The sequence below is a fragment of the Bradyrhizobium sp. HKCCYLRH3073 genome, from assembly GCF_051167995.1.
Lineage (GTDB): Bacteria > Pseudomonadota > Alphaproteobacteria > Rhizobiales > Xanthobacteraceae > Bradyrhizobium.
Genome location: NZ_JBNPUD010000010.1, coordinates 170,237 through 226,257 on the forward strand (window position 1 = coordinate 170,237; position 56,021 = coordinate 226,257).

The following is a 56,021-nucleotide window of genomic DNA, read 5'->3' on the forward strand; positions in this document are numbered from 1 at the left end:
GGTCGCGCCTTGCGAGGCGGCCATTCCGACCATCGTCTCGCGATTCCAGGACAAGGAGAGCACCTTCTGGAATTCCTCGCTGACGATTACCGGCGTCGCCAATGTCCATGAGATCGCCTTCCGGCCCTGGCAGTCCGACAACATCCCGCGCCGCTTCTGCACCGGCAGCGTGATGATCAGCGACGGCAAGGCGCGCACCGTCAACTTCTCGATCATCGAGGATGGCGGCTTCGCCGGCTATGACCAGGGCGTCGAGTTCTGCGTCGTCGGCCTCGATCGCAACTGGGCCTTCAATCCGGCCTGCCGCGCCGCCAAGCCCTGATTCGCCTTTCCCGGCGCATCGCCCGCTCGCGCGAGCGGCCAGCTGACCAATGGCTGCCTCGGGGCAGCCATTTTTGTTCTTGAAATGTTCCCGCGCGCTGGTAGGCTCCTGGCATTGTCCGGGGAGTATGCCATGTTCGATTGCCTGCGCCGACCTGCCGTCCTGTTGTCCAGAACGATCGCCTGCTTTGCCCTCTTGCTCGGTGTGCTCGCGGCTGGCTCCGCCGCGGCGCAGGACCGGCGCCAGAATGCGCCGGGCGCGTTCGACTTCTACGTTCTCTCGCTGTCGTGGTCGCCCTCGTACTGTGCCGAGGCGGAGGAGCGCGGCGGCCGCGGCAGCCGGTCCCAACAGTGCACCGGCCGGCCCTACTCGTTCGTCGTGCACGGGCTGTGGCCGCAATACGAGAACGGCTACCCCGAATATTGCGAGCAGCCGGCGCCGCGCCTGCCGCGCAACATCATGACCTCGATGCTCGACCTGATGCCGGCGCCGGGCCTGATCTACAACGAGTGGGACAAGCACGGCACCTGCGCCGGCATGTCGGCGAAGGCCTATTTCGAAGCCATCCGCAAGGCGCGGGCCGCCATCAAGATCCCGCCGGAATTTCTCGATCTCGCGGAAGCCAAGACAGTGGCGCCGGCGGCGGTTGAGGAAGCCTTCATCAAGGCCAACCCCAAGCTCACGACATCGGGCATTGCCGTCACCTGCAATCGCACCCGGCTGAGCGAGGTCCGGATCTGCCTGTCGAAGGACCTCGAGTTTCGCAATTGCGACGAGATCGACCGGCAGGCCTGCCGGCGCGACGAGGTCAACATGCCGCCGGTCCGCGGCGGCTAGCGACTGCGAATCGGGCGACCGCAGCGCGTCGGCCTGCGGCGCCTGTTGCGGCGGCGATGATCCGCGGCTCTCCGAAAGGGCATCCGGCGCATCGACGGGGTACCCTTTTGACGCGGAACGGCGTAACCCGGACGGCATGAACTACCGACACGCCTTTCACGCCGGCGGCTTCGCCGACGTCATCAAGCACATCGTGCTGACGCGCATCCTGGTCTACCTCCAGGAGAAGCCCGCTGCATTCCGGGTGATCGACACCCATGCCGGCGCTGGCCTGTACGATCTCACCGGCGACGAGGCGACCCGCAGCGGCGAGTTCCTCACCGGCATTGCCCGCCTGCTGCAGGCGCGGCTGTCGGATCAGGTCTATGCGCTGGTCCAGCCCTATCTGGATATCGTCCGATCGTTCAATCCGACGGCCGAGCTCGTCGCCTATCCCGGCTCGCCGCTGATCGCGCGCGCGCTGCTGCGGCCGCAGGACCGCATGACCCTGTGCGAGCTGGCGCCGATCCCCCGCAAGCAGCTGATCGATCAGTTGCGCCGCGACACCCAGGCCCGCGTCGTCGATCTCGACGGCTGGGTCGCCCTGCCCGCCTTCGTGCCGCCGAACGAGCGCCGGGGCGTGGTGCTGATCGATCCGGCGTTCGAGGCGAAGGATGAGTTCGAGCGGCTCGCCGACCGCTTTGCCGCGGCCTTCGCGAAGTGGACCACCGGTATCTACGTGCTTTGGTATCCCGCCAAGAGCCGACGCGCGACGGAAGAGCTGAGCGATCGCGTCGCGGCGCTCGCGGCCGCGGCCAAGCCGCCCGGCAAGGTGCTGCGGATCGAGTTCAGTGTTGCGCCGCAAATCGAAGGCGAGGCGCTGACCTCGACCGGACTGCTGATCGTCAACCCGCCCTGGACATTGCATGACGAGCTGAAGCTCATCCTGCAGGAACTGCAGAAGCCGCTCGGCCAGGGCGGCGCGGCGCGCTTCCGAATCGAATTCCCCAAAGCTTGAAACGGCTACTGGTCGAAAAGCCGTAGTCAATCGGCGCGGAACCGTATTATTGTGTCCGATTGTAAGACTGGCTTTACGTTCCGCTTCCGCGAATGGTTGCGGCGGGGTGATCAAGGCCTAACAAGATCCGGCGATCCGGCGCGGCGAGCGCTGGGCGTTAAGGTGGCCAACGCTTTCCGATCAAAGTGATGTCCGGTCGGACGCTGCGCAGGGCGCGCAGTGGAGGAAGCATTGCGGGGGAGGAGTTTCCCGATGGCCATGACTGGGACGGTCAAGTTCTTCAACGGTGAACGCGGCTACGGCTTCATCAAGCCGGACGACGGTGGACGCGACGTGTTCGTGCACATCACGGCGGTGGAGCGCGCGGGCCTGAAGGACCTGACCGAAGGACAGCGGATCAGCTTCGAGGTCGAGCCGGACAAGAAGGGCAAGGGCCCGAAAGCGGTGAACCTGGTGCTATCGTCTTAGGACGAGCCCGCCTGGCGGTCGTTCGCGCGCCGGCGTGATTGCAACCGGACGCGCCTCGACGCCACCTCTTCGTTGGTTTGGAAGCTGTCGGCAGCGCCTGTTTGCGTGCACAGCATTGCCGGCTCGTACGTGCAGGCCGCGCGCGATGATGCACGATTGCACGGAGCGCTCCGACAAAAAAATCCCGGCCGCGCGAGCGGCCGGGAGGTTGTCGTTGGACGTTTCTTCTTCCTATTCCCTCGTTGCCATCAGAAGTGGAAGTTGATGCCTGCGCGCACAATTCCAAACCGATAGTCGTTCTTCGCCCCCGTGATCACGAAATTGCTGCTGTCGAGATCGACGTAGAGATACTCGATCTTGGCGGTCCAGTTCTGCGCCAGGCCGAACTCGGTGCCGGCGCCGAGCGTCCAGCCCACCGTGGTGTGCGATTCCGAAAGACCGAAGGTCTCGGCGCGCAGGCCGCCAAAGGCGAGGCCGCCGGTGCCGTAGAACAGGATGTTGTTGAAGGCGTAGCCGGCGCGGCCGCGCAAGGTGCCGAACCACGGGTTGGAGAACTTCCACGGCGCGAAGGTGTCGTTGGCGCCGGTCAGGTTGATGTCGCCCTCGGCGCCGAACACCCACGGGCCGTTCTGCCAATTGTAGCCCGCGGTCAGGCCGCCGGTGAGACCGGACGGCTTGGTCGGGTTGTTGCCGACGGTGCCCCATTCATAGCCCAGCGTGCCGCCGAGATAGGGGCCGGCCCAGCTGTAGGCGTTGAGGGGCTGGTTGACGGTGTAGGGCGCGCCGCGCCCGTAGCCGAGGTCCGCCGCCTGCGCCGAGACCGATCCGAGAGCCGCCGCGCCCAAGCCCGCCGCGGCGGCAGCACCGACCAAGAACCTGTTCATCGCTCACTCCACGCCACTCGCCGTCACCCGCCGGAGCATGCGCCGCGCGACTGTGCTGCGCGGGCCGGCGTGGTTACGGAACTCTCGCTTCTTTCGTGAGCATTTATCGAGAGTTTTAGGTTAAGCCGTTGTTAAGCCGGGTTACCCGGCCATTAACGTGCTTAACGGAGCGTTACCGCCCTGCCCTGTGCATGGCGCGATCGCAAGCTGGCGAGACGGCGCGGCAGCGCTTAATTTGCGGACATGACCACCCACAGCTCCGATCCACCCAAGGCGCCGACGCCCCCGAGCCGGCGTGGCGCCACGGCCGACCTGCCACCCGAGGCCATCGACACGCCCGATCTCGACCCCGCCGCCTCGGCTGCAGACGAGGACGATGACGGCCGGCTGCCGGAGCTGGCCGAGGAGAGCCTGGAGGCGGTCGGGGAAGGCCCGCTCGCGATCGGCCACGCGGCGATCGAGAACGCGGTGCGGCTGGCGCCGACCTCGCCCGGCGTCTACCGCATGCTCAACGCGGCGCATGACGTGCTCTATGTCGGCAAGGCCAAGAACGTCAAAAAGCGCCTGTCGTCCTATGCGCGTGCCAACGCGCCGCTGCCGGCGCGCATCCTGCGCATGATCGCAGCCACGGTGACCGTCGAGATCGTCTCCACCACCACGGAGACCGAGGCGCTGCTGCTCGAAGCGAACCTCATCAAGCAGCTCAAGCCGCGCTTCAACGTGCAGCTGCGCGACGACAAATCGTTCCCTTACATCCTCATCACCGGCGACCATTGGGCGCCGCAAATCCTCAAGCACCGCGGCGCGCAGTCCAGGCCGGGGCGCTATTTCGGTCCGTTCGCCTCGGCCGGTGCCGTCAACCGCACCATCACGGCGCTGCAGCGCGCCTTCCTGATCCGCTCCTGCACCGATTCGTTCTTCGAGAGCCGTACCCGCCCCTGCCTGTTGCACCAGATCCGCCGCTGCGCCGGTCCCTGCACCCAGGAGATCGATTTCTCCGGCTATACCGAGCTGGTGCGCGAGGCGACCGACTTCCTGTCCGGCCGCAGCCAGGCTGTGAAGGCGCTGCTGGCGAGCGAGATGGAGAAGGCGTCGAGCGAGCTCGAATTCGAGACCGCGGCCGTCTATCGCGACCGTCTCGCCGCACTGTCGGCGATCTCCTCCCAGCAGGGCATCAACCCGCGCACGGTCGAGGAAGCCGATGTGTTCGCCATCCACCAGGAGGGCGGCTATTCCTGCGTCGAGGTGTTCTTCTTCCGCACTGGCCAGAACTGGGGCAACCGCGCCTATTTCCCGCGCGCCGAGAAGACGTTCACACAAGAGGAGGTGCTGTCCGCGTTCCTGTCGCAGTTCTACGACGACAAGCCGCCGCCGAAGCTGATCCTGCTGTCGCATGAGATCGAGGAGGCCGAGCTGCTCGCCGAGGCGCTCTGCGTCAAGGCCGGCCACAAGGTCGAGGTGTCCTGTCCGAAGCGCGGCGAGAAGAAGGACCTGGTCACTCACGCGCTGACCAATGCGCGCGAGGCGCTCGGCCGCAAGCTCGCGGATACCGCGACCCAGAGCCGCCTGCTGGAGGCGATGACGACCACGCTCGGCCTGCCGCAGGTGCCGAAGCGCATCGAGGTCTACGACAACAGCCACATCCAGGGCACCAACGCGGTCGGCGCGATGATCGTCGCCGGCCCCGACGGCTTCATGAAGAACCAGTACCGCAAGTTCAACATCCGGTCGGAAGGGCTGACGCCCGGCGACGACTACGCGATGATGAAGGAGGTGCTGCAGCGCCGCTTCAAGCGGCTGGTGTCACCGTCGGAGAAGGATGTCGCCCGCGCGGCCAAGGAGGACGACGTGCCGCAATGGCCCGATTTCGTCATCATCGATGGCGGCCGCGGCCAGCTCAATGCCGTCCGCGAGATCTTCACCGAGCTCGGCGTCACCAATGTCGCGCTGATGTCGGTCGCCAAGGGCCCCGATCGCGACGCCGGCCGCGAGACCTTGTTCATCCCGGAGCGGGAGGCGATCAAGCTCGAGCCGCGCGACCCCGTGCTGTATTTCATCCAGCGGCTGCGCGACGAGGCCCATCGCTTCGTCATCGGCTCGCACCGCAAGCTGCGCAAGAAGGACATCCGCGAGGCCGGCCTGCAGGAGATCCCCGGCATCGGCCCGTCGCGCAAGCGCGCGCTGCTGCACCACTTCGGCACGCTCAAGGAGATCGAGCGCGCCTCGATCGCCGACCTCGGCAAGGTGCCGGGAGTGTCAGCCGAAAGCGCCCGCAAGATCTTTGAGTATTTTCACAGCAACGCCAGTTGAAGGACGCCTTCTGCGCTCGCGCCGGCCTCTCAGAACGGCTTGACGACGACGAGCACGGCGATCGCAGCGGTGCTGCCGACGATCAATGGCGGCATGTGAGACGGCCAGCGCGCCGCCGGCGTCTCTGACCGCGAGAGCCGTCGCAGCGTTCCCGCGAGCACGCCGTGCAGCGCAGACAGCGCGACCACGATGCCGAGCTTGATCGTCAGCCAAAGCGCGCCGAACCATTGGCCCTGCATGGCGAGTGCGAGGCCTGCGCCCCACACGACGAGCATGGCCGGCGTCGTGACACGCCGGTCCCAGCGGCTGACGATCTCGACCATGGTGGCGGCACCAGCCGCTTCTGCCATGGTCGCAGCCGCCGCGATGGTGATCGCTGCGGCCAGCAACCCGCCGCTCCAGCACAGTACGGCGGCGACGTGCAGCGCCTTGAGCCACTCGACCATCATGGCGCCGCCAGCAGCATCTCGCGTCGCGCCAGGACGCGGGCATTGACGAAGCCGCCGAACGGCACGAACGCAGCCATTGTCATCCGGACGATCTCCGTTCTCGACCAGCCGCCGCCGGCTGCGAGCTGGATGAGCATCCAGATGTAGCCCATGAAAGCGAGGCCGTGGACAGGACCCATGATCCTGGTGGCGACGGCGAAGCCGGCAAAGTGCTTCAGCGGCACCGCCACCAGCACCAGCAGCAGCAATGTGCTGCCTTCGACGAGCGAGACTGCGCGCATCCGCTTCAACAGCGACAGCTCCTCGGCCTGATGTTGAGTGGTCATCATTCGACCTCCTTCAGCACCTTCTCGACCTGGGTGAGCCGCAGCTCGATCTGCCCCAGACTGCCCTTGAGGGCGGCGAGCAGCTCTGCACTCGTCTCCTGCGCTCGAACGGCTCGCTCGGTCAGCGCGCGGAAGCCCTCCTCCGTCGCGACCTGCCGTCCGGCCTGCCGGACCGCCGCAAAATACTTCATCGCAAACACCAGGATGATGGTGACAAGGACGAGGATCGTGACGAGCAGGAAGATGGCGGCTTTGTCAGCCATGTTGGTCTCCTTCCGGTTTGATGGAGGATGGAACGACGGACAGCGTCTCCGCTGCTTTGGCGATCGAGGACGGCGTCAGGGCGATCTCGAAGGGAGCAACCTCGAAGTAGTTCAGCGCCTTGCCGTCGGCGGAGAGCTCCAACCGGCTGGTGACCAGCCCCGCCTCTTCGAGCTTGCGCAAATGAAGGTGCAGCAATGGCCGGCTGATGCCGAGCTCGCGGGCCAACTGGCTGACATAGGTGCGCCCCCGGGCCTGCAAAGCAGCCACCACCCGCAACCGATGCGGATTGGCCAACGCTGCCAGCCTGTCCAGCAGTTGATCGCCTTCAGTGGGCATACGTCGCGGCTCTCCACCTGTAAGGATATTATTACAGGTTAGGTCCGCTCCCGTCAACTTTACGATACATCTGTCAGGAAAAAATTTCGATTTCCATATATTTACCCGGACAAAAATAAGCTCTACATGAGCTGAGCCCACCTCACTTTGGAGCGACACCTCATGACCCCCGATCAGCGCAAGGCGGCGGTCGCCGCCTACAAGGAGCGCAAGAGCCCTGCCGGCATCTTTGCCGTCACCTGCGCCGCCACCGGCGCGCGCTGGATCGGCTGCGCGCCGGACCTCGACAAGATCCAGAACCGTCTGTGGTTCACCCTGCGCCAGGGCGGCCATCGCCGCGGCGGGCTGCAGGCGGCCTGGGCCGCCCATGGCGAAGGGTCGTTCAGCCTGGAGGTGATCGAGACCTTCGACGACGAAACGCTGGCCTATGTGCGCGATCGCGTGTTCGCGGAACGGCAGGCGCATTGGTGCGCGGTTCATGGGGCCGAGGCGATCTGATCACCGGCGGCATTCGGGCCGCTGTCATTGCACCGCAATAAGACCGATCGGCGCGCCCACCGCGGCACGCCGATCTCCCCACTGGCGCGACCGCGTGCGGTTGCTTAAGGAAGCGTTACCGCTCTTTGTATCGGGGCGGGAGAGTTCCTATCTCCGCAAGACTTCGTTGCGAACAGCGTCATATCTGCGTCATCCTGCCGAAGCGGCTCGGCTCGGAGGTTGACGTCCGAACGGCGGCAGTATTGGTACACCGGATGAATATTGCGACCACACGCGTGCCCAGCAAGACGTCGACGTCCCTGCCGAACATCCTGACCTATACGCGCATCGCCGCGATACCGGTCGTGGTCGGCTGCATCTACGCGCAGTCGGTCTGGATGTATCCTTTGTGGCTCCGCTGGGTCGCCGTTGCGGTGTTCATTGCGGCTGGGATCACCGACTATCTCGACGGTCATTTCGCGCGGATCTGGAACCAGCAATCGGCATTCGGCCGTATGCTCGACCCGATCGCGGACAAGCTTCTGGTCGCCTCCTGTCTGCTGATGCTGGCCGCCGACAGCACCATCCAGAACTGGTCGCTGTGGGCGGCCATTGTGATCCTGTGCCGCGAGATCCTGGTGTCGGGCCTGCGCGAATATCTCGCCGCGCTGCGCGTCTCGGTGCCGGTGACCAAGGTCGCCAAATGGAAGACCACGATGCAACTGGTGGCGATCGGCTTCCTGCTCGCGGGCGAGGCCGGCGATGCGGCGGTCGCCCAGATCTCGACGTCCGTGGGTCCGATCGTGAGCGGGATCGGAATCTGGCTGCTCGGTTTGTCGGCGGTCTTCACCATCTACACCGGCTACGACTATTTCCGCGCCGGCATCCACCACCTCATCGAGGCAGACTCGCGATGAAGGTGAAGTATTTCGCCTGGGTGCGTGAGCGCGTCGGCAAGGCCGAGGAGACGATCGAGCCGCCGGCGGACGTGCGCACGGTCAGCGAGCTGATCGCCTGGCTCACCACGCGCGGCGAGGGCTACGCCTATGCGTTCGAGAAGCCGAAGGTGATCCGCACCGCGATCGACCAGACCCATGTGCAGCCGGATACGGCCATCGCCGGCGCCCGCGAGATCGCGTTCTTCCCGCCGATGACCGGCGGCTGACGCAACGGAAGATCCGTCCATGACCGCGATCGTCACCGTCCGGGTGCAGCAAGAGGATTTCGACACCGCGGCCGAGATCGCAGCCCTCAGCCATGGCCGCACCGACATCGGCGCCGTCGTCAGCTTCTCCGGCCTGTGCCGCGGCAACGACCATGACACGCCGATCACCGCGCTGACGCTCGAGCATTACCCGGGCATGGCGGAGGCCGAGATCATGCGGCACACCGAGCAGGCGATGGCGCGCTGGCCGCTGCAGGGCCTGACCGTGATCCACCGCTTCGGCCGGATACGGCCGGGCGAGAACATCGTGCTGGTGGTGACCGCCTCCAGCCACCGTCAGGCGGCGTTCGAGGCGGCTGAGTTCCTGATGGATTATCTCAAGACCAACGCGCCGTTCTGGAAGCGCGAGGAAACCAATGATGGCGGCAGCTGGGTCGAGGCCAAGAGCCACGACGATGCCGCCGCGGCGCGCTGGAAGTCGTGATGGCGAAGAAGGTCAAGACGGCAGCGCCGCGCAAGGCGGCGGCGCCGAAGCTGCCGAAGGTCAATGCGGGCGAGCTGGTCAGCCTGCTCGACTATCTGCGCTACGCGGTGAGCTGCTTCCAGGACGCCGATCTGGTGTTTGCGCACGGCACCACCGATCCGGTGTCGGAGGCCGCCTTCCTGATCGGCGAGGCGCTGCATCTGCGCCCCGATCAGTTCGAGAGCTTCGTCACGGCCCGGGTCACCGCGGCCGAAGGCAAGATGATCCTCGACCTGATCACGGCCCGAATCACCACGCGAAAGCCGGCGGCCTATCTGGTCAACAAGGTCTACATGCGCGGCCTGCCGTTCTACGTCGACGAGCGCGTCATCGTGCCGCGCTCGTTCATCGGCGAGCTGCTGGAGACGCATTTCGGCGGCGCCGAGGCCGATGGCACCTCGCTGATCGATGATCCGCTGGCCGTGGACAGCGTGCTGGACCTCTGCACCGGCTCTGGCTGTCTGGCGATCCTGGCCAGCCGCCACTTCCCCAATGCGGTGATCGACGCCGTCGACATCTCCAGGGACGCGCTCGCGGTCGCCGCGAAGAACGTCGCCGACTACGACCTCGGCGAGCGCATCTCGCTGCACCGCGGTGACCTGTTCGCACCGCTCAGCCAGCGCCGCTACGATTTGATCATCACCAACCCGCCCTATGTCGACGCCGAGGGCATGGCCGGCCTGCCCCGGGAATGCCGCGCCGAGCCGGCGCTGGCCTTCGACGGCGGCACCGACGGGCTCGACATCATCCATCGCATTCTCAGCCAGGCCCGCGACCATCTGACTGCGGAGGGCGGATTGTTGTGCGAGGTCGGGCGCGACCGTCCGCAGATCGAGGCGGCCTATCCCGACCTGCCGCTGCTCTGGCTCGACACCGAGGACTCCGAGGGCGAGGTGTTCTGGATCACCGCGCGCGATCTCGTGTGACGCGCGACCCATTCACCTCCCCCCTTCGAAAACCGTCGGGGAGAGGTGAACCTCCGCTGCCGCGCGAATCGAACCCCATCCACCAGTCAATTCAGGCTATTGGCCGGTGGACACGGTGCCCGTGTGACGCGGATTTGCCGCGGACCGTGCCGCTTGCGGCGCAAGCATGCAGCTGATCGAGCCCACGGTGTTGCCGCCATACTGGACAAAGCCCGCGGGGGTCGGCGGCGAATGCGGCGCGCTGATCGGCAGGTAGATGTAGCAGACGGTGCCGTCGGCCGGATCGCGCCAGCGCTGCACGATGGTGTCCTGCAGCGGGCCTGCGAACTGCCGCTCGAGCTGCATCCGCGGCATCGTCGCCCATTGTGACGATTGCTGCGGCTGCGCCTGAGGCGGCGGCGGGAATTGCGGCTGCTGCGGTTGTTGTTGCTGTTGGACTTGCTGCGGCGGCTGAGCCGCTGGTGGCCGTTGCGGCTGCGAGGCCTGCTGCGCCTCGGCGGCGCGCGTCCCCAGTCCGACAAGCAGCGCGACCCCTGCGATCAGCAGCGCACGGAACAGCGGTCGATCTACCATGCGATCTGCATCCCGACCCGTCCGCCGAACTGGCTCGTATCAGTCCGCATGCCGTAGCTGGCCGAGCCGGAGACGACGATGTTGTCGCTCACCCGCGCCAGCGCGGTCATCGCCACCGCGCTCTGGCCGGCGAAGGTGCCGTAATTGGCGGCCACCGCAAACCGTTTGTTGTCCGGCAGGAAGCCGCCGCCCATCGCCATGGCCATCGCGATCCCCGAATTGACGTGGGTGATCTGGGTCTGCAACCCGCTGACCTGCGACTGCAATCCACCGATCTGCGCCTGCAACGCCCCGATCTGCGACTGGACGCCGCTCGCAACGCTGCTCAGCTGCGAGACGTTGACCGCATCGGTCGGCGAGATGCCGGCGGCGACATTGGTCAGCCGCCGCTCGTTGCCGGCGGAGCCGAACGACACGGTGTTGGGCGCGCTCGCCACCGAGTTCTGGCCGATCGCGACGGAGTTCGCCGCAACGGCATTGGCGCCGCTGCCGATCGCGACGTTGCCTGCGGCCCCGACCTGGGCGCCCGCGCCGTACACGGCAGCATTGGCGTAGTTGTTGTCGGTGGCGTTGGGGCCGACCACCACGGAGTTCGGCGCTGAGATCGCATTGGTGCCAATCGCGACCGCATTCACGCCGTTCGCCTGCGCACCGTTGCCGAGCGCGACAGCGCTCGTCCCATTCGCGGTGCTGGCGACGCCGACGGCCACGCTGTTGTCGCCGATGGCCTGGCTGTTGACGCCGGTCGCGGTGCTGAGTACTCCGGATGCCGTGCTGAAGGCGCCACTCGCCGTGCTGAAGGCACCGCTGGCCTTGCTGGAGGCACCGGTCGCCGTGCCGTGGTCGCCGCTCGCCGTACTGAACGCCCCGCTCGCGGTACCGGAATCGCCACTCGCGTTGCTCAGAACCCCGAGTGCCGTCCCATTCATTCCGGCCGCGTTGCTAAACACGCCGAGCGCGACGGCGTTGCTTGCGCTTGCCGTGCTGCTACGGCCGATCGCGATCGCCGAAACCCCCGTCACCGTCGTGCCATTGCCGATGGCCACTGCATCGGTCGCATTGACCGTCCCGCCATTGCCGAGCACGGCGGAGCCGGCGGCGCTCGCCGTGGCGGCGATGGCGTTGTTCGAGCCCACCACGTTGACGTTATCGCCCCAGCCGGCTGTACCGGCGCCGGCATTGGTCGCCGTATTCACATTGTTGTTGTTGCCGAGCACGAAGGTGCCATTACCGTTGATCGTGCTGGGATCGCCGATCGCAAAGCTGCCGGTGCCGACCACATTCTGCCCGGTGCCGATCGCGCCGCTCTTCGCTCCGAGCACCGTGTTCGATGCGCCGACCGCTATGCTGCCATCGCCGGTGACCGCACTGGAATAGCCAATCGCAAGCCCACTCTGGCCCAGCACCTGCGCATTGAAGCCGAGTGCGGTGGCGTTGCCGCTATCGGCGCCAATGAGGGCTTGGCTGCCGATTGCAATGCTGTTGGCAGAGTTGGCATCGACGAACGCCGCCAAGGTCCTCGTGCCGGTGATGTTACCTCCGCCGATCGCGATGGAGTTCGCGGAGGTCGCCGCCGCATAGGTCCCTATAGCGGCCGAGAACGTACCGGACGCAAAGCTCTGAGCGCCAAAGACGGTGCTGGAGTTGCCTACGGCTCTTGCGGAATAGCCCACTGCGGTGGCGTAGCCGTTCGAAATTGTCGCGTAGCCGATCGCCATCGCCCCGTCGCCTGCCGCTTGGCTGATAGCGCCGACGGCGAGGGTGCCATAGCCGCCCGCGATGGCTGACGGACCGATTGCCGTGCTGAAGGCGCCGTCGGCCGTAGCCTGCGGTTTAGGAACGGGACCGAAGGTTGCCTCGCCACAGGCAAAGGAAAAAGCGCCGTTGGCGATACCGGCGTTCGGCGCGCATGCAAAATTTTGCGCTTGCGCGGACCGCGCCGCCAACAGGGCCGATGCTAGCAAAAGGGCGATCGCAACGCCGCTGGACTGCACCGACCGGATCCCGATGCGCCGCGGCCGCGACGCGGCACGAAAGGCGCTCGACATCAGGCCACCCTTGGCTGCCGCAACTGCACAGGCTGCAGCACGCCTCGACGGACCAGCCCCAGCGACTGCAATCCTTGAAATTACGGGACGCATTCAGCACGACTCCACAACGATCCGGACCGACGAAACGCAGGGAGTGACGCGATGGCTGGGAGCGCGTGCCTCGGCCGCCTCCTCACCCACGACGATTACGCACGTCAATGTCACCAATCCCTCTGCAAAACATTCGAGAACGGCACCAGAAGCTGCTTTTGGTGCCGCAATCACGGATCGCGCGACAACGATGTCCAACACCTCGTTGCGAAGGCAGCGCTCCCGTGCTGGCTCAGCTAACAGGGTTGGATCGGAGAGGTCTCGGCAGATGACCCACTCTTAGGCAAGCGGCACACTCGCGCGATCTCGATCCTGTTTATTCCTGCCGACCGTTGTGCGCTAACAACACGAGCTTCCGATGGCCTCTCCCGTCCCCTGGGTGCAGTGCCATCGCATATGGTTGCAATGCCCCGGCGGCCTCGAGACGGCCTTACTGGCTCCGCGTCCAGATTTCATGGTCGGTCGATCCTCGACCGACCCGATAGGCGAGCGCGTGCCACTCCATTGCAATCTCCAACCAAGCGGCTTTCAGGGCCGGATCGGTCGCTTGTTCAGAGGCGCTTTCGCACGCCAAGGCCTTGATGCGGTATCTTTCTGACAGACCAATCATCGGATCTACGTTCGACATGCAGCGCGCTGCTCGGCCGCCCTTCTCGCTCAATTCAGCGTCATCGACGCACCGCCGGCCACGCCATATTCGTTGATCTACGGCGAGGCCGTGAACGAGGCGTGCACCCGCACCCAGTTGTTGACCGCATAGCCGATGCCGGCGGCGAGCCCCGATCAACTGTCACATTCGCCAAAATCACATCGATCCCCTGCATAACCTTCGAGAACATCGCCAGAGGTTGCTCCGAAAAGAGCAACCAGCAATTGCACCACGAACAACTTCCCGAGAACGCATCACGCCGAAAGCGCGCCGCCTCCGTCTCGGCTAGCAGAATGCGATCGGGCGGGTCTCGGCAGGGAGCGCACTGTTATGCAATCCGCACATTGTGGCCGCATTCTTTGAAATCTTCCGAAGTAACAGTTGTCGATTTGCAACGAAGTGTGTCTCATCAGCTCATCGCTTCCTTCAACTGCGACGCCGGATCGGCCATGGAATCCAGCTCAACACGACAGATCTCGCTCGAGTGCAGTCCCGACCACGGCCCCGACAGCCATCGCGAGTGGCAGAGGAAGATCGAGGAGATCACCGGCGGCATCCGGATCAATTTCGCCGATCTCAAGCCGTTGAGCGAGGGACCGGCCCGGATCCAGATGGGCGCCGTGACGATCGGCGGACTCAACATCAACAGGTGGTCATTGTCCCCGCTGCTGCTCGATCGCACACAGAAGCATCTGGCCAAGGCCCAGGACGTGTTTTCGATTCCGATCCCACGCTCGGGACGGCTGCTGCTGACCCAGCGTCGGCAGGAGGACGACTGTGCCAGGGAGGAGACGCGCTTCCTCAGGCTGAGCGAGCGACTCCGCTTTCACGCGCCGGAAGGCCTCGAGCTGACGGGCTTCACCATCCCCGCCGCGATGTTGTTGAAACGGCTTCCCGCGGCCGACGATCTGATTCTCCGGCGCATCAGCATGCGTGATCCGGCATTTGGTCTGCTGGCCGACTATCTCGGCTTCGCCGAAAAGGAGGCCGCACGAGCAAATCCGACATTGAAGCAACTGATGGCCGATCAGCTCATCGAGCTGACCGTTCATCTGCTGGCGCCCAGCAACGATACGATGGAGGTCGTTCGCAATGGTGCGCTCAAGGATCTGCGCCGGGAAAAGGTGCTGAGGCAGATCAGAGAGCATTTCGCCAATCCGGATTTCTCGCTGTCGTCGGCCGCCGAGGCATCGGGCCTGTCGCGCAGCTACATCCAGAAGCTATTCGACGAGGCCGGCACCAGCTTTTCCGAGACGCTGCGGAAGATGCGCGTCGAGAAGGCGGTCGAGCTGTTGAGATCTCCGGCGCACTCGGCGCTGAGCGTCGCCGAGATCGCGATGGATACCGGCTTTGTCGACCTGTCCACGTTCAACCGCACGTTTCGCCGCTTCTACGGCGAGACGCCGACCGCGATGCGCCTGGCGACGGACGACGTCGCCGGAGCGGAGCCGGCGCCACCCGTGAGCGCAACGGCGGCGCACACACGCGCCGATCGATGAGAGCACGATGCGATCAGGCCGGTCTGGCTCCGCCCGATCCGCAGCGAAGATCTACGGCGATTAGTTGATCAGAACTCGACGGCGAAGCCGGCGCTGCCGACATGCTCGCTGCCGCCGCCGTTCGAGTAGCGGCCAAAGACCACGGTCGGGACGCTGAGATTCAGCCGGTGCGAGATGCCGATTCCGGCCCCGGTCTGACCGCGATAAAAGCCGGTGTTGACGGCGACCGTAGTCTTGCCGGGTGCCGACGGCATCACGACCGGCGGGGCGGACACCGCTGCGGCAATGCCGCGGCGCGCCTCGGTCTGGTTGACGTTGATCTGGTTCTGCAGTCCGCCGAGTTGGGTTTGAAAGCCGGCCGCGATGCCGTTCAGCTGCGAGACATTGACGGCGTCGGTCTGCGAGATGCCGGCGGCAACGTTGGTCAGCCGCCTTTCATTGCCGGCAGCGCCGAATGACACGGTGTTCGGCGCCGTGGCCACCGACTTCTGCCCGATGGCGACGGAGTTGGCGGCAACCGCGTTGGCGCCTTTGCCGAGCGCGACGTTGCCGGCGGCGCCGACCTGCGCGCCGGCCCCATAGACCGCAGCATTGGCGAAGTTGTTGTCCGTGGCATTGGGACCGATCACGACGGAGTTCGGCGCCGAGACGGCATTGGTCCCGATGGCAATGGCGTTGTCGCCGTTCGCCTGCGCAGTGTTGCCGAACGCAAGGCTGTTTGCGCCGTTGGCCTTGCTGGAGCCGACCGCCACGCTGTTATCCCCGCCCGCGAAGCTGCCGCTGCCATAGGCCGCACCGAATGCGCCATTCGCCGTGCTGAAAGCGCCGGTCGCCGTACTGAATCTGCCACTTGCCTGGCTGGAGGTCCCGGTTGAGGTGCTGTGGTCGCCGGCCGCGTTGCTGAACGAGCCGGTCGCGGTGCTCAGATCGCCCGTCGCCATGCTGGCATTGCCCAGCGCGACACCATACGTTCCGGTCGCGACGCTGTTGACGCCCGTCGCCACGCTGCTGAGGCCAGCCGCCTTGCTGTTGAAGCCGAGCGCGATCGCACCGATCGCAGTGGCCTGCGCCGTCGCACCGAGCACGGTCGCGTTCATCGCTATGGCCCGGCTGGCCTGACCGACGGCGGTCGTGCCGTCGCCCTGGGCAACGCTGTTTTGGCCGAACGCGCTCGCGGTCGCACCGACTGCCTGGCTGGACTGGCCCATCGCCGTGGCGCTTGCGCCGTTGGCGTTGGCCGACGACCCTGTCGCGGTGGCCTGATCGCCGCCGGCAAAGGCGGCGTTGCCCGAGGCGGTCGCCGCCAGGCCGGTGGCGATGGCGGCAATGCCTATCGCGGTGGTGAAGGCTCCATTGGCGCTGCTACCATAACCGTATGCCGCCGCGCCGGCACCGGTCGCAGTGCTGTTCCCGCCGGTCGCCGTAGCGGCTATCCCAGCCGCAACAGCCCCCGCGCCGCTCGCATAGGCGCCGATGCCGCCGACCGCCGTGCCGCCGTTCAGGGATTGTTGGGCGTTGGCATCGCCTGCGCCTGCCGCCATGCAGATCAAAAGGACCGTCGAAGCGAGCCAGGCGCCTCGGCTCAGCGTTCCGGTGCCAGGGCTCAAGACTGGATCACGACCAATCGTCACATCCCTCGATTTCACGTGAACACCTGCCCCCTCGAAAACGACATCAGGATCTCCGCTAGCAGAGGAGGATCCTGAGGGTCTCGGCAAAGGGCCCACTGTTTTGCAGACCGCACAACGGCAGCGCATCACCGCGCTCATCCGGTCGAGGAGTTGTATGTCTGCAACATTGGGTGGTTTCTGGCGGCCCCAGGCTTCCATCGCGGAGGAACTGATTCCTCGCACCAGTCCTTACGTGGCCACCGGAACAGCGGCTCTTTACCGTGTCGCAAAAAGACACAGGGACTTCCAGATATCGGGACTTTCGCGCTGCGCTGTGCAGAAACCGCTCACCAGAGCAGCAGGAACGCCGGTCGTTTGACATTCCCGTCCGGCCGCGAAGCTGATACGTTGCGACCGGCCTTGGTCGCGGCTGATGCGAACAGCATTCCGTTCAGGTCCCTGAAGCACGAACCGTCTGTAAAACCGGCTTGTCACCTTTCCAGGGCAGGCCGTCGCCCTATTTGCCTTGAACGTCCGAGAGGTCCCCATGCTGGACAAGAGCCCCCGCCCCGCCGTCACCGTTCCGAATGATCTTGCCGCGCATTGGATGCCGTTCACCGCGAACCGCGCCTTCAAGAAGAACCCGCGCCTGCTCGCCGGTGCCAAGGACATGCACTACATCACCGTCGATGGCCGCAAGATCATCGACGCCGCCGCCGGCATGTGGTGCTGCAACGCCGGCCACGGCCGCAGCCAGATCGCCGAGGCGATCGGCCAGCAGGCCGCCGCGCTCGACTACGCGCCGCCGTTCCAGTTCGGCATTCCCCAGGCGTTCGAGCTCGCCAACCGCATCGCCGATCTTGCGCCCGCCGGCCTCGACCACGTGTTCTTCTGCAACTCCGGCTCGGAGGCGGCCGACACCGCGCTGAAGATGGCGCTGGCCTACCACCAGATCAACGGCCAGGGCAGCCGCACCCGCCTGATCGGCCGCGTCCGCGGCTATCATGGCGTCGGCTTCGGCGGCACCTCGGTCGGCGGCATCGTCAACAACCGCAAGCTGTTCGGCACCCTGCTGACCGGCGTCGACCACATCCCGGCGACCTATGACCGCGAGAAGCAGGCCTTCACCAAGGGCGAGCCGGAATACGGCGCGCACTTCGCCGATGAGCTGGAGAACCTCGTCAACCTGCACGGCGCCAACACCATTGCCGCCGTCATCGTCGAGCCGATGGCCGGCTCGACCGGCGTGATCCCCGCGCCGAAGGGCTATCTCAAGCGGCTGCGCGAGATCACCCAGAAGCACGGCATCCTGCTGATCTTCGACGAGGTCATCACCGGCTTCGGCCGCCTCGGCTACGCCTTCGCCGCCGAGCGCTACGGCGTGACGCCTGACCTTCTCACCTTCGCCAAGGGCGTCACCAATGGCGCGGCACCGATGGGCGGCGTGCTGGTGCGCGACACCATCCACGACGCCTTCATGAGCGGCCCCGAGCACATGGTGGAGTTTACCCATGGCTACACCTACTCGGCGCATCCGATCGCCTGCGCCGCCGGCCTCGCCACGCTCGACATCTACCGCGACGACAAGCTGTTCGAGCACGCCCGCGCCATCGAGCCGAAATTCGCCGACGCCGTGATGTCGCTCAAGGGCCTGCCCAACGTGCTCGACATCCGCACCGTGGGTCTCACCGCCGGCATCGACCTCGCGCCGCTACCCGACGCGGCTGGCAAGCGCGGCTACTCCGCGATGGAGACCGCCTTCCACAACAACGACCTGATGCTGCGCATCGCCGGTGACACGATGGCGCTGACCCCGCCGCTGATCATCAGCGAGGATCAGGTCGGCGAGATCATCGAGAAGGTCGGCAAGGTCATCAAGGCCGTGGCGTAAGCCATTCGGCGACCAATCGGCCATGATCGGCCAGGAGCAGAATTGGCGGCCCGCGTGGCCGCCATTTTTGTTTCTACGATCCCCAAGAACGGTCATTGCGGCTTTCCACATGTCGCATGCCGGCCGACAATAGCCTCGCGCGTGCGCAGGGAACCTTCGCAAATCCTCCACGTTCATGTCGCGAGCCGGCGGTTCGCGCGCGGCGATGGATCATCGGAGGACGCGCATGCTTGCACCGCCAGGAGAGCTGCTGCGATTGGGGCTCGAGCAGAGACTCAACCGCGTCAGGCGCGCCACCCAGGCCTACATGCGCGATCGCGCCCGGCAGGCGACGGGCACGGTGACGTCCTACGCCGTCGCCGCCGGGCTGTTCGCGACCGCGGGCATCTTCCTGATCGCCGCCTGCATCGTCGGATTGACCGCGCTGTTCCGCTGGGTGGAAATGACCTACGGCCTGTTCACCGCATTCGCTGTGGTCGGCGGCATCCTGGTCGCGCTGGCGGTGATCTGCGCGATCATCGCATCGGTGAAGCTGCGCAGTCCGACGCCGCACTATCCTTCACTCTCCAGCCGGCTGCGCGTGGCGATCGCAGCGCCCGTGGCCCGGGAACCCGACGCGGACGAGATCGATCCCGACACCATCCCCCTGGCACCGTCATCGACCTCCACGAATCACGGGAGCGGAGCTGCGGGTGCACTCGGCCGGGTCAACGTGCCCGTTGGTGTCGCCGTTGCGGCACTGCTGCTCGGTGTGGCGGCCTTGCGCCGGCGTCACCGCAGCGCGTAAGCCTGCCCCGACAGCGACAGGCGCGGTTCGACGGACATCGAAGAATCACCGGCTCGGTTGAGTTGATCAGCAACACCCGTTGATCAGCTCATGGGCATCGCGCGCATGTCTCAATGTGTCTGGAATCCGCAGAATGCTTTCCCCGGTGTTCTACGGGTCGGCGACACTACGATGACACTCCGCTTTCCCCGGTGAACTTGCGTAAATGACACGCAGACGGGAAATCATCGGCCTCTCCTGGTATTTGAATCCCGCCGACTATCCTCGCGAATCAACAGAAGTGCTAAGGTTGCATTCGGTTGGGAGCGTCGCGCAGCATGATCCGTATCTCCACGATTTTCATTGCCATTTGTATGGTTCTGGTCGCAGCCTCGCTCGGCCTGATCCTGTATTCGGTGGCCGGCATCAGTGGCTCGGAATCCGCGATCGTCGCGCTCGCCGCACTGACGTTCCTGATTCTCTACAATGCCGTGTCGATGCGGCTGCGCGACCGCACCGATATCGGCAGCCAGATCGCCGATCTGTCGCGCGGCACCGCCGACCTCGCGCGCCAGGTCGCCGAGTTCGGCCGACGCCTGTCGGCGGTCGAGGGACGCATCGTGTCGTCAAGTTCGGTCAGCGCCGATCGCCTGCAGGGCGTGATCGGCGAGATCAACGAGCTCGGCGGACTGATGAAGCAGCTCGCCGTCACCGTGGCCCAGCATGAAGACCTGATCGCGGCGATCCCGCCGGCACCACCGCCGGGAGCTGCTGCCGGCATGGTTCGCGAGGCCGATCATCCGCTCCCGGCGGCCGCTTCCTCCAGCGGCGCGCGCGAGATGACCGCGCTGCCGCCGAGCGACATCGAGCAGAGGATGCCCGAGACTCCCGGGACGTTCAGCGCGACATCGGCTGCCGCCCCCCTGCCGCCCAAACCGCAGGTCCCGGCGGTCACTGCCGTACCAGCAGCCTCCAGGATCACGACGCCAGCTCCGTCGGCGCCGGTTGCCCCCGCCGTGCCGCGCAGCCAGCCGCAGATCCTCGCCGCGGTCAAAGGCGCGATCGAGGACAACCGCCTCGACATCTACCTGCAGCCGCTGGTGACGCTGCCGCAGCGCAAGGTGCGCTTCTACGAGGCGGTGACGAGGCTTCGCGACGAGCGCGACCAGGTGGTCGCGGCCGAGGACTTCATCGGCATCGCGGAAGCCGCCGGCCTGGTCGGGCGCATCGACCACATGGTTCTGCTTCGCTGCGTCCAGGTGCTGCGCCGCCTGATGGTTCGCAACAAGGACGTCGGCATCTTCTGCAACATCTCCGCGGCGACCCTCAGCAGCCCCGCCAACTTTTCACAATGCCTCGATTTCCTCGAAGCGAATCGCGCCCTGGCGCCGTCCTTCGTGCTCGAATTCAAGCAGTCGACCCTGCGCAGCCTCGGCCCGACCGGGGCCGAGCATCTCGCGGCCCTGGCCCAGCGCGGCTACCGCTTCTCGATCGACCATGTCACCGACCTCCGGTTCGAGCCGCGCGAGCTTGCCGATCGCGGTGTCCGCTTCATCAAGGTCCCGGCCGCGCTGCTGCTCGACCCCAAGCAGAGCTCGGCCTCCGACATTCACCCGACCGATCTCTCCGATCTGCTGGGCCGTTTCGGCATCGACCTGATCGCCGAGCGGATCGAAGGCGAGAACAGCGTCGTCGACCTGCTCGACTACGACGTCCGCTTCGGCCAGGGCTTCCTGTTCGCGCCGCCCCGCCCATTGCGACCCGAGGGCGCATCTGCTACCGGCGAGGCCGCCGCCGGCCCATCAGGCGGGCAGGATATCAAGATTCAGGACCCCAATGCCGCCGGCACCACCTCTCTGGACGCGTCACACACCAATGCTTCGACGCGCAGCGGCAATGCCGCCCTCGCCCGCCGTGCCGCCGGGACCCTCTGAAATCAGCCGGCTGCCATGACCGTTCTCCGCTTCGAAGAGCGGCTGCGCGATCTGGTCGGCCGCAAGCAGGTGCTGCTGAGCGACATTTGGGGCGTGGTCCATAACGGGCTGGAGTCCTTCCCCGACGCCTGCGACGCGCTGCACCACTTTCGCCGCCAGGGCGGTACGGTGATCCTGATCACCAACGCGCCCCGGCCGGCCGATTCGGTCCAGCGCCAGTTGCGCAAGCTCGGCGTCGCCGACGAGGTCTACAGCGCCATCGTCTCCTCCGGCGACCTGACCCGCCACTACGTGGCCGATCATCCCGGCGGCAAGGTGTTCTGGCTCGGCCCCGAGCGCGACAATTCCATTCATCGCGGTCTCGACCTGGCGCTGTCGCCGCTCGAAGAAGCGTCCTACATCATCTGCACCGGCCTCTACGACGACGAGACCGAGACCGCCGAGGACTACCGGCCGATGCTGCTGCGCGCGCGCGAGCGCAAGCTGCCGCTGATATGCGCCAATCCGGACATCGTGGTCGAGCGCGGTGACCGGCTGATCTACTGCGCCGGCGCCATCGCCGAGCTCTACCGCGAGCTCGGCGGCGAGGTGATCTTCTACGGCAAGCCGCACCGGCCGATCTACGAGCGCGCCATGATGCTCGCCGAGCAGCACGCCGGCCGGAAGGTCGCGCGCGAGGAGGTGCTGGCGATCGGCGATTCCGTCCGCACCGATCTCGCCGGCGCGCACGGCTTCGGCATCGACTGCCTGTTCGTCACCCGCGGCATCCATTCCGAGGAGTTCGCCGGCGTCGAGCAGCTCGACCCGGCCTCGGTCAAGGAGCTGTTCGGCCCCCCGCCGCGCGCCCTGATGCGCGAATTGAAGTGGTGAGCGGATCCTGAAACGAAAAACGCCCGGCCGGGTGCCGGGCGTCTTTCGCATGGGATGTGGATCAGGCCGGCCTCAGGCCGTCGCCATGTCCGGGAATACCGCGTCGATCTTGGTCTTCAGGGTCGCGGCGTTGAACGGCTTGACGATGTAGTTGTTCACGCCGGCCTTCTTGGCCGCGATCACGTTCTCGGTCTTGGATTCCGCCGTGATCATGATGAACGGCGTGGTCGCCAGGTTCGGATCGGCGCGGACCTCGCGGAGCAGGTCGTAGCCGGTCATCGGCTCCATGTTCCAGTCGGAGATCACGAGGCCGTATTTCTTGGCGCGCATCTTGTTGAGGGCCATCGAGCCGTCGCTGGCATCGTCGATGTCCTCGAACCCGATCTGCTTGAGAAGATTCCTGATGATACGGATCATGGTGCTGTAATCGTCGACGACGAGCACCGGCATCGTCAAATCAACCGCCATCTTGACTCCCCCAGACGCGAACACAACGCGCAGACTGTTACAAAAACGCTCTTGCGGCACGGGTCGTAACCGGCCCCGCCATCCGCTCTGAGCAGTAGCATCAGCCGTTAAACAGCGCGTTAACTGCGCTGCGGCTGCATGTCGCTATTGCTGCGCTGCATGAGCGGAGGAACCCCTTCGGCTTGACTTCGCGGGGCCGGCCGCCCACCGTCAGGGCAATCCCCGCCCGCCGGCGGCCCACCGAAATCTGCGAGATATTTCCGTCACATGCCCGATTTCAAGGTCATCCGCGATTCCACCCCGCCGTCGGACATCCTCAAGGGCGCGGTGGTGGCGATGGGCAATTTCGACGGCGTCCATCTCGGTCACCGGGCCGTGATCGAGGCGGCCATCGAGATGGGCAAGGCGAAGGGGCGCCCGGCGCTGGCACTGACCTTCGAGCCGCATCCGCGGCGCTTCTTCAGCCCCAACACCCCGCAGTTCCGCCTGACCGACGAGGCCGCCAAGCTGCGGCTGCTGGCCGGAACCGGGCTTGCCGGCGCCGTGGTCATGACCTTCGACAAGGGCCGCGCCCAGACCTCGGCGCAGGACTTCATTCACCATGACCTGATCGGGCGGCTCGGCGTCGCCGGGATCGCGGTCGGCTACGACTTTCATTTCGGCAAGGGCCGCGTCGGCTCGCCCAGCCTGCTCGCCAACGAGGCGCCCAAGCTCGGCATCGAGGTCGACATCCAGGCTCATGTCGACATCGACGAGCGGCCGGTGTCCTCCACCGCGATCCGCGAAGCGCTGGCGGAGGGTCAGGTCAGCGAGGCGACCGCGATGCTCGGCGGCCCCTGGTTCGTGAGCTCCGAGGTCATCCACGGCGAGAAGCGCGGCCGCGACCTCGGCTACCCCACCGCCAACATGCGGCTCGATCGCGATTGCGGGCTGCGCCACGGCATCTATGCCGTCCGGGTCGGCCGCGGCCGCGGCGCGAACCGGGTGCTGATCGACGGCGTCGCCAATTTCGGCCGCCGGCCGACCTTCGACAACGGCGCGCCGCTGCTCGAGACCTTCCTGTTCGACTTCCATAGCAGCCTCTATGGCGAGGTGCTGGATGTCGCCTTCATCGGCTTCATCCGCGAGGAGGCCAAATTCAGCTCGATCGAGGCCCTGGTCCGGCAGATGGACGACGACAGCGCCCGGGCCCGCGCCTTGCTGGCGGCGCATCCCGGCCTTTTCCCCCGGCTCGGCGAGATCGGCTGACCGCCTCCCCGCGAACTGCGCTTTGCGATTTCGCAGCCCCCCTGCTATGACGGAGCCCCATGTTGATACGGCGCATCATCGGCATTAGCGGCCCGGCTTCCGCCTGAGCTTCGAGCTCGGCGCAAGACCGGGATGTCTCTGCTCGTTCCGCCGCCCGCGATCGAAATCGCGTCTCAGCGCCCTCTTAAAGCTCAGCCAGCCAGATCACGATGTCCGAAAAGCCGCAAAAGCCCGACGCCCAAAAATCCGACGCCAAGGACTATTCCAAGACCCTTTATCTGCCGCAGACGGAATTCCCGATGCGCGCCGGCCTGCCGCAGCGCGAGCCGGAGATCCTGAAATATTGGGGTGACATCGACCTCTACGGCAAGCTGCGCGAGACCGCCAGGAACAGGCCGAAATTCGTCCTGCACGACGGCCCGCCCTATGCCAACGGCAACATCCACATCGGGCACGCGCTGAACAAGATCCTCAAGGACGTCGTGACCAAGAGCCAGCAGATGCTCGGCCACGACTCCAACTACGTGCCCGGCTGGGACTGCCACGGCCTGCCGATCGAGTGGAAGATCGAGGAGGAGAACTACCGCAAGAAGGGCAAGACCAAGCCCGACTTCCGCGACTCCGCCGCCATGGTTGCATTCCGCCGGGAGTGCCGCGCCTACGCCGATCACTGGCTCAACGTGCAGCGCGAGGAGTTCAAGCGTCTCGGCGTGATCGGCGACTGGGATCATCCCTACGCCACCATGACCTATCCGGCGGAGGCGCAGATCGCCCGCGAGCTGATGAAGTTCGCCGCCAACGGCACGCTGTATCGCGGCTCCAAGCCCGTGATGTGGAGCGTGGTCGAGAAGACCGCGCTCGCCGAGGCCGAGGTCGAGTACGAGGACTATCAGTCCGATACGGTGTGGGTGAAGTTTCCGGTGACCTCGCCGGCGCATGGCGCGCTCGCCGGCGCCGCGGTGGTGATCTGGACCACCACACCCTGGACCCTGCCCGGCAACCGCGCCATCTCGTTCTCGCCGAAGATCGCCTATGGCCTCTACGAGGTCACCGACGCGCCGGCTGACAACTGGGCCAAGACCGGCGACAAGCTGATCCTGGCCGATGCGCTGGCCGACGGCGTGTTCAAGCAGGCGCGCGTCACGAGCTACAACAGGCTGCGCGACGTCCCCGGCGACACGCTCGACGCCGTCGAATGCGCCCATCCGCTGAAGGGCCTCGCCGGCGGCTACGGCTTCACCGTGCCGCTCCTGCCCGGCGACCACGTCACCGACGACACCGGCACCGGCTTCGTGCACACCGCGCCCGGCCATGGCCGCGAGGATTTTGACGTCTGGATGGCGCATGGGCGCGAGCTCGACGGCAGGGGCATTGCGACCACCATCCCCTACACCGTCGACGAGAACGGCGCGCTGACCGACCATGCGCCGGGCTTCACGGGAAAACGCGTCATCAACGACAAGGGCGAGAAGGGCGACGCCAACGAGGCCGTCATCAAGGCGCTGACCGAGGCCGGCATGCTGCTCGCGCGAGGCCGGCTGAAGCATCAGTACCCGCATTCCTGGCGCTCCAAGAAGCCGGTGATCTTCCGCAACACGCCGCAATGGTTCATCGCGATGGACAAGGACATCGCGGACCATGGCCACGCGAAATCCGGCGACACGCTGCGCGCCCGCGCGCTGCGCGCGATCTCGGTCACGCAATGGGTGCCGGCCGCCGGCCAGAACCGCATCAACGGCATGATCGCCAACCGCCCGGACTGGGTGATCTCGCGCCAGCGCGCCTGGGGCGTGCCGATCGCGGTGTTCGTGCGCGAGACCGGCGACGGATCCGCCGAGATCCTGCAGGACGAGACCGTCAACACCCGCATCACGGACGCCTTCGCCAAGGAGGGCGCCGACGCCTGGTACGCCGACGGCGCGCGCGAGCGCTTCCTCGGCTCACGCGCCAACGAGGACTGGAAGAAGGTCGACGACATCTGCGACGTCTGGTTCGACTCCGGCTCGACCCACGCCTTCGTGCTCGAAGACCCCGTGCACTTCCCCGGCCTCGCCGGCATCAAGCGCAAAGTCGATGGCGGCCGGGACACGGTGATGTACCTGGAAGGCTCCGACCAGCATCGCGGCTGGTTCCACTCGTCGCTCCTGGAAAGCTGCGGCACGCGTGGCCGCGCGCCGTATGACGTGGTGCTGACGCACGGCTTCACGCTCGACGAGAACGGCCGCAAGATGTCGAAGTCGCTCGGCAACACCGTCGAGCCGCAGAAGGTGATCAAGGACTCCGGCGCCGACATCCTGCGCCTCTGGGTCTGCGCGACAGACTACGCCGACGACCAGCGCATCGGCCCGGAGATCCTCAAGAACACCATCGAGACCTACCGCAAGCTGCGCAACAGCATCCGCTGGATGCTCGGCACCCTGCACCACTACAAGCGCGGCGATGCGGTCGCGTTCGCGGATATGCCGGAGCTGGAGCGGCTGATGCTGCATCAGCTCTCGCAGCAGGCCGAGACCATCACCCGCGCCTATGCCGCGTTCGACTACAAGACCGTGATCGCGAGCCTGGCAGCGTTCATGAACACCGAGCTGTCGGCGTTCTATTTCGACATCCGCAAGGACACGCTGTATTGCGATCCGCCGTCGTCGGTGGCGCGCAAGGCGGCGCTGACGGCGATCGACCTGATCTGCGACGCCATCCTGAAATGGCTGGCGCCGGTGCTGTCCTTCACCACCGACGAGGCATGGCGGATGTATCGCCCCGACGCCGAGCCGTCGGTGCATCTGACCCTGTTCCCGGATGCGATGGACCAGTACCGCGACGATGCGCTCGCGGCGAAGTGGGAGACCATCCGCAACGTCAGGCGCGTCGTCACCGGCGCGCTGGAGCTCGCCCGCGCCGCCAAGACCATCGGCTCCTCGCTCGAGGCCTCGCCGATCATCTACGTCGCCGACCGCGCGCTGCTCGGCACCTTGTTCGATACGGATCTGGCCGAGGTCTGCATCACCTCGAACTACGAGGTCCGCGAGGGCGACGCGCCGGCCGATGCGTTCCGGCTCGACGCGGTGCCGGGCGTGGCGGTGGTCGTCGAGAAGGCCGTCGGCAGGAAGTGCGCCCGCTCCTGGAAGATTCTGGAGAGCGTCGGCGACGACAAGGACTATCCCGACGTGTCCCCGCGCGACGCGCAGGCGCTGCGCGAATGGAAGGCGCTGGGGGTGGGCGTGTGACGCGCGATCGCGCGTCACACTCCGCCGTCGTCCCCGCGCACGCGGGGACCCATAACCACCGGCCGTCTTGGTAGGCAAAGACTGATGACTCCGAGTCCTTTTCACCAATCGGCCGTCCGCGGTATGGGTCCCGGCGTTCGCCGGGACGACAGCTGTGTTTGCGGCCGGCTTGGTGATCAACTCACCGGCTTGCAATGACCCCTCGCCTCCGTCTCGGCCTCATCGCCGGCTTCGCCACCCTGGTCATCGACCAGGCCTCCAAGCTGTGGCTGCTGTACGTGTTCGACCTGCCCAACCGCGGCACCGTCAGGATCACCCCGTTCTTCGACCTCTACCTCGCCTGGAACATCGGCATCAGCTTCGGCTGGCTGCAGAGCGAGAGCGCGCTGGCGCAATATGGGCTGATGGCGGTGAAGGCCGTCGCGGTGGTCGCCCTCGGCATCTGGATGGCGCGTGCGGAAAGCAAGCTGGCGACGGCGGCGCTCGGCCTGATCATCGGCGGCGCCATCGGCAACGGCATCGACCGGCTGGCCTATGGCGCGGTGGTCGATTTCGCGCTGTTCCACATCCAGATCGGCGGCACGGTCTACAACTGGTACATCTTCAACATGGCCGACGTGGCCATCGTTGCCGGGGTGGCGGGCCTGCTGTATGACTCCTTCTTCGGGGCTCATGCCGCAAAAGCGCCCTGATCGGGGTCGATACCGGCCGGTGCTGTCCCGGAGCCAAGAGCCTGAGGTTCTTCACGTTTTCGGGACTGGCGCGGTGACCGGACCAGCCGCCTGCGGCGAGCGTCCAAATCGGTGGATTCGCGGCCGGTTCGTCGGAGCCCGAGCACTGCACAAGCGAGGACGGGAAAAGCCATGCGCAAGACCGAAGTCAGCGGCCGGATCGTGACCCACGCGGCCATTCGCGCCCTGCGGCTGTCCGCCGTCGCGCTCGGCATCGGCCTCGTCATGGCCGCCGGCGCCGCCCGTGCCCAGGACGACGAGGAAGACGACAAGACCTTCGAAGAGAAGATCATCGATAATCTGATGCGCGGCCTCGGCGGCACCAACATGGAGACGCCCTCCATCGAATACCGCGAGCGGTCGCCGCTGGTGGTGCCGCCCAAGCTCGATCTGCCGCCGCCGGCCGCCGCGGCGCAGGCGACCGCGCCGAACTGGCCGAAGGACCCCGACGAGCAGCAACGCCGTGCCGCGGCCGCCGCGCGCAAGAAGGAAAACAAGGATCCGGTCAATGCGGCCCGCCCGCTGACCCCGGCCGAGATGAAGATGGGGCGGACGGCCGCCGCCAAGTCGACTGAGCCGATTCAGCCCGGCGTCGCCAACAACCCGATGATGAGCCCGTCACAGCTGGGCTTCAAAGGCGGCCTGTTCGGCATGTTCAAGGGCAGCGACAGCGAGACCAAGCCGTTCACCAGCGAGCCGCAGCGCGAGAGCCTGACCCAGCCGCCGCCCGGCTACCAGACGCCGTCGCCGAGCTATGCCTACGGCACCGGCAAGCAGGAGCCGATCGGCGGCAAGCAGATGGACATCATGACCGGCAAGGAACGGTGACGGCGGCACCGCCCCGTTCGCCCGGAGATGCCGGCTTCGCTGGCGTTAGCGAAATTTAATGTCTCGCGGCGGCACGATGTCGCCGTTTTGTGACGTCGGGCGCCGTCCGGCGCGATGTAGCATGCTGCGCTCAAACCCGATCGCCCCTCCCTGCGGGCCTCCAGAAGGATCATGATGTCCTCGCACCGGTCCATTTCCGTCGCCGCCGCGCTCGTCTCCCTCATCGCGTTCACGGCCGGCGCTTCGGCGCAAACGACGTTCGCATCCGAGCCCCCCACCAGCTTCACCCTCCCCAACGGCCTGCAGGTCGTCGTCATCCAGGATCACCGCACCCCGGTCGTGACGCAGATGATCTGGTACAAGGTCGGCTCCGCCGACGAGACGCCCGGCAAGTCGGGCCTGGCGCACTTCCTCGAACATCTGATGTTCAAGGGCACCGAGAAGCATCCCGCCGGCGAGTTCTCCAAGACGGTCCTGAAGATCGGCGGCAATGAGAACGCCTTCACCTCGGTCGACTACACCGGCTACTTCCAGCGCGTGCCGCGCGATCAATTGCCGAAGATGATGGAGTTCGAGGCCGACCGCATGACCGGCCTCGTGCTGAAGGACGAGAACGTGCTGCCCGAGCGCGACGTGGTGCTCGAAGAGTACAACATGCGCGTCGCCAACTCGCCGGAAGCGCGCCTCAACGAGCAGATCATGGCGGCGCTCTACGTCAACCACCCCTATGGCCGCCCTGTCATCGGCTGGCGGCCGGAGATCGAGAAGCTCAGCCGTGAGGATGCGCTGGCGTTCTATCGCCGCTTCTACGCGCCCAACAACGCGATCCTGGTGATCGCCGGCGACACCGACGCCAAGGAAGTGCGCCCGCTCGTGGAGCAGACCTTCGCCAAGATTCCCGCGCAACCCGACATCCCCGCGCGCCGGTTGCGGCCGCAGGAGCCCGAGCCGGTGGCGCCGCGCACGGTCACACTGGCCGACCCGCATGTCGAGCAGCCGTCGATGCGCCGCTTCTATCTGGTGCCCTCGGCCACCACGGCTGCCCCCGGGCAGTCGGCCGCGCTGGACGTGCTGGCGCAACTGATGGGCAGCGGCAGCAACTCCTATCTCTACCGTGCGCTCGTCGTCGACAAGCCGCTCGCGGTCAATGCCAGCGCGTCCTATCAGGGCACGTCGCTCGATCCGAGCCAGTTCTCGATCGCGGTCGCGCCGCGTCCGGGCGTCGATTTCGCCCAGGTCGAGGCTGTCGTCGACAGCGTCATCGCCGAGATCGCACAGAACCCGGTGCGCGCCGAGGACCTCGAACGCGTCAAGACGCAGCTCATCGCCGAGGCGATCTACGCCAATGACAACCAGGCGACCATGGCGCGCTGGTATGGCGGCGGCCTCACCACCGGTCTCAGCATCGAGGACATCAGGAGCTGGCCCGACCGCATCCGTGCCGTGACCGCCGAGCAGGTGCGCGCCGCCGCGCAGACCTGGCTGCAGAAGAAGCGCTCAGTCACCGGTTATCTGATCAAGGACAATGCGGCCAAGCGCGAGGAGAAGCGGTCGTGATGAACACAATGACCTTCGCCCGCCGCTTCGCCTGCGCGCTCGCCGTCGGCGCCGCCGCGCTCACGATCGCTCCTGCCGCCCATGCGGCGACCAAGATCCAGCACCTGGTGTCGCCCGGCGGCATCGAAGCCTGGTTCGTGCAGGACGCCACCGTGCCGCTGATCGCGATGGAATATGCGTTCCAGGGCGGCGCCTCGCAGGACCCGGTCGGCAAGCCCGGCGTCGGCAATCTCGTGGCCGACCTGCTCGACGAAGGCTCCGGCGATCTCGACTCCAAGACCTTCCACGAGCGGCTCGACCGCCGCGCCATCGAGCTCTCCTTCCAGATCTCGCGCGATCAATTCCGCGGCTCGCTGCGCATGCTGCGCGACAACAAGGACGAGGCGTTCGAGCTGCTGCGGACAGCGCTGACCTCGCCGCATTTCGACAGCGCCGACGTCGAGCGCATCCGCTCGCAGGTGATCTCCGGCCTGCGCCGCGAGACCACCAATCCGAGCTCGCTGGCGGGCCGCAAGTTCCTCGAGCTTGCCTTCCCCAACCACCCCTACGGCCGTCCGGCCAACGGCACGCTGGACAGCGTGCCGACGATCACCGTCGACGATCTCAAGGCCTATGTCGGCCGCGTGCTCGCCAAGGACACGCTCAAGGTCGCGGTGGTCGGCGACGTCGACCCGGTCACGCTCGGCAAGCTGCTCGACCAGACGTTTGGCAGCCTGCCGGCCAAGGCTCAGCTGACGCCGGTGCCCGACGTCGTCGCCACCAGGCCGCCGCAGCGCGCGCTGGTGCCGCTCGACGTGCCGCAGACGGTGATTACCTTCGGCGGTCCCGGCATCCGCCGCCACGACCCGAACTTCATGGCGGCCTATGTGGTCAACCACATCCTCGGCGGCGGCGGCCTGTCGTCGCGGCTCTACAAGGAGGTGCGCGAGAAGCGCGGCCTCGCCTACTCCGTCTATGACGCGCTGCTGTGGATGGATCATTCGGCGCTGTTCATCGGCAACACCGCCACCCGCTTCGACCGCGCCGGCGAGACCATCGCAGCCGTCGAGCAGGAGATCCGCCGCATGGCGGAGGAAGGCCCGACCCAGCAGGAGCTCGACGAGGCCAAGTCCTATATCAACGGCTCGCAGATGCTCGCGCTCGACACCTCCTCCAAGCTGGCGCAGGCGATGCTGCAATATCAGCTCGACAAGATGCCGATCGACTACATCGAGAAGCGCAGCGAGATCGTCAACGCGGTGACGCTGGACGACGCCAAGAAGGCGGCCAAGCAGCTCTGGAGCCAGGGCCTGCTGACCGCCGTCGTCGGCCGCACGCCGCAGGCGGCCGCCGAACCGGCGCAAGCCCCAGTCACGGCTCCGGTGACGAAGACGAACTGAGCTTGCGAAGGCGCGCTCGCCTTCAACGACGCAGAATAACTATCAATGGCGACGTCATGCCCGGGCTTGTCCCGGGCATCCACGTTTTGGGGCAATTGACGCAGGTGGATGGCCGAGCCTTCGCCACTCCAAAGCGACTTCAGCCGCGCAGGCTGCACAAGCCCGGCCATGACGGCTGCTCGTGGCTTCCCACCGCGGCATCGACAAAAATGGTGTCGTCCCGGCCTTGAGCCGGGACCCATACCCCCAGGGAGGTGTTTGGGGCAGGCTGGTTTTGGGCATCTCGCGCCTCACATCTGCTGCGGCGTATGGGTCCCGGGTCGGCGCCATCGACGCCGCTTCGCGGCGCCGACGGCTTGCCCGGGACGACAGCGGGGCCAACACACCGACGTCACATACGAATAATTATCTTGCTATTTTTCCGAATTCATGATCAACTCTCCTTATCCCGCCTCACCGCAGAGGGGCGCATCGCGATCGTCACGACACGCGAGGCGGGGATGCGATGGCCGCGAGAGATCGCAGCGTCTTCTGAGCGAAGGCGCGGACGAACGATCTGTCGCGGACGTGAAGTCGCGTGGTCCTGGCATCCCGACGCTGATGCCAAGCTCGCCGGTGATGATGATCCGGCGGGCGACGGTGGCCAACAAGCCCGGTGCACCGAGGAGAGCGCGTATAAGCGTGAAGACCGTCGCGCGGGGAATGCCGGGATGCCTCGGCTGAACCTGTGGTACCTGCCGCCTGCATTTTTTTCGCAGGCGGGCCATGGGTGCGGCCAGCGCCCGGCATTCCCCGCGCCCTCTGCATTTTCAGCGAGGGCCACGACGATGCAAGCCTCGGGCAGGCATGCCGCGAGAGCGCGAAGCCGTGTCCTAGCTGATCGTCCCCGCTGTTTGAACCGTGAAGTCCGCCACACCAACCGCTGTCGTCCCGGACAAGCGCGCAAGGCGCGCGCAGATCCGGGACCCATACGCCGCAGCCGAAATGATGGGGACGAGATGTCAATGACCCGCCTGCCCCAAACTGCTCCCTGGGGTATGGATCCCGGCGTTCGCCGGGATGACAGCGGAGATTGTGATGACTGTCCCGGGTCAACGGTGCCGTCGACGCGAACCCGCGCACGCCGCCCCTAAAACCGCTATGGTGCACGCGAAAGCCTCGATTCCCCCTGGTGCTCCATGCTGCGGATTTCCCGCGACCTTGCCATCGACGAGAACGACATCGAGATCTCGTTCGTCCGCGCCTCCGGCCCTGGCGGCCAGAACGTCAACAAGCTGTCGACGTCGGCGCAACTGCGCTTCGACACCAGCCGCATCACGTTGCCGGAGGATGCCGCGGCACGGCTGGCGCGGCTCGCCGGCCAGCGCATGACCAAGAACGGCGTCATCGTGATCCAGGCCGAGCGCTTCCGCACCCAGGAGCGCAACAAGGCCGATGCGATCGAGCGGCTGGTCACGCTGCTGCGCGAAGCGATGGTGCGGCCGAAGGTGCGGCGCCCGACCAAGCCGACCTTCGGCTCCAAGCAGCGCCGGCTCGAGGGCAAGAAGCTCCGCAGCGACGTCAAGGCGGGGCGCGGCGCGCGCCGTTTCGACGATTAGTCCGTAACGCTGACATTCCTGCGTCGCGCACGACTGCTGCGCACGCTTTGTTCCGGCTGAAACAGCCGGCTACTACCACGGCGCGCCACCTGCGACCTACGCTCAGGAAAAATTGCGAGCGAGGAACGATGTCGGGACGGCGTGCGGCGCAAGATGCGCTTCTTCTGTGCGGGGGATTCATTGGCGCGGTGCTGAGCACCACGATCGCGTCGGCGCAGATGGCGCTGCCCGCGCCGAAGCCCGTCGACGGCGCCACCCTGTTCAAGCAGCAATGCGGCGTCTGCCATACGCTGAGCAGCACTGAACCAATGCGCCAGGGGCCGCCGCTGGCGAAGATCGTCGGCCGCCGCGCCGGCTCGATCGACGGCTTCCGCTATTCGGCAGGCTTTGCGAAAGCTGATTTCACCTGGGACGAGGCCAGGCTCGATGCCTGGCTGACCAATCCGCAAGAGCTGATCCCCGGCGCCGTGATGGCCTATCGCCAGGCCAAGCCCGATGTGCGCGCCGCGATCATCAACTACCTGAAGGACAATTGAGATGGCCAAACCCGTTCACTCCATGATCCGCGTGCTCGACGAGGCCAAGGCACTCGATTTCTACAGGCGCGCCTTCGGCCTGGAGATATCAGACAACCTCCGCTTCGACAGCTTTGCGCTGATCTATCTGCGCCATCCGTCGTCGCCGTTCGAGGTCGAGCTCACCGTGAACTACGACCGCAAGGAGCCATACACGCTCGGCGACGGCTACGGGCATCTCGCCGTCGTGGTCGACGATCTCGATGCCGAGCATGCCCGCTTCGAGCGCGAGAAGCTGGCGCCGGGCCCGTTGCGCGATTTCAAGCACAATGGGGCGACGCTGGCGCGGTTCTTCTTCGTCAGCGACCCCGACGGCTACAAGATCGAGGTCATCCAGCGCGGCGGCCGCTTCGGCTAGCCGCAGAACGACGCAAATACATAAGCAAAAAACCCACGGAGGATACCCATGAGAGAAGTCGATCGCCGCAACAAATACGACCGCCGCGTCTTTCTCAAGGGCGCGGCCTCGACCGTGCCGGCCGCGGCCGTGGCTTCCGCGACCGGCCTCGGGATCACCGATGCCTGGGCCGAGGATGCCAAGGCGCTGACGCCGGCGACGCTGAAGACGCTGGTGAAGGTCGCGCGCGACATCTACCCGCACGACTTCCTCGCCGACCGCTACTACATCACCGCGGTCAAGCCGTGGGACGGCAAGGCCGCCGAGGATGCCGCCGTGAAGGCGATGATCAATGACGGCGTTGCCCGGCTCGACCAGGACGCGCGTGACCGCCACAAGGTGCCTTACGCGCAGGTGCCGTGGGAGGCCGACCGCGTCGTGCTGCTCCAGGGCATCGAGCAGACCACGTTCTTCAAGACCCTGCGCGGCGACCTCGTGGTGTCGCTCTACAATCAGAAAGAGCTCTGGCCAAAGTTCGGCTACGAGGGCTCCTCCGCCGAGCATGGCGGCTACATCAACCGTGGCTTCTCCGACATCGACTGGCTGCCGAAAGCCTGACGCCGGCGAACAACGAAGAGAACACGGAGGACACCACCATGGCAAAATTCGACCAGAACGATTCGAGCGTCGTCGTCATCATCGGCTCGGGGGCCGGCGGCGGCACGCTCGGGAACGAGCTCGCCCAGAAGGGCATCAAGGTCGTCATACTGGAGGCCGGCAATCGCTACGAGATTCCGGACTTCATCAATGACGAATGGGAGAGCTTCACCCAGCTCGCCTGGACCGACATGCGCACGACCTCGGGCACTTGGCGTGTCGCCAAGGACTTCGCCAATTTGCCGGCCTGGATTGTCAAGGCGGTCGGCGGCTCGACCGTGCACTGGGCCGGCGCCTCGCTGCGCTTCGACGAGCACGAGTTCAAGGCCCGCACCACCTATGGCGGCGTCCCCGGCTCGAGCCTCATGGACTGGCCGGTGACGCTCGCCGAGATGGAGCCGTGGTACGCCAAGGCCGAGTTCAAGATGGGCGTGACCCGCACCAACGACATTCCCGGCCTGCCCGGCAACAACAATTTCAAGGTGCTCGAAGCCGGCGCCCGCAAGCTCGGCTACAAGACCGTGCACACCGGCAACATGGCGATCAACTCGCAGCCGCGCGACGGCCGCGGCTCGTGCCAGCAGATCGGCTTCTGCTTCCAGGGCTGCAAGTCCGGTGCGAAATGGTCGACGCTCTACACCGAGATTCCGAAGGGCGAGGCCACCGGCAATCTCGAAGTGCGATCCGGCAGCATGGCGATCAAGATCGAGCATGACGCCTCCGGCAAGGTGACCGGCGTGGTCTATGCCGACAGCCAGGGCAAGATGCAGCTGCAGAAGGCCCGCATCGTCGCGGTCGCCGGCAACTCGATCGAGAGCCCGCGCCTCCTGCTCAACAGCGCCTCGAACATGTTCCCGGATGGCCTCGCCAACTCCTCCGGCCAGGTCGGGCGCAACTACATGCGGCACATGACCGGCAGCGTCTATGCGACGTTCGAAAACCCGGTGCACATGTATCGCGGCACCACGATGGCCGGCATCGTGCGCGACGAGGCGGCGTTCAATCCGAAGCGCGGCTTCGTCGGCGGCTATGAGATGGAGACGCTGTCGCTCGGCCTGCCGTTCATGGCGGCGTTCCTCAACCCCGGCGCCTGGGGCCGCAGCTTCACCGCGGCGATGGAGACCTATCCGCGCATGGCCGGCATGTGGCTGGTCGGCGAGGACATGCCGCAGGAGACCAACCGCATCTCGCTCGATCCGGTCGCCAAGGACAAGTTCGGCATGCCCGTGGCCTCGGTGCATTTCGACGACCACCCCAACGACGTCGCGATGCGCGCCCACGCCTACAAGCAAGGCTCGGCGATCTACGAGGCGGTCGGCGCCACCGTGACCTACCCGACCACGCCCTATCCCTCGACGCACAATCTCGGCACCAACCGGATGAGCGAGAAGGCCAAGGACGGCGTCGTCAACAAGTTCGGCCAGACCCACGACATCAAGAACCTGTTCGTGTCGGACGGCAGTCAGTTCACGACCGGTGCGGCGTGCAATCCGACGCTGACCATCGTGGCGCTGGCGATCCGCCAGGCCGACTACATCGCCGGAGCGATGCAGAAGAAGGAGATCTGATTAGCAACGCGTGATGGGTGCGCACCTCACCCGCCGCGAATGCAGTCAGCGCCTCCCCCGCTTGCGGGGGAGGTCGCATCGCATCGAAGATGCGATGCGGGTGGGGGAACGCTCCACAAAGACTGCCCATGAAGCGCGCGCAGGAAAGACTGCCCGTGTGGCGCCCCCACCCCGCCCTCCCCCGCAGGCGGGGGAGGGAGACGAGACAGCAGACGCGTGGCTACTCCGCCGCGTCCATGATCGCGGCCGGCGCGCGAAAATCCGGCACCGCGGCGGTCGCCTTCGCCCGATAGATCAGGCAGGAACAGCGCAGCAGCGAGGCGAAATTCCTCACCTCGCCGTGGTGGTCGAGCACCTCGGCGTACAGCGTGGTCACGAACTTCGCGAGGCTCATGCCTTCCTTGGCGGCGATCTCCTCGAGCGTGTCCCAGAACGCCATTTCGAGCCGGATCGACGTGCTATGGCCGCCGATCCGCAAACTACGGGTCTGCGACGCATAATCGCGCTGAGGCTGGTGTGCAAACAGATGGCACATGGGCTTCCTCCGGCTGATCGTTATTTTTGCGAAACGATATACTGGCCCCGCCCGCCTCACAATCCCGTTGGAGAAGGTTGCTTTTCTCTGCCGCAGCGCATGAAAAAAGCTATTCTCGCCCCACATTTGCAGCGTGGCCGCCGCAGCGCCGCGCGCCTTCAAGATCCAAGCCAGCCAGCTTTCAAGTTCGTTCGCACCATGCCCGTCCGCCAGCTCCCCGAACAGATCGTCAACCGCATCGCCGCCGGCGAGGTGGTCGAGCGGCCCGCGAGCGTCGTCAAGGAGCTGGTCGAAAACGCGATCGACGCCGGCGCCAGCCGCATCGACATCTTCACCGATGGTGGCGGCCGGCGAAAGATCGCGATCACCGACGACGGTGGCGGCATGACCGCGGCCGATCTCGCGCTCGCGGTCGAGCGCCACGCGACCTCCAAGCTCGACGACGAGGACCTGCTGCAGATCCGCACGCTCGGGTTCCGCGGCGAGGCGCTGCCCTCGATCGGCTCGGTGGCGCGGCTGTCGATCACGACGCGACACAAAAGCGAGCCGCACGCCTGGGCACTTCAAGTCGATTGCGGCGACAAGTCCCCGATCGTGCCGGCCGCGCTGAACCAAGGCACCCGCGTCGAGGTCGCCGACCTCTTCCACGCCACGCCGGCGCGGCTGAAGTTCCTCAAGACCGACCGCACCGAGGCCGAGGCGATCCGCGAGGTGGTGCGGCGGCTGGCGATGGCGCGGCCCGACATCGCCTTCACCCTCGCCGGCGAGGAGCGCGCGCCGGTGACCTGGGCCGCCGCGCTGCCCGGCGCGCCGGGCCAATTGACGCGGCTCGGCGACATCCTCGGCGCCGACTTCCGCAGCCATGCGATCGCGGTGCGCAGCGAGCGCGATCACGTTGTCGTCGAAGGCTTCGCCGCGGCGCCGGCGCTGACGCGCGCCAATGCGCTCGGCCAGTATCTGTTCGTCAATGGCCGCCCGGTGCGCGACAAGCTGATCCTCGGCGCGGTGCGCGCCGCCTATGCCGACTATCTGCCGCGTGACCGGCATCCGTTGGTGGCGCTGTTTGTGACGCTCGATCCGCGCGAGGTCGACGCCAACGTGCATCCGGCCAAGACCGAGGTGCGCTTCCGCAATGCCGGCCTGGTGCGCGCGCTGATCATCCACGCGCTGAAGGAAGGTCTCGCCCGCGAAGGCCGCCGCACCGCGGCCAATGACGGCGGCGCGACCATCGCCGCATTCCGCCCGGCGTTCGCGCCGCCGCGACCCAACGTCGGTCCGATGAACTGGGACTGGCAGCGCTCGCCGTCGGCGCCGGTGATGCCGCATTTCGGCGGCTCCTTCCCTGCGGCGGCGCCCTCACCAGATCTCGGGTCGTTCGGGCTTGCGGAGTCCTCTCAAGCGGCGTTCGACGTCGGCGGCCCGCGCGCCGACGTTCGGCTGCACGAGCAGCCGGCGACGCCTGACCTGCTCGACCGTCCGCTCGGCGCCGCGCGCACCCAGATCCATGACACCTACATCGTTGCACAGACCCGGGACGGCCTCGTCATCGTCGACCAGCACGCCGCGCATGAGCGCATCGTCTATGAGCGGCTCAAGGCCTCGCTGGCGGCGCATGGCGTGCAGCGGCAGATCCTGCTGATCCCGGACATCGTCGAGCTCGACGAAGCCACCGTCGAGTCACTGCTCGCGCGCACCGATGAGCTGGCCTCGTTCGGCCTCGCCATCGAATCCTTCGGCCCCGGCGCCGTCGCCGTGCGCGAGACGCCATCGCTGCTCGGCAAGATCAATGCCGCAGGCTTGCTGCGCGACCTCGCCGAGCACATGGAGGAATGGGGCGAGGCGCTGCCGCTGGAGCGCCGCCTGATGCACGTCGCAGCCACCATGGCCTGCCACGGCTCGGTCCGCGCCGGCCGCCGCCTCAAGCCAGAAGAGATGAATGCGCTGCTCCGCGAGATGGAGGACACGCCGAACTCGGGCCAGTGCAATCACGGCCGCCCGACCTATGTCGAGCTGAAGCTCGCGGATGTCGAGAAGCTGTTTGGGAGGAGATAGCGGCTACGATTGAGGCCACGACGATAGCTACAAATCCGGTGTCGTCCCGGACAAGCCACCGGCGGCGCGTAGCGCCGTCCGGCGGCGCCGATCCGGGACCCATACGCCGCAGCAGCAGTCAGGGACATGAACGACGTTGCGAGCAGCCAGCCTCCCAACGCAATCCTGTGGCTATGGGCCTCTGCGTTCGCAGGGGCGACCGCGAGCGAGAATCAGGACCGGCGCAGGAACACGAACTCCGTTTCGTCGTAAGCGCGGCGCTCGAGCTCTTCGAACCCCTCGGGCGCCTTGAACGCGGCAGCCTTGGACTCCTCGACCACGAGCAGCGCCGATGGCACGAGCCAGCCGCCGTCGCGCAGCGAGGCCAGCGCCTTCTCGGCCAAGCCCTTGCCATAGGGCGGATCGAGGAACACCAGCGAGAACGGCTCGACCGGATGCGCCGGTCCGAGATCGGTGGCGTCGCGGCGGTAGACCTTGGTGACGCCGCCGAGCCCGAGCGATTCGACATTGTTGCGCAGCAGCGCCCTTGCCTCGGCGCCGTTGTCGACGAACAGCGTGAACGCCGCGCCGCGCGAGGTCGCCTCGATGCCGAGCGCACCGGTGCCGGCAAACAGATCGAGCACGCGTGCGCCCTCGATCGGATCCTCGTAGGCGTGCACGAGGATGTTGAACAGCGCCTCGCGCAGCCGGTCCTGTGTCGGCCGGATGTCGCGCGAGGCGGGCGAAGCGATGTTGCGGCCCTTCAGCCGTCCACCGACGACACGCATCGCCGCACCCTATTCGTCGTCCCGAGGCGTGATATCGCGCTTGCCGTGATAGCCGCGCTTCGGCCGCCGCGGCGGCCCCGGGAAACGCGCCTCCGCCTCGTGGCGCTCGCGCGCTTCCTCGCTGCCGGTACGCTGGACGAGCACGCGGCGGCCCTTGCGGTCGGCGACGACCTCGCGCTTCGGCTTGGGCTTCGGGTCCGGCAACGGCTCGCGATTGCCCTTGCCCGCAGGACCGAGATCGGCACCCGACTGCGCAATCACCTTCTCGCCGAGCTGTTCGCGCAGCACCCGCGTCTTGACTTCCTGCACCTCGCCCTCGGGCAGCTCCAGCAGCTGGAACGGACCGTAGGAGACGCGGATCAGGCGATTAACCTCGAGGCCGAGATGCGCGAGCACGTTGCGCACCTCGCGGTTCTTGCCCTCGCGGATCGCGACGACGAGCCAGACATTGGCGCCCTGGTCGCGCTCGAGCGTCGCTTCGATCGGGCCGTATTTGACGCCGTCGACCTCGACGCCCGCGGCGAGCTGATCGAGCTGTCCTTGCGTGATCTCGCCATGGGCGCGGACGCGATAGCGCCGCGTCCAGCCGGTGTCCGGCAATTCCAGCACGCGCGCGAGGCCGCCGTCATTGGTGAGCAGCAAGAGCCCTTCGGTGTTGAAGTCGAGTCGGCCGATCGAGATCAGCCGTGGCAGGCTCTCAGGCAGATTGTCGAACACCGTCGGCCGCCCCTCGGGGTCGCTGTGCGTCGTCATCAGCCCGCGCGGCTTGTGATACAGGAACAGCCGCGTGCGCTCGCGCTCCGGCAGCGGCGCGCCGTCGACCTGGATCACGTCATTCTCGGTGACATCGAGCGCGGGGGAGTTGATGACGCGGCCGTTCACCGTCACGCGGCCCTGCGTGACCATCTCCTCGGCGTCGCGGCGCGAGGCGAGGCCGGCGCGGGCCAGCACCTTGGCGATGCGCTCGCCGGCCTTCTTCGGCACGGCCGGCTCGGCGGCAATGCGGGCGCTGCGCTTGTCGGTCTCGGGCTTGCGCTCGCGATAGGCGCCGCGGCCGCCGAACGCCGGACGCTTGGCGAAGACCTTGCTGTCGTCTTCATTGTCGCGGCGCGGCCGCTCGGAGAAGCCGTCGCGGCCACGGCGTTCGCTGCGCGGATGCTCCTGCCAGTCGGTGCGCCCCTCGGGACGGCGCGGCCGGTCGAAGCTGCGCTCCTCGCCCCGATCCCGCGGGCGATCGAACTTCGGCTTGTCGAATTTGGGCCTGTCGAATTTCGGACGATCCTCGCTGCTGCGCTGGGTGCGCGGGCGATCGAAGCTGCGGCCGCCTTCGCGCGGCGGACGCGGGCTGCGTTCCGGGCGATCGCCATCCGCGCCGCGCTTCTGCCACGGCTTGCTCTCGCCGCGCGAGGGACGGTCGCCAAACTCCTTGCGCGGCCCGCGCGCGCCGGCACCGAACTTGCGCTCGCCCCGATCGCCTTCAGCGCCGCGAGAGAACTTGCGCTCTCCGCCAAACTTGCGCTCAGGGCGATCGCCGGTCCGCGGCGGACGGTCGCCGAAGCTGCGCTCGGTGCGCGGCCGGTCGCCGCGATCACGCGCGCCCTCGCCGCGTGGCGTATAGGGGCGTTTCTCACCATCGCGCTCCCGCGGAGCGTAGGGCTTGCGCTCGCCGAACTTGCGCTCGGACGATCGCCCCGCCGGACGAGCCTCGTCGCGACCGGCGCGCGGCGTATAGGGACGCTTCTCGCCGCCCCGCTCGTCGCGATCGAATTTCGGCCGGTCGCCACGCGGCTTGAAGGCGCGCTTCTCGCCATCGCCCGACCGCGCCGGGCGAGCGGCATAGGGCCGATCGCCGCGCGGCCGCTCATCGCGGTTGAAGCGCGGCTTGTCGCCAAAGGATTTGCGCGGCGCATCGCCGTCGTCGCGGCGGCGCGGGGCGCGGCCCTCGTCGAAGGAGCGCTTGCCCCGGCCACCCGCTTCCTTGTCGCCGAAGCCGCGCTTGGCGAACTTCTTTTCCGGCCCACGTGCGGCGCCCGAGCGTCCTTTGCCGCCCTCGGACCGCCCCCGCGGGGCGCCGCCGCGGCGGCCGCGGGAATCGTTGTCTTTGTCGGTGGTGCGGGGCATGAAGGTCTCACTTCGAGGTGCAGGACGACGCGTGAACCGCGCGCTTCTGAAGCAGCGCATGTCACGCAGGAAATCGGGGTCCGGTTGTGCTGAAGGGCGATCCAGTAGCAGACTTGGGCGGGCGTGACGAGCCATGAACAGCCCTTCTTTCATGGATTTGGCGCTGAAAGCGGCCGAATCGGCCGCAATTTCCGGCGAGGTGCCGATCGGCTGCGTCGTCGTCCGTGACAACGCGGTCATCGCCACCGCCGCCAACCGCACTTTGACCGACCGCGATCCGACCGCCCATGCCGAGATCCTGGCGCTGCGGCAGGCGGCCCAGGTCGTCGGCAGCGAGCGGCTGGTCGAGTGCGACCTCTACGTCACGCTCGAGCCGTGCACGATGTGCGCTGGCGCGATCTCCTTCGCGCGCATCCGACGGCTGTATTACGGGGCCGCCGATCCGAAGGGCGGTGCGGTCGAGTCGGGTGTGCGCTTCTTCACGGCGCCGACCTGCCATCACGCCCCGGAGGTCTATTCGGCGGTGGGCGAGCAGCAGGCGGCGCAGATGCTGAAGGAGTTCTTCAAGGCGCGGCGGTGAGGCCTATGCAGCCGCCTCCTTGCGCAGCGCGCGAAAGCTCATGCGAACCGGGAGGCTGGAGACGCCGCTCATGAAGGGCGACCGCACCCGGCGCACCCGCCCGGCGAGTTCGATCCGTTCGGTCCGGCGCAGCAGCTCCGCAAATAGCGCCCGCATCTGCATCCGCGCCAGCTGCAGTCCCATGCAGATGTGCGGACCACGGCCGAAGGCGATGTGCGGGTTCGGACTGCGATCGATCCGGAACGCGCTGGCGTCGTCGAACACGGTCTCGTCGCGATTGGCCGAATGGAAGAACAAGGCCAGCGCATCGCCTTCGCGAATGCGTTGCCCCCCGACCTCGGTGTCGCAGACCGCGGTGCGCATGAAGTGCCGCACCGGCGAGGTCCAGCGCAGCATTTCCTCGATCGCCGGATCGAGCAGCTCGGGCTCGGCCCGCAGCCGCACCATCTGCTCGGGCGCCGCGAGCAGCGCCGCCAGGCCGCCCGCCAATGCGAGCGCCGTCGTATCGTGGCCCGCCGTGACCAGCAGGATGAAGTAGGAGATCAGCTCGTAATGCGGCATTGCCGCGCCATGCGGCGCGGCATGCGCAATCAGGCTGGCGAGATCGTCGCGCGGTCGGGCGCGCCGGTCGGCCACGACGGCTTCGAAATAATCGCGCAGCGCCAGCATGGCCATCCGCATCGTATCGCCCGGCGCCTCGGCGAGACGGCGCCGCGGATCCTCGGCGCCCACGAAGGCCTGAGCGAGCCGCGCAAGCCGGGCATCGTCGGCCTCCGGCGTGCCCAGCATGCGGCCGATCACCCGGAAGGTGAAGGGCAGCGCCACGTCGCCTGCGAAGTCGCAACTGGCGCCGCGCGCGGAAACCCGGTCGATGATCTCGGCGGCCCATTGCGACAGCCATGTCTCCATCTCGCGCAAGACCGGCGGCGCAAAGGCGCCTTGGATGATGCCGCGATAAACGCCGTGATCCGGCGGATCCATCTCGGTCAGGCTGCGCACGAGTTGCGGCTTGCCGGTGACACGCTGCAGCACGGCCTCGGAGGTCTCGCTGGCGAGATAGGTGCGCGGGCCCGCGGCAAACTCATTGCTCCGTGTCTCGATCGAGACAATGTCGGCATAGCGCGTGACCGCCCGGAACGGACGAACGCCCGAGCGTTCAACCCAATGCAGCGGCGCGCGCTGGCGCAGCAGCGCACAGGCGCGTTCCAGCCGCGTTGGATCGGCGTGACCTCGCGAGGAGATCAGCACGTCCACAGCACGCTCGACGGCGGCGCTGCGGCGATCTGTCTGCGAGGATAGCGACGGAACAGCCGACATCAGTGCGAGAGCCCTGCTTGCGACGGGGCGGCATGAGTCAGGCGGCGCACCAGGAGCGTGAACTCCTTCATCCCGTAGTTGCCGATGACCTCGACGGCCGCCGCAAACTCCTGCTCGCAGTGGGTGGCCCAAACGTCCGGCGTAGTGCGATACAGGCGCGCCTTGGCGGGATCGCCGTCCTGCTCCTCATCAGCGGCCGCTCGCATGAAATTGACGGCAAAGCCGCGCCGGCTGGTCGCGAACATGCGCTGCAACATGGCTTTGATGTAGCCTTCCCAGGCGTCGCGCGAATAGCCGACGTTGACGTTCATGATGCCCGAGGCGACCGAATAGTCGGCGATGCGCGGGCTCTCCGACGCGACGACGAAGCGCCGCAAGGGGGCGGCAAAGCGGCGCCGCGCCCGGCTGATCATGGCGCGGGACAGGTCGATGCCGAGATAGTCAATCTCACAGGACGCAAAACGCGATTCAAGAAACGGCACCAGCGCGCCATAGCCGCAACCGATGTCATTGAGGCTGAACGGCGCCGACACGTCGCACAGCTTCATCAGTTGCACGAAGCGCAGGCCCTGCGTCGCCTCGCACGACCAGTCAACGCCGCGCGGCGTTGCGCCGTGACGCGCAACGCAGGCAGAGTAATAGGCATCGACGTCCGCCTGGATCAAGCCGAGGCTCGGAACGTCCTTCGCCGTGCGTGTGGCAGATCTGGCGCTCACTGCATGCTGAGCTCTCGAGCGCGCCGCTCCCGCACCGTCTTTGCAATCTGCTGTCGCACGACGCGGCCGGGCGTCGTCGGAATCGACACGATGACGTGCACGTCGGACGCGAAGACGACAGGCCGTCCACGAGAGACAGTGACGCGCGGATCATCGGCGGCCGAATGACAGACGAGCGAGATCGGCAACGGCGCGCCCGATTCCAGATCCTCCTTGAAAGCCTCGACGACTCGATCGTGACCATTCACGCCGTCGCGGTCCGAAGGATAGGTCTTGAGATGATCCAGGAATTTGTACCAGCGACGGCGCTCATTCCAGTCGGCAGGCACGATGCCAAGCAAGGTGAACGAGCGCTGCAGGCCATGCTCGGCAGAAAAGATCCCGAACTCGCGCTGCAACTCGGCCATCTCCGGCACCGCGTCAGCCTCGAACCGCTTGTTGAACTGAACCACGACGTCGAGCGTCGTGCTGTCCTTCATCATCGCTCCCATAACGGCTTCCTCCCGATAGCGCAGAATGCACCGGTGTCATGGTGCCTTCTTTTCTCCGGACCATCAAGGACGATCTGCCGCCAAAGGGGACAGCGAAGCTGAACGGCCCAAGGCAGCGCTCAGCTTCGCACGCACACCAGCACCGAACCGGGTCGGTGATCGCTCGAGACGGCGCGGCGCGATAGACATCGACGTCAGAACAGGGGAATCGAGCAAAGAGCCTCGTCTCCGAAGACGACCCTCGTGGTCGCCTCACTTCTTGCGTTTTTCGACCCGCCTCGCCCGTGCGGTCTCAGCGGCCTGCTTGCGTGCCTCACGACCGGGCGTCGTCGGGATCGAGATGATGACGTGCTTGTCGAGGGAGAAAACGATCGGACGTCCTTCCGACACGGTGACACGGGGATCCTCTGCCGCAGAGTGACAGACGATCGAGACCGGCAGCGGCTTTTCGCACTCCAGATCATCCTTGAACGCCTGGATCACACGATCATGGCCGTTCACGCTGGCGATGTCCGATGGATACGTCTTCAGAAACTCGAGAAACTTGTACCAGCGCCGCCGCTCGGACCAGTCGGCAGGCACGATTCCGAGCAAAGCAAAGGACTGCTGTAGACTATGCCTCAGCGAGAAGACCCCGAACTCCCGTTGCAGCTCGACCATTTCGGGCAAGGCATCTGCATCGAACCGTTTGTTGAGCTGCACGATAATATCAAGGGTAGTACTGTCTTTAATCATTACCCCCATTGTAACCCCCAAATCTGAAAAAGCCGGAATTCAACGAATCGACAATGCATGCATCATTGCATTGCTTCAAGATGCAATTGCAGTTTCTGAACTAATGAACGCAGACAGAACGCACCGGAGACATTCATGAGATGTCCTATCTGCTCAAGAAGTCCCGCAGCCTGCTCGTTCCTGCCGGCTCCGGCAAGAGCAAGGCCCAGAACGGTCGTCGCGTAACACTCCGCCACTCGATCCGTCTTTCGCTTGGCTACAAGGATCGCCTGTTTGCTGGCCTCGATGGCGGCATCGAAGTCGTCACTCCGGTAAAGCAGATCGGCATTTATGGCGGCCATGCGCGCCTCGAGCTCGAGCCCCGTCCTTGCGGCCCGAGCGGCTTCGATCGCGCCAACCATCTCATTCGTCGCGTCGGCGAATCGACCGGTCAAAGCCTGTTCGAGGCTTGCGCAGAGCAAGGTGAGCACGCGGATGTAGGGAATGCCGGATGTTTCAGCGAGATCGGAAACTCGCCTTGCGTGCTCGCGCGCAAGGCTCTGGTCTTCGACCATCCATGCCAGCTCCACGAGGTTGAAGTGCGGGACGAACTGGAGCACCGGTGCGACCTCGGATGAAGGCTGCTGCACCAATTCGAGAAGCTCGCTGCGAGCATCCTCGATCTGGCCGAGATGAGCCATTGCGCGCGCCCTGATGCATCTCACCCAATAGCTGACGTCAAAGCCGAGAATCTGGTTCGGGTTCAAACCAAGCGTGACGTGACTGTCGAAGCCGGCCTGGCTTGCCATTGCAGCGATGGCTGTATTGGCCGCCGAGAGCGCCTCGTTCATCCGTCCCGAATGTGTGTATGCCTGCGCCAGCATGGCGTTGACGGTCGCGTAGCGGCCAACATCCCCCTCGCCCGAGGTCAGCTTGATGGCGTTCTGCGCCAGGTCGACGTAGTCATCGGCCGCTCCCGTCGAAGCGAGCACGCGGCCATAAGCGCCGATCAACAACGGCTCATGCGCCTTGTCGGAGGAGCGGGCAAATCTCAACGCTTCTTCAGCAAAAGGCTTGACCTCTTCGGCCGAGATGCCTTCGCGCCAGCCGAAGTTCAGGATCTGGCCGCTGGCCAGCGCACGCAGGCGGTCGACGCGCTCCGATTGCGGCAGCGCCTGCAGCAGGGAGCGGATCTTCTTCCACAGCCGCAGCGCCTCCGCCGTGTTGGTGCGGCCGATCCAGCGCGCCGCGCGCTGCAGATGCTCGACCGCCTGCATGGTCTGGCCGGCGAACTCATAGTGCGAGGCGATCAGGGCGGCGAATTCGTCCTGCGTCCCCCAATCGAGCGCCTCGATCGCCTTGGCCACGGCAGCGTGGATCGTGCTCAGCCGGGACCGCAGCTGCATCGCATAGGCGACCTCCTGGATCAGCGGATGGCGAAAGGCGAGCACGCCCATGTCGAACGGCGGCAGATCGTAGAGAAGATCGGCCTGCCTGAGCTGAGCGAGCGCATCGAACAGCTCTGCGTCATCGATGCCGGTTACGGGCTTGAGCACCGCCAGCGCGACCGATCGGCCGATCACGGCCGCTGCTTCCAGCACGTTCTTGGCAGATTCGCCGAGACGATCGATGCGCGCGGCCACGACCGCATGCACGGTCGGCGGCAGTGGAATCGGTCCGATGCCACCCTTGAGACGGTAGGCGCCGCGCTCACCCTCGAAGCCGCCGCTTTCGGAAACGGCGCTGGCAAGCTCCTCGAGGAAGAACGGATTGCCCTGCGCGCGCTCGACGATGTCGCGCGCCAGCACCTCGAGCGAAGGATCGTCACCGAACACCCCGCGTAGCAGCTCGCTTGCCTCCTCGGAGGCAAGCGGGACGATGTGCAGTTCGTGAAATGGGGCCTGCTGCATGAAGGAGGCGGCGAAACCCGGCCTGTAGTTCACGACCAGCAGTGTCTTGGTCCCGACCGTGGCCTCCGCGAGCGCCTCGACGAATTCCTCGCTGGCCTCGTCGACCCAATGCAGGTCCTCGATCATGATCACCATGGCGCCGTCGGCGGGCGCCGCACGGAACAGCGTCTTGAACACGTTCAGCAGACGGGTCTTGAACACGCCGGGATCGAGCCGGAGCGCCGGCCGTGCCGGATCGGCGAGGTTCATGAAGTCCAGCAGCAGGACCAGCGCCGTGTCGGGCATGGCAATGGCTTCGAGCCGGTCGACCACGCGCTGGCGCGACACCTCCACCGGCTCCTTCGGCCGGATGCCGAAGAAGTCGCGCAGCAATTCGAGCACCGGCTGGAACGGGGTGGCGCGGCCATGTGCCAGCACGCGCGCCTCGTAGACGCGAATGCCCTGGCGGCGACAGTGCTCGGCGAACTCGAAGCACAGCCGGCTCTTGCCGATGCCGGCCTCACCCACAATGCCGACGACAGCGCCGCGCGCCGCCAGGACGTCGTCGAGCTCGCGCTCGAGCACCGCAAGCTGGGCATTGCGCCCGATCAGCGGCAACAGGCGCTGGCCGCTGCGGAAGACGTCGCTCGCCGGCGCACTGAGGCGGCCGATCAGCTTGTAGATCGACACCGGCGAGGCGATGCCGCGCAGCGCGTGGGTGCCGAGCGGCTCGGCTTCGACGAACTGCCTGGCGCCGGTGTAGGTCTCCTTGCTGATCAGGATGGTGCCGGCCTCGGCCATGTGCTCCAGACGATTGGCGAGATGGACGTTGGCGCCGGCCGCGTCGTAGGTCTGGTACATGCTGTTCTCGACGACCTGGACGATCACCTCGCCGGTGTGCAGCCCGACCCGGACCTGCAAATGCGGGTCGGCGAGGCGCGCGATGGAGTCCTGCATCGCCAGCGCGCCGAGGCAGCCGCGAACCGCATGATCCTCATGCGGCACCGGCGCTCCGAACAGGGCCATGACGCCGTCGCCCTGCGTCTTGTTGACGACGCCGTCATAGCGGTGGACCGCCTCCTTCATGAGGTTGAGCACCGGATCGAGCCGCTGCATCGCGAGCTCGGGATCGCCGAGGCTGTCGATTAGCTGGGTGGAATCGCGGATGTCGGCGAACAGGATGGTGAGACGCTTGCGTTCTCCACCCTTGCTGCTCAGGGTCCTCAGGACGCGCTGCGCCGCCTGGTCGGGCGGAGCCAGCCGGCCGGGCAACGGCGCGCCGCATTGGCCGCAGAAGCGATTCGACGGACTGTTGGTCTGGTTGCACGCCTCACATCTGAGGCTGAGTGGCTCGCCGCACCGGTCGCACGAGGCTCTCCCTGGCTGATTCTGCCTGCCGCACCGCGCGCATTCCATGGCCCCTCCGTTCCACGGCGGAACTGATTCATCCCATCAAGGCATGAGTCTATGGAACTGCCACAATTCGCACGGGAAAAATAGCCTTGCGGGGCCGACTGCGGCGATCACGATGCTCAGCCCTGACCGCTTTCCTGCGCCACCGCCTGCCAGGCAATGTCGCGCCGGCAGAAGCCGTCGGCCCATTTGATGCGGTCGACGGCCTGATAGGCCCGCGCCTGAGCCTCGGTGACGGTCTTGCCCGACGCGCAGACATTGAGGACGCGCCCGCCATTGGCGAGAATGGCGCCGTCCTTTGCCACCGTACCGGCGTGGAAGATCTCGACGCCCTCGATCCTCGCGGCGTCGTCGAGCCCCTCGATGACACCGCCCTTGGCGTAGTCGCCGGGATAGCCCTTCGCGGCCATGACCACGGTGACGGCAGCCTCGGGAAACCAGCGCAGGTCGAAATTCTTCAACTGCCCGTCGCAGGCGGCCAGCATGGCGGGCACGAGATCCGACATCATCCGCAGCATCAGCACCTGACATTCCGGATCGCCAAAGCGGACATTGTATTCGAACAGCTTCGGCCCCTGGGCCGTCAGCATCAGGCCGGCATAGAGAATGCCCTTGAAGGGTGTGCCCCGGGCGTTCATCCCGGCAATGGTCGGCTGAATGATCTGATTCATGATCTTGTCATGAATCTCCTGCGTCACGAACGGCGTCGGGGAATACGCGCCCATGCCGCCGGTGTTCGGTCCCTGGTCGTGATCGAACACCCGCTTGTGGTCCTGGGCGGAGGCCAGCGGAATCGCGGTCTCACCGTCGCACAACGCGAAGAACGACACCTCCCGACCTTCGAGAAACTCCTCGATGACGACCTCGGTGCCGGCAACGCCAAAGCCGCCCTCGAACATCATCTTGATGGCGTCCTCGGCCTCGACAACCGTCTTGGCGACGACGACGCCCTTGCCGGCCGCCAGCCCGTCCGCCTTGACGACGATCGGAGCGCCGTGCTCGCGGACATAGGCCAGTGCCTCGGGGGCATTGTCGAAGCGGGAATAGGCGCCGGTCGGGATGTCGTATTCGGCGCAGAGATCCTTGGTGTATCCCTTGGAGCCCTCGAGCTTGGCGGCGAGCCTGGACGGGCCGAACGCCTTGATGCCGGCATCCTCGAGATCATCGACGATGCCGGCGGCGAGCGGCGTCTCGGGGCCGACCACCACCAGGTCCACCTTGTTTGCCCGGCAGAACGCGATCACCGCCGCATGATCGGCGACGTCGAGCGCGACACATTCGGCCTCCTTGGCGATCCCGGCATTGCCGGGCGCGCACCACAGCTTGGTGAGCAGCGGCGAGCCGGCGATCTTCCAGGCGAGCGCGTGCTCGCGGCCGCCGGAACCAAGGAGCAGAATGTTCATCGTCGATGCCGTCGCAGAGGGATGGGCCAATTTGGACGCCCCAATTGCCCGGCCCTCGCAACGGAGTCAAATCATGGCTGCGGCGGCTTCGCGGCTGCGCCGGCAATGATGTCCTGCAGGTTCGCGACATAGCGGGCGAAGGCCGCACGGCCGGCCGCGGTGGCCGTCACCATGGTCTGCGGCTTCCTGCCGACAAAGGCCTTGTCCACGGCGACGTAGCCGGCGCGCGCCAGCGTGTCGATGTGGGCGCCGAGATTACCGTCGGTGGCGCCGGTCAGCTTCTTCAGCCGGACGAATTCCAGCCCGGCCCCGGCCGGCAGGGCATTCAGCGCCGCCATGATCTTCAGCCGCAGCGGCTGGTGGATGATCTCGTCGAGCTCCGCCAAGCCGTCAGCTCCGCCGCATCCACAGGCCGCCGAGAACCAGGCCGCCGCCATTGACGAACGCCATCCACAACGGGAAAGCCGCGCCGATGAAGAGATAGCCGACCAGGGTCAACGCGGTGACGCACAGGCCGAACACCGTGAAGGCCGCGCCGAACCACAATCCGGCGAGGCCGTAGAACAGCATGAAATAGACCGGCCAGAACGCGCCCATCTCGCGCGGCCCGAAATGGCCGATCGCCTCGACGAAGAAACCGAAGGCGAAGAACATGACGAAGGCGAGCACCGCCCTGACATCGAAGCTGCGCACGCCGGAGCGCGCTTTCTCCGCCGCGCCCAACACCACCGATCCGGCGAGGCCGAGGACATAGACCGTCAGCCAAGCCTTGGCCGCGTGGACCGGCGTGAGATAGGTCACGAGATTGCCGACGAAGACGAGAACGCCCCAGAGGATCATCAGCAGGCTCGACAGCCGATAGATCTGCGACTGCCGCACGCGCTTCATCACATCCTCGATGTCGCCGAGCGCCCGCGCGGCTTCCAGGCTGTCGATCATGCGGTTTGAACCTCTAGCGCTTAGCCACGTCTTCGGCGATCGCGCTCACCGCCTGCGGCGCCGACGCGATCTCCATGTGATTGACGCCCGCGATCAGCTTCACGTCAACGCCGCGCGCGACGGCGTGCACCGCATCTGCATATTTGTCGGCGAGCATCAGCTCGTCATCGGCGCCGGCGATAACGGTCACCGGGTGCTTCGCCGCGGCGAGATCGGCCTTGTAGCCGCGGGTCGCGAAATTGCGGAACAGCCGGTAGCTGTAGGTCGGCGCCAGGAATTTCTCCGAGTTCGGCCTGACAGCAAAGGCCAGCACGGGCAGTGCCTCGCGACACGGCATACCGATGCGCCTGAGCATGCCGAGCGCCAGGATGCGCGGAATGTCGGGACCGGCCCAGCCGCCCGAATTCTCACGGTTGGTCGGCGCATCGTAGCCGAGATAGGGCGACAGCAGCACGGTGCGCGTGAACAGGTCCTGGATCGGGGCGCTCGCCGCGCGCAGCGCAAAGCCGCCGCCAGCGGAATGGCCGAGCAGCACGATCGGCTGGGCCGGGATCGACCTCCTGAGCTCGGCGACGAGGTCGGCCAGATCGTCTTCGAGCTGTCCGAGATAGCCGATGTCGCCGCGGGTGCCGGAGCCGCCATGGCCGCGAATGTCGGGCGCGAAGGTCTCGATGCCGCGCGCCGCCAAAGCATCGGCGAGAGCATGCACGGCGACGCTGGAGCCGGAGGAGCCGTGGACGACGATCGCGACCTTGCCGACAGCCGCCCCGCGCGCCGGGTAATGGCGATAGGCCAGCTCGGTGCCATCGCGGGCGCTGAAGCGCTGCAGCCCTGGCATGGTGCTGCGGTCGACCCGTCCGGCCGTCTCCGAGATCGACTTGAGCTCGGGCGGGCGCGCAAGCGGCGTGGCGATCATCGCGGCCAGAACCAAAGCAAGCACGCCGACGAGGCAGAACGCTCCTCCTAGGGCCCGAAACAGGACCTTCGCACCGCTTCGCATGCTCTCCTCCGCTCACTCAATTTATAGAGTACTCTGTATAACAGAGTTATCGAAAAGACAACGGCTTGATTGGCGGCGGACGCGGAAAGCCCCTACCTTGGCTGCTGCTCCCCGAACCGAATCAGCCAGCGATGCCGCCTGCGGAAGCCTTGCCCAACGCGCCCGAATTCACCGTCACCGAGCTGTCCTCGGCGCTGAAGCGCACGGTCGAGGACCAGTTCGGCCATGTCCGGGTGCGCGGCGAAATCACCGGCTTTCGCGGGCCGCATTCCTCGGGGCATTGCTATTTCGCGCTCAAGGACGAGAGCGCCAAGATCGAGGCGGTGATCTGGAAGGGCGTGCATGGCCGCATGCGCTTCAAGCCCCAGGAAGGGCTCGAGGTGATCGCCACCGGCAAGCTCACCACCTATCCCAACTCATCGAAGTACCAGATCGTCATCGAGGCGCTGGAGCCGGCCGGGATCGGCGCGCTGATGGCGCTGATGGAGGAGCGCAAGCGGAAGCTCGGGGCCGAGGGGCTGTTCGATCCCGCGCGCAAGCAATTGCTGCCGTGGCTTCCCGAGGTGATCGGCGTCGTCACCTCGCCGACCGGCGCCGTCATCCGCGACATCCTGCACCGGCTCGAGGACCGCTTTCCCCGGCGCGTGCTGGTCTGGCCCGTGAAGGTACAGGGCGAGGGCTCGGCCGAGCAGGTCGCCGCCGCGATCCGCGGCTTCAACGCCTTGCCCGAGGGCGGGCCGATCCCGCGGCCCGACGTGCTGATCGTCGCGCGCGGTGGCGGCTCGCTGGAAGACCTGTGGTCGTTCAACGAGGAGATCGTGGTCCGCGCCGCGGCCGAGAGCATGATCCCGCTGATCTCGGCGGTCGGCCACGAGACCGACGTGACCTTGATCGATTTCGCCGCGGACAAACGTGCGCCGACTCCGACAGCAGCCGCGGAAATGGCGGTGCCGGTGCGCAGCGAGCTGATGCAGGAGGTCGCAAGCCTCGCGCGCCGTGTCAGCGTCTGCTGGCAGCGTGGCCAGGAGAGCCGCCGCAACGAGCTGCGCGCCGCCGCGCGCGCTCTGCCCGGCGCCGGAGATCTGCTCGCCATTCCCAGGCAGCGGCTGGATTCGGCGGCCGCCAGCCTGCCGCGCGCGCTGAAGACCAACACGCATGTGCACTTCCGCCAGTTCGCGGCGGCGAGCGCCAAGCTCACTCTGCGCGTGCTGCACGCGCAGATCGCGCAGTCGCGCCATCGCCTGATCGCGTCGTCCGAACGGCTGTCGCTATCGTCGCGCGGCCAGTTGCACCGGCGGCGCGAGCGGTTCGAGGCGCTCGATGCCCGCTTCAAGGCCTCTCGGCAGGCCTATGCGCAGGCCAAGCGCCAGGCCATCGGTCGCGAGCGCGACCGAACCGAACGTCTGGCCGAGCGGGCGCGGCGCGCGTTGCTGACCCAGCTTCAGCGCCTGTCGGCCCGCGTCGGCCAGAACGAAAAGCTCCTCACCGCCCTGTCCTATCGCAGCGTGCTGGCGCGTGGCTTTGCGCTGGTGCGTGACGAGGCCGGCCACCCGCTGCACCATGCCGCGAGCATCGGTCCCGGCGCCGCGCTCTCGATCGAATTTGCGGACGGCAAGGTCGCGGCCACGGCGGGCGCGGACCGCCCGCTTCCGCCGGCAGCGCCGTCATCGCCGAAACCTGCGCGCGAGGCCAAGCCTTCGGCAGCGAAGCGCACGCCCGATCCCGCCGATCAAGGCAGCCTGTTCTGATCGGTTCTCAGCGCGCCAGCCACTCGGCCACGAGCTTCTGCGCATCGGCGCGCGCCTCGGGATCGGAGCCGACATGGCCGCGCTCGGGCGCCCCGGCATCCGAGCCGGCAACCTGATGCAGCGGCAGGTTCACACGATCGAAATCGTGATAGGCGCCGGGATAGATCACGATGCGGGTCAGCGCGCTGCGGCCGCGCGCACCATCGATCATCTGTCGGCATGCGGGCGGCGAATAGACGTCGTCCAGCCCGCCGATCAGCACCAATGTCGGGACGCGCGTGCTCCAGCCGAGGCCGGACGAGGCACGGCAATCCGGGTAGAACGCCACCGCCGAGCGGAAATCGGGCGAGACGTGCTGGGGCAATTGCGGGCGTACCGCCCATAACAGCGCGCTCGCACCGCTGGCCCAGCCGACCAGACTGACCCGGTCGGGCATCGCCCAGGCTTGCTTGGCCAGCCATTTCTGCGCGATCACGATGTCCGCGACACGCTCGCGCCGGCCGCTGATACGACGCTCCTTGACGCGGCATTGCGGGCCCAGCCCGCGCGAGCCGTAGCTGTCCGGCAACAGGACGGCCTTGCCGTCCCCGACCAGTTCCTCCGCCCAGTCGCGATAACGCGGCAGCACGGGCTCGGAGCGGCCGGAAAGCCCACCGCAGCCGTGCAGGGCAACGACGACCGGAAATGGGCCGGCCCCCTTCGGCCGGTAGAGCTGGGCGCGCAGCACATAGCTTCCCGAGGGAATCTCGACCGCGACGGGCGCCGGCAACGGCTCAGCCAAGGCTGAAAACGCCGTGGCGCAAAGCATTGAGACAACGATGGCGACGAGGGAGCGCATCAAACCAGCCGGGCGGGACAAGCGGCGGATATTGAAACCTAGCTAGCACGGAGTTTCGTGCAGAAGCATCACAAATCAGTGGGTTTGCGCGGGGGGACAGCGTCCCCCATCTATGCTAGGACACTATCGAAAATCGGCCTGTCGTGTGCGTGCGGCGCTCGCGGAGGGATTTCACGGCAAGGAATTGGAGATCGCGGACGTGCTCAACAAGTTTGGTCCCTCGGGCCAGGGCGAGGCGCAGGTGCAGTATCTGGATGGCGATTTCCGGGTGATCTCACCGGGAAGCTATGTGCGCTGCGCGGTCACCGATGTGCGGATTCCGCTGGACGAGCTGAAGTATTGGAGTGTCGATCTGCAGGAAGCCTACGCCGTGCCGACCGCCGTGCTGCAGCGGCATTATCCGGGCGCATTGAAGGCCAACGGCTGACCTTTACGCTTCGCTGCCAGTCGTTGCACAACCAGCGCGCGCAACGCGGCGAGATCGTCGAACTGCAAAGTGACCGGGAATGCCATGACATCGGGCGCGGCCTCATGTCCGCGGAACCGCACGAGATCTTTTTCCGTGGTCACCAGGGCAAATCCATCACGCCTCGCTTCGTTGGCGAGGGCTGCGACGTCGCCTGTCGTGAATGGGTGGTGATCCGGAAAGGCCCGCTCGCGCCTGACGTCGAGACCCGCGCCGCGAAGGGTGCGGAAGAAGCGGGCGGGATCGCCGATCCCGGCAAACGCCAGCAGCGGCCTGCCCTGCAACGCCGCCACGACCTTTGCATCGGGCTGCAACGCGGCCGAGAACACCGGCTTGCCGGCCGCCGAGACACGCGCAGCGACCAGATCGCTGGCTCGGCCGCCGCCGATCACGACCAACGCGTCGGTGCGCGCCAGTTGCGGCGGCAGCGGCGCGCGCAACGGTCCGGCGGGAAACACCTCGGCATTGCCGAGGCCGCGCGCGCCGTCGATCACGATCAGCGCGAGATCCTTGGTGATCGACGGATTCTGGAAGCCATCGTCCATCAGGATGACCGAGGCGCCCTGCGCCTTGACGAGGCCGATGCCGTCGGCGCGGTCGCGCGAGACGACGACCGGCACCCGCACGGCCATCATCAGCGGCTCG

53 protein-coding genes (2 of these 53 running past the window's edge) are annotated in these 56,021 nt (G+C 66.5%); 30 read left to right on the forward strand and 23 right to left on the reverse strand.

Annotated elements, in window-relative coordinates; genetic code table 11:
• The 4 genes from ACQR1X_RS23295 to ACQR1X_RS23310 form a co-directional block, all read left to right on the forward strand.
• A protein-coding gene (locus ACQR1X_RS23295) for a hypothetical protein (protein WP_315801959.1) crosses the window boundary here: on the forward strand, window positions 1-322 show its 3' portion. The gene continues 137 nt to the left of window position 1, outside the view; 322 of the gene's 459 nt are visible here — the last part of the coding sequence; its start codon lies beyond the left edge, outside the window; the stop codon is at window positions 320-322.
• A gap of 132 nt (window positions 323-454) precedes the next feature.
• Window positions 455-1,159, forward strand: a complete 705-nt coding sequence (locus ACQR1X_RS23300; RefSeq protein ID WP_316183202.1) for a ribonuclease T2 — start codon at window positions 455-457, stop codon at window positions 1,157-1,159.
• Between the two features lie 136 nt (window positions 1,160-1,295).
• The gene (locus ACQR1X_RS23305) at window positions 1,296-2,156 is read left to right on the forward strand and encodes a 23S rRNA (adenine(2030)-N(6))-methyltransferase RlmJ (protein ID WP_315801957.1); all 861 of its coding nucleotides are present in this window, start codon (window positions 1,296-1,298) and stop codon (window positions 2,154-2,156) included.
• A gap of 252 nt (window positions 2,157-2,408) precedes the next feature.
• Complete coding sequence (locus tag ACQR1X_RS23310) at window positions 2,409-2,624, forward strand: cold-shock protein (protein WP_006612991.1); 216 nt, start codon at window positions 2,409-2,411, stop codon at window positions 2,622-2,624.
• Between the two features lie 248 nt (window positions 2,625-2,872).
• Here ACQR1X_RS23310 and ACQR1X_RS23315 read toward each other — a convergent pair whose 3' ends face one another.
• The gene (locus tag ACQR1X_RS23315) at window positions 2,873-3,508 is read right to left on the reverse strand and encodes an outer membrane protein (RefSeq protein WP_315713602.1); all 636 of its coding nucleotides are present in this window, start codon (window positions 3,506-3,508) and stop codon (window positions 2,873-2,875) included.
• Between the two features lie 243 nt (window positions 3,509-3,751).
• Here ACQR1X_RS23315 and uvrC point away from each other — a divergent pair, with 243 nt between their 5' ends.
• Complete coding sequence (gene uvrC / locus ACQR1X_RS23320; RefSeq protein WP_434899657.1) at window positions 3,752-5,818, forward strand: excinuclease ABC subunit UvrC; 2,067 nt, start codon at window positions 3,752-3,754, stop codon at window positions 5,816-5,818.
• Window positions 5,819-5,847: 29 nt separating this feature from the next.
• Here uvrC and ACQR1X_RS23325 read toward each other — a convergent pair whose 3' ends face one another.
• Genes ACQR1X_RS23325 through ACQR1X_RS23340 form a run of 4 tightly spaced genes read right to left on the reverse strand, consistent with a single transcriptional unit; the run spans window position 5,848 to window position 7,193 of the window.
• Window positions 5,848-6,267 carry a CopD family protein gene (locus tag ACQR1X_RS23325; RefSeq protein WP_434845684.1) on the reverse strand — a complete coding sequence of 140 codons (420 nt, stop codon included), beginning with the start codon at window positions 6,265-6,267 and terminating at the stop codon, window positions 5,848-5,850.
• Window positions 6,264-6,596 (reverse strand): DUF3817 domain-containing protein, encoded by a 333-nt coding sequence (locus ACQR1X_RS23330; RefSeq protein ID WP_315801954.1) that lies wholly within the window; start codon window positions 6,594-6,596, stop codon window positions 6,264-6,266. Before ACQR1X_RS23330 ends, ACQR1X_RS23325 begins: the two co-directional genes overlap by 4 nt.
• On the reverse strand, window positions 6,593-6,856 hold the full coding sequence (locus tag ACQR1X_RS23335; protein ID WP_315801953.1) for a hypothetical protein: 264 nt from the start codon (window positions 6,854-6,856) through the stop codon (window positions 6,593-6,595). Before ACQR1X_RS23335 ends, ACQR1X_RS23330 begins: the two co-directional genes overlap by 4 nt.
• Entirely contained in the window at window positions 6,849-7,193 is a 345-nt protein-coding gene (locus ACQR1X_RS23340) for an ArsR/SmtB family transcription factor (RefSeq protein WP_315801952.1), read from the reverse strand. Before ACQR1X_RS23340 ends, ACQR1X_RS23335 begins: the two co-directional genes overlap by 8 nt.
• A gap of 162 nt (window positions 7,194-7,355) precedes the next feature.
• Here ACQR1X_RS23340 and ACQR1X_RS23345 point away from each other — a divergent pair, with 162 nt between their 5' ends.
• The 5 genes from ACQR1X_RS23345 (at window position 7,356) to prmB (ending at window position 10,284) form a co-directional block, all read left to right on the forward strand.
• Complete coding sequence (locus ACQR1X_RS23345; protein WP_434839405.1) at window positions 7,356-7,691, forward strand: GIY-YIG nuclease family protein; 336 nt, start codon at window positions 7,356-7,358, stop codon at window positions 7,689-7,691.
• A gap of 254 nt (window positions 7,692-7,945) precedes the next feature.
• Entirely contained in the window at window positions 7,946-8,587 is a 642-nt protein-coding gene (gene pgsA, locus ACQR1X_RS23350) for a CDP-diacylglycerol--glycerol-3-phosphate 3-phosphatidyltransferase (RefSeq protein WP_434839406.1), read from the forward strand.
• Entirely contained in the window at window positions 8,584-8,835 is a 252-nt protein-coding gene (gene moaD, locus ACQR1X_RS23355) for a molybdopterin converting factor subunit 1 (protein ID WP_315801950.1), read from the forward strand. Before pgsA ends, moaD begins: the two co-directional genes overlap by 4 nt.
• A 19-nt stretch (window positions 8,836-8,854) precedes the next feature.
• Window positions 8,855-9,319, forward strand: a complete 465-nt coding sequence (locus ACQR1X_RS23360) for a molybdenum cofactor biosynthesis protein MoaE (RefSeq protein WP_315801949.1) — start codon at window positions 8,855-8,857, stop codon at window positions 9,317-9,319.
• Window positions 9,319-10,284 carry a 50S ribosomal protein L3 N(5)-glutamine methyltransferase gene (gene prmB / locus ACQR1X_RS23365; protein WP_315801948.1) on the forward strand — a complete coding sequence of 322 codons (966 nt, stop codon included), beginning with the start codon at window positions 9,319-9,321 and terminating at the stop codon, window positions 10,282-10,284. The genes ACQR1X_RS23360 and prmB overlap by 1 nt, the downstream gene beginning before the upstream one ends.
• A gap of 96 nt (window positions 10,285-10,380) precedes the next feature.
• On the opposite strand, the gene ACQR1X_RS23370 is transcribed toward prmB, so the two are convergent.
• On the reverse strand, window positions 10,381-10,857 hold the full coding sequence (locus ACQR1X_RS23370) for a hypothetical protein (RefSeq protein WP_434899658.1): 477 nt from the start codon (window positions 10,855-10,857) through the stop codon (window positions 10,381-10,383).
• Window positions 10,851-12,905, reverse strand: a complete 2,055-nt coding sequence (locus tag ACQR1X_RS23375) for a YadA family autotransporter adhesin (RefSeq protein WP_434885753.1) — start codon at window positions 12,903-12,905, stop codon at window positions 10,851-10,853. Before ACQR1X_RS23375 ends, ACQR1X_RS23370 begins: the two co-directional genes overlap by 7 nt.
• 822 nt (window positions 12,906-13,727) lie before the next feature.
• On the opposite strand from ACQR1X_RS23375, the gene ACQR1X_RS23380 reads away from it, so the two are divergent.
• Complete coding sequence (locus ACQR1X_RS23380) at window positions 13,728-15,146, forward strand: AraC family transcriptional regulator (RefSeq protein ID WP_434899659.1); 1,419 nt, start codon at window positions 13,728-13,730, stop codon at window positions 15,144-15,146.
• Window positions 15,147-15,214: 68 nt separating this feature from the next.
• Here ACQR1X_RS23380 and ACQR1X_RS23385 read toward each other — a convergent pair whose 3' ends face one another.
• Window positions 15,215-16,975, reverse strand: a complete 1,761-nt coding sequence (locus ACQR1X_RS23385) for a YadA family autotransporter adhesin (RefSeq protein WP_434899660.1) — start codon at window positions 16,973-16,975, stop codon at window positions 15,215-15,217.
• A gap of 328 nt (window positions 16,976-17,303) precedes the next feature.
• Between ACQR1X_RS23385 and ACQR1X_RS23390 the strand changes: the two genes are divergently transcribed.
• From ACQR1X_RS23390 to ACQR1X_RS23405, 4 genes are all read left to right on the forward strand, one after another.
• Window positions 17,304-18,647 carry an aspartate aminotransferase family protein gene (locus ACQR1X_RS23390; protein WP_434899661.1) on the forward strand — a complete coding sequence of 448 codons (1,344 nt, stop codon included), beginning with the start codon at window positions 17,304-17,306 and terminating at the stop codon, window positions 18,645-18,647.
• Between the two features lie 226 nt (window positions 18,648-18,873).
• Window positions 18,874-19,434, forward strand: coding sequence for a phage holin family protein (locus ACQR1X_RS23395; RefSeq protein ID WP_434899662.1), 561 nt, complete (start codon window positions 18,874-18,876; stop codon window positions 19,432-19,434).
• A gap of 317 nt (window positions 19,435-19,751) precedes the next feature.
• Window positions 19,752-21,347: an EAL domain-containing protein gene (locus ACQR1X_RS23400; protein ID WP_434886229.1), complete on the forward strand. Its 1,596-nt coding sequence runs from the start codon at window positions 19,752-19,754 to the stop codon at window positions 21,345-21,347.
• Window positions 21,348-21,362: 15 nt separating this feature from the next.
• Window positions 21,363-22,217, forward strand: a complete 855-nt coding sequence (locus tag ACQR1X_RS23405; RefSeq protein ID WP_434899663.1) for a TIGR01459 family HAD-type hydrolase — start codon at window positions 21,363-21,365, stop codon at window positions 22,215-22,217.
• Window positions 22,218-22,289: 72 nt separating this feature from the next.
• Here the strand turns inward: ACQR1X_RS23405 and ACQR1X_RS23410 are convergent, their stop codons facing one another.
• The gene (locus ACQR1X_RS23410) at window positions 22,290-22,685 is read right to left on the reverse strand and encodes a response regulator (RefSeq protein ID WP_006613531.1); all 396 of its coding nucleotides are present in this window, start codon (window positions 22,683-22,685) and stop codon (window positions 22,290-22,292) included.
• A gap of 267 nt (window positions 22,686-22,952) precedes the next feature.
• Between ACQR1X_RS23410 and ACQR1X_RS23415 the strand changes: the two genes are divergently transcribed.
• The 11 genes from ACQR1X_RS23415 (at window position 22,953) to ACQR1X_RS23465 (ending at window position 36,387) form a co-directional block, all read left to right on the forward strand.
• Window positions 22,953-23,933: a bifunctional riboflavin kinase/FAD synthetase gene (locus tag ACQR1X_RS23415; RefSeq protein ID WP_434899664.1), complete on the forward strand. Its 981-nt coding sequence runs from the start codon at window positions 22,953-22,955 to the stop codon at window positions 23,931-23,933.
• Between the two features lie 209 nt (window positions 23,934-24,142).
• Entirely contained in the window at window positions 24,143-27,157 is a 3,015-nt protein-coding gene (ileS, locus tag ACQR1X_RS23420) for an isoleucine--tRNA ligase (protein ID WP_434899665.1), read from the forward strand.
• A gap of 194 nt (window positions 27,158-27,351) precedes the next feature.
• On the forward strand, window positions 27,352-27,849 hold the full coding sequence (lspA, locus tag ACQR1X_RS23425) for a signal peptidase II (protein ID WP_315801941.1): 498 nt from the start codon (window positions 27,352-27,354) through the stop codon (window positions 27,847-27,849).
• 171 nt (window positions 27,850-28,020) lie between these two features.
• Window positions 28,021-28,716: a hypothetical protein gene (locus tag ACQR1X_RS23430; RefSeq protein WP_315801940.1), complete on the forward strand. Its 696-nt coding sequence runs from the start codon at window positions 28,021-28,023 to the stop codon at window positions 28,714-28,716.
• A gap of 171 nt (window positions 28,717-28,887) precedes the next feature.
• Entirely contained in the window at window positions 28,888-30,273 is a 1,386-nt protein-coding gene (locus ACQR1X_RS23435; protein WP_434899666.1) for a M16 family metallopeptidase, read from the forward strand.
• The gene (locus ACQR1X_RS23440; protein WP_315801938.1) at window positions 30,273-31,652 is read left to right on the forward strand and encodes a M16 family metallopeptidase; all 1,380 of its coding nucleotides are present in this window, start codon (window positions 30,273-30,275) and stop codon (window positions 31,650-31,652) included. Before ACQR1X_RS23435 ends, ACQR1X_RS23440 begins: the two co-directional genes overlap by 1 nt.
• 1,178 nt (window positions 31,653-32,830) lie before the next feature.
• Window positions 32,831-33,250: an alternative ribosome rescue aminoacyl-tRNA hydrolase ArfB gene (gene arfB / locus ACQR1X_RS23445; RefSeq protein WP_006610408.1), complete on the forward strand. Its 420-nt coding sequence runs from the start codon at window positions 32,831-32,833 to the stop codon at window positions 33,248-33,250.
• Window positions 33,251-33,468: 218 nt separating this feature from the next.
• Window positions 33,469-33,786 carry a c-type cytochrome gene (locus ACQR1X_RS23450; RefSeq protein WP_434899690.1) on the forward strand — a complete coding sequence of 106 codons (318 nt, stop codon included), beginning with the start codon at window positions 33,469-33,471 and terminating at the stop codon, window positions 33,784-33,786.
• Window position 33,787: 1 nt separating this feature from the next.
• A complete protein-coding gene (locus ACQR1X_RS23455; RefSeq protein WP_434899667.1) occupies window positions 33,788-34,183 on the forward strand; it encodes a VOC family protein in 396 nt (131 codons plus the stop codon).
• A 48-nt stretch (window positions 34,184-34,231) separates the two neighbouring features.
• Window positions 34,232-34,780 (forward strand): gluconate 2-dehydrogenase subunit 3 family protein, encoded by a 549-nt coding sequence (locus ACQR1X_RS23460; protein ID WP_316217118.1) that lies wholly within the window; start codon window positions 34,232-34,234, stop codon window positions 34,778-34,780.
• Window positions 34,781-34,818: 38 nt separating this feature from the next.
• Window positions 34,819-36,387, forward strand: coding sequence for a GMC family oxidoreductase (locus ACQR1X_RS23465; protein ID WP_434845673.1), 1,569 nt, complete (start codon window positions 34,819-34,821; stop codon window positions 36,385-36,387).
• A 220-nt stretch (window positions 36,388-36,607) separates the two neighbouring features.
• On the opposite strand, the gene ACQR1X_RS23470 is transcribed toward ACQR1X_RS23465, so the two are convergent.
• Window positions 36,608-36,922 (reverse strand): ribbon-helix-helix domain-containing protein, encoded by a 315-nt coding sequence (locus ACQR1X_RS23470; RefSeq protein ID WP_315802167.1) that lies wholly within the window; start codon window positions 36,920-36,922, stop codon window positions 36,608-36,610.
• A gap of 198 nt (window positions 36,923-37,120) precedes the next feature.
• Here ACQR1X_RS23470 and mutL point away from each other — a divergent pair, with 198 nt between their 5' ends.
• Window positions 37,121-38,974, forward strand: a complete 1,854-nt coding sequence (gene mutL / locus ACQR1X_RS23475) for a DNA mismatch repair endonuclease MutL (RefSeq protein WP_315801934.1) — start codon at window positions 37,121-37,123, stop codon at window positions 38,972-38,974.
• 212 nt (window positions 38,975-39,186) lie between these two features.
• Here the strand turns inward: mutL and rsmD are convergent, their stop codons facing one another.
• Both rsmD and ACQR1X_RS23485 read right to left on the reverse strand, forming a co-directional pair.
• Window positions 39,187-39,741 carry a 16S rRNA (guanine(966)-N(2))-methyltransferase RsmD gene (gene rsmD / locus ACQR1X_RS23480; protein WP_434880407.1) on the reverse strand — a complete coding sequence of 185 codons (555 nt, stop codon included), beginning with the start codon at window positions 39,739-39,741 and terminating at the stop codon, window positions 39,187-39,189.
• Between the two features lie 9 nt (window positions 39,742-39,750).
• A complete protein-coding gene (locus ACQR1X_RS23485; RefSeq protein ID WP_434899668.1) occupies window positions 39,751-41,862 on the reverse strand; it encodes a pseudouridine synthase in 2,112 nt (703 codons plus the stop codon).
• Window positions 41,863-41,995: 133 nt separating this feature from the next.
• On the opposite strand from ACQR1X_RS23485, the gene ACQR1X_RS23490 reads away from it, so the two are divergent.
• The gene (locus ACQR1X_RS23490; protein WP_315801931.1) at window positions 41,996-42,442 is read left to right on the forward strand and encodes a nucleoside deaminase; all 447 of its coding nucleotides are present in this window, start codon (window positions 41,996-41,998) and stop codon (window positions 42,440-42,442) included.
• A 3-nt stretch (window positions 42,443-42,445) separates the two neighbouring features.
• Here ACQR1X_RS23490 and ACQR1X_RS23495 read toward each other — a convergent pair whose 3' ends face one another.
• The 9 genes from ACQR1X_RS23495 to ACQR1X_RS23535 form a co-directional block, all read right to left on the reverse strand.
• Window positions 42,446-43,759 carry a cytochrome P450 gene (locus ACQR1X_RS23495; RefSeq protein ID WP_434894498.1) on the reverse strand — a complete coding sequence of 438 codons (1,314 nt, stop codon included), beginning with the start codon at window positions 43,757-43,759 and terminating at the stop codon, window positions 42,446-42,448.
• A complete protein-coding gene (locus tag ACQR1X_RS23500; RefSeq protein WP_316217123.1) occupies window positions 43,759-44,475 on the reverse strand; it encodes a class I SAM-dependent methyltransferase in 717 nt (238 codons plus the stop codon). Before ACQR1X_RS23500 ends, ACQR1X_RS23495 begins: the two co-directional genes overlap by 1 nt.
• A complete protein-coding gene (locus tag ACQR1X_RS23505; protein ID WP_315801928.1) occupies window positions 44,472-44,882 on the reverse strand; it encodes a hypothetical protein in 411 nt (136 codons plus the stop codon). Before ACQR1X_RS23505 ends, ACQR1X_RS23500 begins: the two co-directional genes overlap by 4 nt.
• A 336-nt stretch (window positions 44,883-45,218) precedes the next feature.
• On the reverse strand, window positions 45,219-45,668 hold the full coding sequence (locus ACQR1X_RS23510) for a hypothetical protein (RefSeq protein WP_315801927.1): 450 nt from the start codon (window positions 45,666-45,668) through the stop codon (window positions 45,219-45,221).
• A gap of 95 nt (window positions 45,669-45,763) precedes the next feature.
• Window positions 45,764-48,985, reverse strand: a complete 3,222-nt coding sequence (locus ACQR1X_RS23515; RefSeq protein WP_434845669.1) for an adenylate/guanylate cyclase domain-containing protein — start codon at window positions 48,983-48,985, stop codon at window positions 45,764-45,766.
• Between the two features lie 116 nt (window positions 48,986-49,101).
• Complete coding sequence (gene purD / locus ACQR1X_RS23520; RefSeq protein WP_434886223.1) at window positions 49,102-50,385, reverse strand: phosphoribosylamine--glycine ligase; 1,284 nt, start codon at window positions 50,383-50,385, stop codon at window positions 49,102-49,104.
• 71 nt (window positions 50,386-50,456) lie between these two features.
• Window positions 50,457-50,771, reverse strand: coding sequence for a transcriptional regulator (locus ACQR1X_RS23525; protein WP_434894499.1), 315 nt, complete (start codon window positions 50,769-50,771; stop codon window positions 50,457-50,459).
• 4 nt (window positions 50,772-50,775) lie between these two features.
• Entirely contained in the window at window positions 50,776-51,324 is a 549-nt protein-coding gene (locus ACQR1X_RS23530; protein ID WP_434894500.1) for a hypothetical protein, read from the reverse strand.
• 13 nt (window positions 51,325-51,337) lie between these two features.
• Entirely contained in the window at window positions 51,338-52,240 is a 903-nt protein-coding gene (locus tag ACQR1X_RS23535) for an alpha/beta hydrolase (RefSeq protein ID WP_434894627.1), read from the reverse strand.
• 215 nt (window positions 52,241-52,455) lie between these two features.
• Between ACQR1X_RS23535 and xseA the strand changes: the two genes are divergently transcribed.
• Window positions 52,456-54,072: an exodeoxyribonuclease VII large subunit gene (gene xseA, locus ACQR1X_RS23540; RefSeq protein ID WP_316179463.1), complete on the forward strand. Its 1,617-nt coding sequence runs from the start codon at window positions 52,456-52,458 to the stop codon at window positions 54,070-54,072.
• Between the two features lie 7 nt (window positions 54,073-54,079).
• Here the strand turns inward: xseA and ACQR1X_RS23545 are convergent, their stop codons facing one another.
• Window positions 54,080-54,910 carry a dienelactone hydrolase family protein gene (locus ACQR1X_RS23545; protein ID WP_315801920.1) on the reverse strand — a complete coding sequence of 277 codons (831 nt, stop codon included), beginning with the start codon at window positions 54,908-54,910 and terminating at the stop codon, window positions 54,080-54,082.
• Between the two features lie 199 nt (window positions 54,911-55,109).
• Between ACQR1X_RS23545 and ACQR1X_RS23550 the strand changes: the two genes are divergently transcribed.
• On the forward strand, window positions 55,110-55,337 hold the full coding sequence (locus tag ACQR1X_RS23550) for a DUF2093 domain-containing protein (RefSeq protein ID WP_315801919.1): 228 nt from the start codon (window positions 55,110-55,112) through the stop codon (window positions 55,335-55,337).
• Here ACQR1X_RS23550 and lpxK read toward each other — a convergent pair.
• Window positions 55,307-56,021, reverse strand: the 3' portion of a protein-coding gene (lpxK, locus tag ACQR1X_RS23555; RefSeq protein ID WP_434899669.1) for a tetraacyldisaccharide 4'-kinase. 311 nt of this gene lie beyond the right edge of the window; only the last 715 of its 1,026 coding nucleotides appear in the window; its start codon lies beyond the right edge, outside the window; it ends in the stop codon at window positions 55,307-55,309. The genes ACQR1X_RS23550 and lpxK overlap by 31 nt on opposite strands.

Bases quoted from the DNA above. Each gene is read 5' to 3' on its own strand.
- ACQR1X_RS23325 (WP_434845684.1), bottom strand. From the start codon at position 6,267: ATGATGGTCGAGTGGCTCAAGGCGCTGCACGTCGCCGCCGTACTGTGC.
- ACQR1X_RS23440 (WP_315801938.1), top strand. From the start codon at position 30,273: ATGAACACAATGACCTTCGCCCGCCGCTTCGCCTGCGCGCTCGCCGTC.
- ACQR1X_RS23455 (WP_434899667.1), top strand. From the start codon at position 33,788: ATGGCCAAACCCGTTCACTCCATGATCCGCGTGCTCGACGAGGCCAAG.
- ACQR1X_RS23390 (WP_434899661.1), top strand. From the start codon at position 17,304: ATGCTGGACAAGAGCCCCCGCCCCGCCGTCACCGTTCCGAATGATCTT.
- ACQR1X_RS23535 (WP_434894627.1), bottom strand. From the start codon at position 52,240: ATGATCGCCACGCCGCTTGCGCGCCCGCCCGAGCTCAAGTCGATCTCG.
- purD (WP_434886223.1), bottom strand. From the start codon at position 50,385: ATGAACATTCTGCTCCTTGGTTCCGGCGGCCGCGAGCACGCGCTCGCC.
- pgsA (WP_434839406.1), top strand. From the start codon at position 7,946: ATGAATATTGCGACCACACGCGTGCCCAGCAAGACGTCGACGTCCCTG.
- ACQR1X_RS23530 (WP_434894500.1), bottom strand. From the start codon at position 51,324: ATGATCGACAGCCTGGAAGCCGCGCGGGCGCTCGGCGACATCGAGGAT.
- xseA (WP_316179463.1), top strand. From the start codon at position 52,456: ATGCCGCCTGCGGAAGCCTTGCCCAACGCGCCCGAATTCACCGTCACC.
- ileS (WP_434899665.1), top strand. From the start codon at position 24,143: ATGTCCGAAAAGCCGCAAAAGCCCGACGCCCAAAAATCCGACGCCAAG.
- ACQR1X_RS23485 (WP_434899668.1), bottom strand. From the start codon at position 41,862: ATGCCCCGCACCACCGACAAAGACAACGATTCCCGCGGCCGCCGCGGC.
- mutL (WP_315801934.1), top strand. From the start codon at position 37,121: ATGCCCGTCCGCCAGCTCCCCGAACAGATCGTCAACCGCATCGCCGCC.
- ACQR1X_RS23385 (WP_434899660.1), bottom strand. From the start codon at position 16,975: ATGGAAGCCTGGGGCCGCCAGAAACCACCCAATGTTGCAGACATACAA.
- ACQR1X_RS23410 (WP_006613531.1), bottom strand. From the start codon at position 22,685: ATGGCGGTTGATTTGACGATGCCGGTGCTCGTCGTCGACGATTACAGC.
- ACQR1X_RS23395 (WP_434899662.1), top strand. From the start codon at position 18,874: ATGCTTGCACCGCCAGGAGAGCTGCTGCGATTGGGGCTCGAGCAGAGA.
- rsmD (WP_434880407.1), bottom strand. From the start codon at position 39,741: ATGCGTGTCGTCGGTGGACGGCTGAAGGGCCGCAACATCGCTTCGCCC.
- ACQR1X_RS23495 (WP_434894498.1), bottom strand. From the start codon at position 43,759: ATGTCGGCTGTTCCGTCGCTATCCTCGCAGACAGATCGCCGCAGCGCC.
- ACQR1X_RS23490 (WP_315801931.1), top strand. From the start codon at position 41,996: ATGAACAGCCCTTCTTTCATGGATTTGGCGCTGAAAGCGGCCGAATCG.
- ACQR1X_RS23435 (WP_434899666.1), top strand. From the start codon at position 28,888: ATGATGTCCTCGCACCGGTCCATTTCCGTCGCCGCCGCGCTCGTCTCC.
- ACQR1X_RS23430 (WP_315801940.1), top strand. From the start codon at position 28,021: ATGCGCAAGACCGAAGTCAGCGGCCGGATCGTGACCCACGCGGCCATT.
- moaD (WP_315801950.1), top strand. From the start codon at position 8,584: ATGAAGGTGAAGTATTTCGCCTGGGTGCGTGAGCGCGTCGGCAAGGCC.
- ACQR1X_RS23515 (WP_434845669.1), bottom strand. From the start codon at position 48,985: ATGGAATGCGCGCGGTGCGGCAGGCAGAATCAGCCAGGGAGAGCCTCG.
- ACQR1X_RS23415 (WP_434899664.1), top strand. From the start codon at position 22,953: ATGCCCGATTTCAAGGTCATCCGCGATTCCACCCCGCCGTCGGACATC.
- ACQR1X_RS23450 (WP_434899690.1), top strand. From the start codon at position 33,469: ATGGCGCTGCCCGCGCCGAAGCCCGTCGACGGCGCCACCCTGTTCAAG.
- ACQR1X_RS23465 (WP_434845673.1), top strand. From the start codon at position 34,819: ATGGCAAAATTCGACCAGAACGATTCGAGCGTCGTCGTCATCATCGGC.
- ACQR1X_RS23315 (WP_315713602.1), bottom strand. From the start codon at position 3,508: ATGAACAGGTTCTTGGTCGGTGCTGCCGCCGCGGCGGGCTTGGGCGCG.
- ACQR1X_RS23340 (WP_315801952.1), bottom strand. From the start codon at position 7,193: ATGCCCACTGAAGGCGATCAACTGCTGGACAGGCTGGCAGCGTTGGCC.
- ACQR1X_RS23545 (WP_315801920.1), bottom strand. From the start codon at position 54,910: ATGCGCTCCCTCGTCGCCATCGTTGTCTCAATGCTTTGCGCCACGGCG.
- ACQR1X_RS23345 (WP_434839405.1), top strand. From the start codon at position 7,356: ATGACCCCCGATCAGCGCAAGGCGGCGGTCGCCGCCTACAAGGAGCGC.
- ACQR1X_RS23360 (WP_315801949.1), top strand. From the start codon at position 8,855: ATGACCGCGATCGTCACCGTCCGGGTGCAGCAAGAGGATTTCGACACC.
- ACQR1X_RS23470 (WP_315802167.1), bottom strand. From the start codon at position 36,922: ATGTGCCATCTGTTTGCACACCAGCCTCAGCGCGATTATGCGTCGCAG.
- ACQR1X_RS23370 (WP_434899658.1), bottom strand. From the start codon at position 10,857: ATGGTAGATCGACCGCTGTTCCGTGCGCTGCTGATCGCAGGGGTCGCG.
- ACQR1X_RS23375 (WP_434885753.1), bottom strand. From the start codon at position 12,905: ATGTCGAGCGCCTTTCGTGCCGCGTCGCGGCCGCGGCGCATCGGGATC.
- arfB (WP_006610408.1), top strand. From the start codon at position 32,831: ATGCTGCGGATTTCCCGCGACCTTGCCATCGACGAGAACGACATCGAG.
- ACQR1X_RS23460 (WP_316217118.1), top strand. From the start codon at position 34,232: ATGAGAGAAGTCGATCGCCGCAACAAATACGACCGCCGCGTCTTTCTC.
- ACQR1X_RS23300 (WP_316183202.1), top strand. From the start codon at position 455: ATGTTCGATTGCCTGCGCCGACCTGCCGTCCTGTTGTCCAGAACGATC.
- ACQR1X_RS23330 (WP_315801954.1), bottom strand. From the start codon at position 6,596: ATGATGACCACTCAACATCAGGCCGAGGAGCTGTCGCTGTTGAAGCGG.
- uvrC (WP_434899657.1), top strand. From the start codon at position 3,752: ATGACCACCCACAGCTCCGATCCACCCAAGGCGCCGACGCCCCCGAGC.
- ACQR1X_RS23505 (WP_315801928.1), bottom strand. From the start codon at position 44,882: ATGGCCGAGTTGCAGCGCGAGTTCGGGATCTTTTCTGCCGAGCATGGC.
- ACQR1X_RS23310 (WP_006612991.1), top strand. From the start codon at position 2,409: ATGGCCATGACTGGGACGGTCAAGTTCTTCAACGGTGAACGCGGCTAC.
- lspA (WP_315801941.1), top strand. From the start codon at position 27,352: ATGACCCCTCGCCTCCGTCTCGGCCTCATCGCCGGCTTCGCCACCCTG.
- prmB (WP_315801948.1), top strand. From the start codon at position 9,319: ATGGCGAAGAAGGTCAAGACGGCAGCGCCGCGCAAGGCGGCGGCGCCG.
- ACQR1X_RS23400 (WP_434886229.1), top strand. From the start codon at position 19,752: ATGATCCGTATCTCCACGATTTTCATTGCCATTTGTATGGTTCTGGTC.
- ACQR1X_RS23305 (WP_315801957.1), top strand. From the start codon at position 1,296: ATGAACTACCGACACGCCTTTCACGCCGGCGGCTTCGCCGACGTCATC.
- ACQR1X_RS23405 (WP_434899663.1), top strand. From the start codon at position 21,363: ATGACCGTTCTCCGCTTCGAAGAGCGGCTGCGCGATCTGGTCGGCCGC.
- ACQR1X_RS23335 (WP_315801953.1), bottom strand. From the start codon at position 6,856: ATGGCTGACAAAGCCGCCATCTTCCTGCTCGTCACGATCCTCGTCCTT.